Source organism: aff. Roholtiella sp. LEGE 12411, from assembly GCF_015206995.1.
Taxonomy (GTDB): Bacteria; Cyanobacteriota; Cyanobacteriia; order Cyanobacteriales; family Nostocaceae; genus Komarekiella.
The window spans coordinates 1-45,097 of the sequence record NZ_JADEXR010000043.1 but is presented as its reverse complement, the minus strand read 5'-3'; the positions used below and the strand labels follow the sequence as shown (position 1 = coordinate 45,097).

Below are 45,097 nucleotides of genomic sequence, written 5' to 3'. Positions count from 1 at the left end.
CCCCATCCCCCATCCCCTTGTAGGTGGAGTTTTTCATAAAACTGCGACTTCGCTACACATAATATATTCTGAGCAGAAGTGAGTGAAGCGAAGACGCACAATACGCAAAATAGTTTTGGTTGAGAGATGCTGATTTACGCGATCGCTAGTGGGCGCTGTTATCGGGAAGTGCTTTGTATATCTCCAACCAAACAAATTTTGGTTGCAACTTGGTCTTTCAGCCCAGGTTGAGCAACATACGCGCGATCGCCTTCAGCATGACATTTAAAGAATTTGCTGTGTGGAGTTTTTTTACTGAATTTGAGGAGTACAAATGCTTGAGGCTATCGCTGTTGCTTGGCTGTTACTGTTTCTTGGCGATTTCCTTTCTACTTTCGTTTATCACATACCTGAGCATGTTTTCGGTAGCCTCCACCTGAAAACACACCACTCCTGGAAGAAGGACTTCCGCCACTACGCTATTTTAACATTCAATACCCAGGTTCTTTTAGATGGTATTCTGGGTGCGCTGCCATATTTGCTTGTGTCAGTGATTCTGTGGCCTTACTCTCCAATTGGCGTTATCTTTGGACTATTGTTTGGGCAGTTTCACGTATGGTGGAGACATATAGTAGTCTTGGGTTGGCAAACTCCAAAGCTCGTAACTATTTTATGCCAGCTTCTATTCATCACGACTCCTGAGAGACACTGGCTACACCATCAAAAAACTAACCTGGGCTTCGGCGATATTTTCACATTTTTTGAGCAACCTTCTAAAGCGTGGATGCGCTGGTTACGACTTCTAAGGCTTCATCTGCGTTATTCGCGAGTTTAGCTAGGTTTATCACCTCGTTGCTTGTAGAGTGGGCATTACAATGCTCACCCTACTGTGGTCTATTATTGTCGTTTTTGTAGCTCGCAACAGCTGCGCGGAGATTACCTTGATGTTCTGATAAAAGCCGATCGCCATCGTCTTTTGTCAAACCAGTCCAGTGCATCAATAGAGCTAGCTTGACCCACTTACCACTATGTTCTAGTAAGAAACCAGCGGCTTCACGACTTAAACCGGTGAGATCTTGCAAAATTTGCAAAGCGCGATCGCGTAATTTTTGATTTGTGACGGCTACATCCACCATGCGATTACCATAAACTTTGCCGAGCTTAACCATCACTCCGGTGGATAAGATATTTAAAGCTAGCTTTGTGACTGTACCGGCTTTCAGGCGAGTTGAACCGGCTATTACTTCTGGGCCTGTTAACAGGCGAATGTCAACATCAGCATCAAACCTCACTTGTTCAGCAGGAACACAAGCGATAAAAATAGTAGTAGCTCCCCGCTGACGAGCGGCGTTTAGCGCACCGTGAACAAATGGCGTTGTCCCACCAGCGGTAATACCAACTACTACATCTAACTGGGTAATGTGTCGTTGAGCGATCGCATCTTCACCATCTTCAGCACGGTCTTCTAAATCCTCGGAACTGCGTACCAGCGCCCCAGCACCACCAGCAATAATCCCTTGTACTAACTCAGGAGGTGTACAGAAAGTAGGTGGACACTCAGCAGCATCTAACACACCTAATCTGCCACTTGTACCCGCACCAACATAAAACAGGCGTCCTCCGTGGTGCAAACGCTCTGCGGTGCGCTCAATCGCTTCAGCTAACTGAGTTTTAGCCGCTGCGACTGCTGTAACTGCTTTTTGGTCTTCACTATTAAACAGCTCTACCAATTCCACAGAATTGAGTTGGTCTAAATTAAGACTATTAGGATTTACTTGCTCGGTTAACAGATACCCTCGAACGGGTATAACATCCGTATTTACGTTAGGTTTGTCTGAATTATGCATAGTTTGAGCATGATGAGCGAAAAAGCTTAGTACTTGCTATAAACTTTCATTTTTTTTGCTTTATAGCTTGCCGTGATCTCTGTAGAAATTCTTTCTACACCCATAGGATAACCTGAACTGAGAATCAGAAATACTTCACTGAGTCGAGAAAAATTTTAACAATTATAGTTGCTCAGAACATTATGAAAGCGTTTCCACACCAGAATAGTTAAGGATTTTCGCGTCAACAGTTAATAAAGGGCATCCATAAACTCTTGCTGTAGCTACAATAACTTGGTCAAAAGGGTCGCTATGAAATCCACTTAATTGAGTTGAATCAACCACTATCGGCAAAGTTAAATTTAATAGTTGTACTTCGGGATAAACCAAAGCAAGCTGTTTCCAACCATTCATTAACTGAACAAGAAAAAACTAGTCGATTTTTTTCTACTAATTTGGCGACTTCCCAACAAGAAACAATACTTACTCCAAAACCGTAAGGTTGATATTCTTCTATCAACTCCCTATACTTTTTATTTAGTCTGGAGTTGTCGTCAACCCACCAAACCCAGATATGCGTATCAAGTATGATCATTACAAAACTTCCCAATCTTCCAAGGCAACGGGTTCTGTTGGATCATCGTAACGGATTACTTTACCGCGCATTGGATAAAGATTTGTTTCTGGTTGGCTAGGTGCTGCTTGTTGAAGTTGTGGAGTTTTAGCTGACAGAATAATCACCTCCACAGCATCTCCCGCATGAAAAGGTAAGTCCCGCAGCATCAAAGTTCCATCTTCAGTTAAAACAGCTTCTATTTTGTAAGCTTCCATCTTACTACTCCTATTTATTAATGGAGAAAAAGAGAAATGGATGTTACTTTCTCTAGTTTTTTTATTATGGCGTTTTGGCTCCCCTTCCTTTTTAGCCGTGACTTGCTTAGTTATGAAAATGAGAGAAACGGGGAGCAGTGGGAACGAAGTTTACCCAACATTTATCAGTGTCTACAGTTAGTCAAGCAATTTCTCTATCTGCTTGTGCTTCTTAGGGTCTGACCAAATATACGACTTTCTGAGTTTGGTAGTTGCAGCAGTAAAGCGGTCAGTTTTGGGCAATAACTTGTTCTAATTCGGAAAGTGTATAAGTTGTCAGCAGTCTAATACCACACAAAATTGTTGCAAAACTTGCTTTTCCATTTTTTGACATTGTGGGTCATTTTGTATACATCCCAGCATGACCCCATTTATATCTATCGTAAAAATATTTTACGTGTTAAGTAGAAACATTCCTCATTCCACTGCTACTCTACTTTTAGAGCATTGAGGAATGAAGTAATGTTAAAAGTGTTTGCCGATCGCGGTGGTACATTCACAGATATTGTAGCTGTTACTAATAATCAGATAATCGTAGATAGGCTTTCAATACATCCTGAACGTTTTTTAATTGTTCCCTTATTTAAAAAACAATGGGTTATCGTCTATAAATTGCTTTCAGAAAATTCTGAGCAATATCAAGATGCAGCTATTCAGGGTATTCGGGATATCATTGGTTTATCAGGTAATGAACCTATTGCTGGTGAAGCAATAGAAGTGGTAAAAATGGGGACAACAGTCGCAACAAATGCACTGTTGGAAAGAAAAGGCGATCGCGTCGTCCTTGTCATTACTAAAGGTTTTAAAGATGCCCTGCGAATAGGCTATCAAAATCGTCCTAATATCTTTGCTCGTCATATTGTTTTACCAACCATGCTTTATGAGCAGGTGATTGAGATTGATGAACGCTATGACACCCACGGAAATGAATTAACCCCTATAAATATTGAACAAGTCAAAAATGACTTGCAAGCGGTTTATAACATCGGTATTCGCAGTTGTGCTATTGTTTTCATGCACAGCGATCGCTATCCCAATCACGAACAAAAAGTTACCAAAATTGCCGCAGAAATCGGTTTTACACAAATTTCCGTATCCCATCAAGTTAGCCCTTTAATGAAGTTAGTGAGTCGAGGGGATACAACAGTTGTAGATGCTTATTTAACTCCTACTCTGCGTCGCTACGTTAACCAGGTAGCTAGTCAGTTACCAGGAGTAAAACTAATGTTTATGAAGTCTGATGGCGGTTTAATTGCAGCCGAACAATTTCAAGGAAAAGATAGCATTTTGAGTGGCCCGGCTGGGGGCATTGTTGGCGCAGTTCAAACTAGTAAACGAGCAGGTTTTGAATTAGTAATTACCTTTGATATGGGAGGAACAAGTACAGATGTTGCTCACTTTAAAGGAGAGTATGAACGACAACTAGATTCGGAAATTGCTGGCGTTAGGATGAGAGTTCCTGTATTAGCAATTAATACTATTGCTGCTGGCGGCGGTTCTATTTTATTTTTTGATGGTTTTAGTTATCGTGTCGGGCCGGAATCTGCTGGCTCAAATCCTGGGGCTGCTTGTTACCGACGCGGTGGGCCGTTAGCAGTTACTGATGCTAATGTCATGTTAGGCAAAGTTCACCCGCAGTATTTTCCTTCTGTCTTCGGAATTGATGGTAACTTACCTTTAGATAAAGATATTGTCATTCAGCGATTTACACAATTAGCTCAAGATATTGAGGCTGTCACAGGAAACACTCGTACCCCTGAACAAGTAGCCGCTGGATTTATTGCGATCGCAGTGGAAAATATGGCAAATGCGATTAAAAAAATTAGTCTACAACGGGGTTATGATGTCAGTCAATATGTGCTTTGTTGTTTTGGGGGAGCAGGAGGACAAGTTGCATGTTTAATTGCTGACACTTTAGGGATGAAAAAGATATTTCTTCATCCTTATGCGGGGGTTCTTTCTGCTTACGGTATGGGATTAGCTGATGTTCGAGCAATTAGAGAAGTGGGGGTAGAAAAGCCTTTAACTCAAGCATTCATTCCTCAACTACAGCAGTTAATGGAGTCTTTAGAAATTCAAGCTAGGAGTGAGTTGAATGAAGTACATCATGAAGAAGTAGTTACTAAACTAAATTTAAAGTATGAGGGAACTAACTCGATATTGACTATTGGTTTCACCGATGATGTGGCAGAGATGCAACTAGAGTTTGAGACTGAACATCAATCTCGTTATGGTTTCATTCAATTAGATAAAATATTAATTGTTGAATCCGTTTCAGTAGAAGTAATTCAGAAGATGGATACTCCTGAAGAACCCTTAATTAATCGTATCCGTCCAATAGATGAAGTTCCTATTTATGTTGAAATAATCAAGATGTTTACTGCTGATAAATGGTATAATACTCCTGTTTATCGACGCGAAGATTTACAACCACAAGATAGTATTAACGGGCCTGCGATCGTTGTCGAAAAAATTAGCACGATTGTAGTTGAACCTAACTGGGAAGCAAGATTAACTGAACGTAATCATTTAATCTTGCAACGTTTATAAACTGATTGTTGTGCTGGAAAATATTTACCCTCGCTACACTAATCTCAACACGGTTTTACAATAAAAAGGCTATCCATTTATGGACTTTCGCATTCAGTCATATTTGCGCTTCGCGGCTAGCCAGCAACGTGACACTGAGCAGATTGGGCCTTTCCTCGCCAGCTTTAACCGCCATAGCACCAATCCCTTTCTTAACTATGCCATCCCCGACGACGCAGCCATACCGTCACTCACCGATGTCAAAGCACTAATCGCTGCTTATGAAAGTCGCGGACGAAAACCGCGTTTGGAGTACGTTACTTCCCTTGCACCTGCTGTCGAAGAGGCACTTGTAGCTGCTGGTTTCACTGTTGAGGGACGCTTACCGCTTATGATTTGCACTCCTGGTTCAGAGCAATTGCTTCCCGTTCCACCGGACATCGAATTAATCGTGCCAGTTTCAGACGCCCAGATGCTTGCTACAGTTACGGTGCAAAACGAAGCTTACGGAGAGTCTGCACCAAGCCCAGAAGATGGTAAACGTCTTGGTAATAGCCTAGCAGCAGGCGGAATCGCTGTACTTGCTCGTGTGGCGGAAACAGGCGAACCAGTCGGGGCTGGAGTGTGTTCCGTGCCGGGAAATCAGACGACGGAAATTGCTGGTATCGGTGTGCGCGCTGTTTTTAAAGGTAAAAATCCTTGGAAAGTTATTGCAGAACTAAACGCACTTCTGGATGATTGCCGTCGTGCTAATAATTTAATCTAAACAAATAGGGTTCAACAATGAATACCACTCAACCTGATCCAGTCCGGTTAGAAATCTTCAAAAATCTCTATCAATTTATCGCCGAACAAATGGGAATTGTTCTCCAAAATACGGCTACATCAGTAAATATAAAAGAGAGGCTGGATTTTTCCTGCGCTATTTTCGACTCTTCTGGATTATTAGTTGCGAATGCTCCTCACATTCCTGTACATTTAGGCTCAATGAGTGAAAGTGTCCGCAGTTTAATTAATGATCAAGGCGATACTCTAAAACCAGGTAATGTGTATCTATCTAATAATCCTTATAATGGCGGAACACATCTTCCTGATGTAACAGCAATTACCCCTGTATTTTTGGACAGCGATCATATTTCATCTCCCCCTCTCCCTCTCCCCCTCTCCCACTCCCCTCTTCTATGTCGCTTCTCGTGGACACCAAGCTGATATCGGTGGAATTACTCCTGGTTCAATGCCTCCTCACAGTACTACAGTAGAAGAAGAAGGAATTATTTTTGATAATTTTCTCTTGGTTGAAGAGGGAAATTTTCGAGAATTTGCAGTAAGACAGCACTTTTCTAATCATATTTATCCTGCTCGTAACCCTGACCAAAACATAGCAGATTTTAAAGCACAAATTGCTGCTAATAAAAGGGGAGTGCAAGAACTTTGCAAAATGGTTGATCAATACGGACTTGAGACTGTCCAAGCTTACATGAAATTGGTGCAAGCTAATGCAGAGGAGTCAGTCAGGAGGGCTATTGATATTCTCAAAGATGGCTCATTTATTTATGAAATGGATAATGGGGCAATAATTCAAGTTAAAGTGACAATTCACCGAGAAAATCGGAGTGCGACTATTGATTTTACTGGAACTTCTGAACAACTAAATAGTAATTTCAATGCTCCAAAAGCCGTAACTCAAGCAGCAGTATTATATGTCTTCCGTACTTTGGTTAATGATAATATTCCTCTGAATGCTGGGTGTCTTAACCCTCTAGAAATTATTATTCCAGTTGGTTGTATGCTGAACCCAACTTATCCAGCAGCGGTAGTAGCGGGTAATGTAGAAACTTCTCAAACTATTGTTGATGCTTTATATGGTGCTTTGGGTGTGATGGCGGCTTCTCAAGGAACGATGAATAATTTTACCTTTGGTAATGACCGTTATCAATATTATGAAACCATTTGTGGCGGCTCTGGGGCGGGGATGGATTTTGATGGGACTGATGGTGTCCATTCTCACATGACTAACTCCCGCTTAACTGATCCAGAAGTTTTAGAATCCCGTTATCCTGTACTTTTAGAAAGCTTTAGTCTTCATCCTGATAGTGGAGGCAAAGGAAAACATTATGGCGGTAATGGGGTTATTCGCCATATTCGGTTTTTAGAATCGATGACAGCTAATATTCTCTCTGGTCATCGGGTTGTTCCTCCCTTCGGTTTAAATGGTGGGGAAGCTGGACTTGTGGGACGCAACTGGATACAACGTCAGAATGGAAATGAAGAGAATTTAGACAGCACAGCAACAGTAGAGATGGAATACGGGGATGTTTTTGTGATCGAAACTCCTGGGGGAGGAGGATTTGGTAAAGTCTGTTGAGTTTTGAACGTATGGCGGCAGTCCCTACCTTCAACGTACTCGTAAGGTAGGGATCAGAGGGGGTTATTGAAACGAAGTGGAAATAACCAATCTATATTTATTTAGTTGAAACATCCTGTTCTTTGATATATTTTCTAAGTTTGTCAATTGGTGCGCCACCACTTGAGGCTACATAATACGAGCTAGACCAGAACAAAGGTTTCCAGTAGAACTTTTCAATATGCTCCTTAAATTCTTTACGAATAATCCTACTACTAGCAGATTTTAGACTAGAAGTAAAATCAGAAATATTGTTATCTGGATGGTAATCTACCAACAAATGAACATGGTCTTGTTCGCCTGAGAATTCTACCAAAATGCAATTAGTTTTAATGCAAATATTTGCAAAAATTCCGTGCATCCTTTCAAGGATCGGTGCGGTAATTACATGCTTGCGATACTTGGTAATAAACATAAAGTGCAACTGAATAGAAAAAATAGCGTGTGAGCCTTTACGAGGAAGCATTTGACAGATAACCGCGTCTGATGTATTGTACTAATATACCAGATTTTTAGAGGTTCGCAAAAACGCACTGTGGCAACAAGACGATTGACTTTCCGGTTATACCCAAACGAGAAAACTGAATCAATTTTGCGGTATCACCGAAAGCTCCACAAGGACTTGTATAATGCCGCAGTCAATAACAGATTTACTCAATATCAAAAGTTCAACCACAAGGTTGATTATTTTGAGCAACAGAATTGTTTACCTGCGTTTAAAGAGGTTTGGATAGAATACAAGGAACTTCCTAGTCATGCTCTGCAAGCGACTCTAAAACGTGTTGACTTTGCTTTTGAGCGTTGGTTCAAGGGTTTAGGTAAACGCCCTAGATTCAAGTCAATCAGGCATTACTCAGGATGGACATATCCCGATTGTGCAGGTTTTAAGGTAGATTCAAATGGCGAAAAGCGAAAAGTCTGCCGGGGGGAGTATCCCCCCGGAGAACTTTTCAAGAACGGGTATCTCAATTTGTCTAAAATTGGGCGTATCCAGATGCGTGGACAGGCTAAGTATTGGGGCAAACCAACTACTTGTACCATTCTTTGTCGCAATGGTAAATGGTATGCCTCAATTACTGTCAACGTATTAGACCAAATTCTACAGCTAGAGATTTTACCTATCGGTGCTATCGGTATTGACTTAGGGTGTAATGCAGCATTATCAATTACTGATGGTGAGAATCATCTTATTATTGATCCTCCAAAGTTTTTCAGGAATGCAGAACATCTAATCAAGAAATCCTCTAAGGATAAAAGGCGCAAACGTGCGCCAAACAGAAGAAAAAAGATTTTAGCTTCTAGGCGGTTTAAAAAAGCCCAATCCCAGGTTAGCAAGCTGACTCGTAAAGTCGGTAATCAACGCCAGAATTGGGTACACCAAGTTGCAGCAGAGATAATCAGCAGTAATAGCCTCGTTGCAACTGAAAAGCTAGAAGTAAAAAACATGACCCGAAAAGCGAACAAAGGCAAGCGCAAAAAACAGAAGGCTGGATTAAATAAGTCTATTCTTGACGTGGGGTTTGGAATGTTACGCAGCACCATCAAATACAAAATAGAGCAAATTGGTGGTGTATTTATCGAAGTTCCAACGCCACAAGTAAAGCCTTCTCAAACCTGCCCTAAATGTGGACACCAGCACAAAAAGACACTCGACATTCGAGTGCATCAGTGTAGTTGTGGATATTCCCAGGATAGAGATATTGCTGCTGCCGAAGTTATGCTTTATTGGGCAAAAGGAAATCTACCGGGATTGGGAACCAGTCTCGTAGACGCTGATCTTACTAGCTCTACCTCACGCACCCCCTCTCCAGCAGGAAGTATGAGGCAACTAGGGGAAAAGAAGCGTCAGAAATCTCAAAGCAATTTCGCGCTTAACAGGCTAGAGGATGTAGAAACCTCTAGCTCAGGCGAAGCCACCTAGAGGTAGTTCATTTAGCAGTCAATTTCTTGCTTAGTACTGACTACCTGAACCTCTTGAATTCTCCTGTAGAAAGATGCCTAATGACACAAATTTTGCGAAGATCAAGCTGATGGCAGCTGTTATGGAGGTGGAGGAATGACAGATAGTAGTGTGAGAATCGTCTCCCTGATTCCCGGTGGAACAGAGATTTTAGCCGCACTGGGGTTAGTTGATAATATTGTGGGGCGATCGCATGAATGTGACTACCCCCCAGAAATCCAAAATCTTCCCATTTGTACCCAAGCACGCTTAAACAGCAATGCCTCTAGCAGCGAAATTCACAACCAGGTAAATGATCTATTGCAATCTGCTCTCAGTATTTATCAAATCAAAACAGATGTTTTAGAGCAATTGCAACCTACACACATAGTCACTCAAGATCAATGTGATGTCTGTGCTGTCAGTTTCCATGATGTTGAAAAGGCAGTCACTACACTTGTCCACAGTCAACCCCAAATTATTTCTTTACAACCCAATATTCTCAAAGATGTTTGGGCTGATATTGAGCGAGTAGGTAATGCCTTTAAGGTAGACTCGGTAAAGGTTATAGAAAACTTAGAAGCCCGCGTCAGAATTTGTCAGCAAAAAGTCCAAGGACTTTCTTTAAATGAACTACCCACTGTCGCCTGTATCGAGTGGACTGATCCTTTGATGGTAGCTGCAAATTGGATTCCCGAATTAGTCAACTTAGCAGGAGGCCAGTCCCTGTTTTGCGTCACAGGACAACCTTCTCCCATACTACCGTGGGAAACACTGTTAGCAAGCAATCCAGATGCGATTGTTTTTATGCCTTGCGGTTTTGATTTAAATCGCACTCGTCAAGAAGCCCAGTTGTTAATTCAGCATTCAGAGTGGGAAAAACTACACGCTGCTAAATCTGGTAGGGTTTATATTACGGATGGCAATGCCTACTTTAACCGTCCAGGGCCACGATTAGTAGATTCGTTGGAAATTTTGGCAGAAATTTTGCATCCAGAAATTTTTGAATATGGTTACAAAGGCACTGGTTGGGAAGATGTGTAATGAGTGCTGAGTCAAGAGTCAATAGTCAATAGTCAAGAGTCAATAGTCAATATTTATTCCCCTTGTGCCCCGGTTGCTGAGCGAAGTCGAAGCACTGCCCTTTTGCCTGCTAAGTTCTACTTTTATTGAGCCATTCAATCAGCGGTCTTAAAGTTCCTGGCAATGCTACCTCACTGAGCGTTACTGTATGTTGCGTACCGCTGTCTTCCACTGTAACTTTATATTGAAAGCGATCGCTCTGGGGGTTAAAGGAGGTAATTTGTTCAGGTAACTCAAATAAATCAGCAGCTTCTACTAGTCGGAGTAGTTCTTGGGCTTCGTTTGGCGGGAGAGTGGCTGTATCAAAGGTTTTTTTCTTGCTAATCCCAGCGAAGCCGCCCGTGCGTTCAAACGAGATCCGCATTTTTTTGCTCTCCGTTGTGCTTTTTATGGGGAGAATATAAAGACTGGGAGATGAAAACTTTCCTCTCCCAGTTTAACAACAACAAACAATACATTTATCAGTGGTGAGTACAGACGCGATTATACTCTTACCCTACAGGACTCCTACCCGTTTCCAAGCATTTTGCACAGCTTTCTGCTCATTACAGCCATTTCCGTAGAGTTCTCCAGCAACTTTGATAGTTATGTTGGCAGCTTTTTTGAAATCTGTTTTGGCACGCAGGCGATCGCGTAAACTTACATACCATATTTTGCCAGCTTTTTCCCAAGCATAGCCACCAATTTCGACCGCTGCTAAATAAAAAGCATAGTTGGGAATACCTGAATTTATATGTACCCCAGCGTTATCTTCCTCACCAGTGTATTTGTCTTTGATATGGGCGGGTTGGGGGTCTTTACCCAGCACAGCGTCATCATACGCAGTTCCTGGTGCTTTCATTGACCGGATGCCAGTACCTTGGACAGTTGGCATCAAAAGATTTTCTCCGATGAGCCAGTCTGCATCTTGTACTGTGTGATTTTTTGCCTTCTGCTTTACCAGGGAACCAAAGACATCAGAAAACGATTCATTCAGTGCCCCCGGTTCGCCATAATACTGTAGACCTGCTTCATACTGAGTCACACCATGAGCTAACTCATGCCCAATCACATCAATGCATTTAGTGAAGCGTTGGAACAGTTCTTGGTCTCCATCACCATAAACCATCTGGTCGCCATTCCAAAAGGCATTGTCATAATTGACACCATAATGCACACTAGAATCTAAACGCAGACCCTTATCATCAATAGAATTACGCTCAAATAACTCATAAAACATGTCATAAGTAGCACCAGCAGCGTCGTAAGCTTCATTCACCGCTTCATCAGTGCTAGGAGGATCTCCCTCACCACGTACTAAAATACCAGGCAGTTCCTCACTATTTTTAGCATCGTAGATGGTACGGCGTTTTTCACCGGGAGAGGGCGCAAACGAGATATTACCTACAATGTTTCGTCGTCCGCGAACTTGTGCCGACACATTTAATGTTTGAAAAGCCCAACTACGCTGCTGGGTAGTGCCATTCACAGCGACATTCTCCAGCATGTGCGGCGGGATAATACAACAGATCGGGCATCTAGAGTAGAGTGGATGCTCACAGTTAAACTTATCTGATTTCTTTTTGTTTCGAGCCATCCAAGATATTCTCCTTTTGAAGCTAAGTGATAAAAAGTAACTTCAACAATATTATTGAAAAAAGTAGAAAAATACCTACAAAACAATACTTTTCGGTTAGGAGGAAAGGTTAAAGGGAATGGACAATTTAAAATACGGATATCTAAAGTGTCACAACCAGCCACCAAATACAGCCAAACCGTAATATTTCCAAGGTACTGCTATTGTCTTAAACCCAGCTTTGGTCAACATTTGCAAATGAGCATCCAATGTAGCTAGCTGATCTTGACTCGAATAACCTTGTGTAGTACTGATACTACGTTTGGCGTTAATTTCTGCTAAATTAGTCCCTTGTTGCTCTACCCAATCCTCTCGCGCTGCTTTGTAAATTTCTATTAACAGAGGTGATTCTGGCAATATCGGATCTGCATTCCAAAAACAACCACCTTGAATGAGGCTGGTAGCAATTCGTTGAAATAACTTTAACTTCATCTCGTCTTGGAGATGGTGAATTGCTAAGGATGATACACAAGCATCAAATTTGCTACCAATCTGCAATCCTTCTGGATTGTTTGCCCATTCGCCAAAGTCTGCTTGGATTCCAGTCCACTGTTTTTGATATCCAGCCGCTGTGATTTTGTTTTGAGCAAATTCCAGCATTCGGGGTGAATAATCTAAAGCAATTATTTGAGCATCTGGCCAACGGTTGAGGATCTTCAGACTGAGTTCGCCTGTACCGCAGCCTAATTCTAAAATGCGACTATTTGTGATATGTAGACACCGCGTAATTACCTCCAACATCTCGTCGTATCGGGGTAAGATTTGGCGAATGCCAGCATCAAAATCAGCGGTTTTGGCGAATACTTCACCGGGAAATGGCTGTTGCATAAGAATTTACAGCGTTAGACACATCATCAATCTTAATAATTTTTCATTAACGATGTACGCATTTACTCGAATCTGAGTATACATGTTATGAATCGTATTGTTTTAATGTTATGATTCGTATTGTTGTTCTAATTTATTGACCAGTACATAATTTGCTGGCTCAAGCTGAAATAGCCTTATTTTGGAACAATAAAGTCAATAAGACCGTTTTTTAAATACTTTTTCCATGCAATCTCTCCTGAAAGTGGAGTTGTACCAAGTTTTGCCATTAGCAACTCTGAATAGATCTAAATTCTGAGTTTTCATAAGTTAATGATGTTAGTATTTTTAATACTGAGCAGTAACTTGACTGAAAAGACTGAAATTATACGGTTATTCGGAGTCAAACAGACTGTAGCAAGTTTAGCGATATAAGGTTCGAGACTAATGCTAAAAAACAGCGATCTGAAGGTGAATCAGGGCTGTAATCTTAAATGGAAGCCTGGTGTATATCAACAATCTGAACAGTTTTTTATGATACAAATTTTGCCGAGTCGAACAGTGGCAAGGCCATTGTAGATGAAATAGTGAAATTAATCTGAATTCCGGGTTAATTTCTGAAAGTCAATAATCCTGGAAAGGTGCAAGTATCCATAGCAAGATGTTGCCAGTAGGATTAGTTGACTAGATTGTAAGGCGATCGCAGATGAGTGGTTAGCAGAAAAAATTTACCTAAAGCAAGTAGTGTGTAGTAACATTACCTGTCAGTAATATGAGTGAGCTTTTTTAGTTAAAGCTCATATTAGGATGCCTTTGAATCTAGAGCAATAAAAAGCATTGTTCGTTATTGGGCTGCGTTGTGGTAAATCTGAAATATTGTCTTGGATTCTCACAAATTTTTCATTTGTATTAAGGTCAACAGCAATGAATAATGTTCAAGCGTCATTTGAAGCAACGGAATCTTCATTTCACGTCGAAGGTTACGAAAAAATCGAGTTTAGCCTTGTTTATGTGAACGGTGCATTTGATATCGATAACCGAGAAATCGCCGACAGCTACGAGAAATTTGGACGCTGTTTAACTGTGATTGATGCCAACGTAAATAGACTATATGGAACACAGATAAAGTCATATTTTAAGCACTATGGCATTGATCTGACTGTATTGCCCATCACCATTACTGAGCCAGCTAAAACCCTTGCAACCTTTGAAAAAATTGTTGATGCTTTTTCGGACTTTGGCTTAATTCGTAAGGAACCAGTTTTAGTTGTGGGTGGTGGTTTAATCACTGATGTAGCTGGGTTTGCTTGCGCCGCTTACCGTCGCAAGAGCAACTACATTCGCGTTCCGACTACACTGATTGGTTTGATTGATGCAGGTGTGGCGATTAAGGTAGCAGTTAATCATCGGAAGTTAAAAAATCGCTTGGGAGCGTATCATGCTCCTTTGAAAGTTATCCTCGATTTCTCCTTCTTGAAAACCTTACCAACGGCTCAAGTTCGCAATGGGATGGCGGAGTTAGTCAAGATTGCTGTGGTTGCTAATTCGGAAGTCTTTGAATTGCTGTATGAATATGGTGAAGATCTGTTGCAAACACACTTTGGACACGTAAATAGCACCAACCAACTCAAAGCGATCGCCCACAGAGTCAACTACGAAGCAATTAAGACTATGCTGGAGTTAGAGACTCCTAACTTGCATGAATTAGACCTTGATCGCGTCATTGCCTACGGTCACACTTGGAGTCCTACCTTAGAATTAGCTCCGATGGTGCCCCTGTATCATGGTCATGCCGTTAATATAGACATGGCTTTCTCTGCAACCATTGCTGCTAAACGTGGTTATATCACAACTGGAGAACGCGATCGTATTCTGGGTTTGATGAGTCGTATAGGTTTATCAATCGATCATCCTCTACTAGATAGCGATTTATTATGGTATGCCACCCAGTCTATAAGCTTGACACGAGATGGCAAACAACGCGCAGCCATGCCGCGACCTATTGGTGAGTGCTCCTTTGTCAACGATCTCACCCGCGAGGAACTGGATGCAGCCTTAGCTGAACACAAACGTCTGTGTGCTACATACCCGCGTGGTGGTGACGGAATTGATGCTTACATCGAAACCCAAGAAGAATCAAAACTCTTGGGAGTCTGAAGACATGACTAGCATTTTCAAACAAGATACCGCAAGACCCATAACTCCACATAGCATCCTCGTAGCGCAGCTACAAAATACCCTCCGAATGGCAGAGAAAAGCAATATTCCTCTAGACATATTGACTTCTCTACGGGAGAGTTTACAATTAGCAGCAGGTTTAGATCCATATCTAGATGATTGCACCACCCCCGAATCGAGCGCATTGACAGCACTAGCGCAGAAAACCAGTAAAGAAGACTGGAGCAAACGCTTTAGCGATGGTGAAACAATGCGTCAACTAGAGCAAGAAATGCTCTCAGGACATCTTGAGGGACAGACATTAAAAATGTTTGTGCATATAACCAAGGCCAAGCGCATCCTAGAAGTGGGCATGTTCACCGGATATTCAGCCTTGGCCATGGCGGAGGCGTTACCAAGCGATGGACAACTCATTGCTTGCGAAGTAGACTCTTATGTTGCCGAATTTGCTCAAGCTTGCTTTCATGAGTCTCCTCACGGAAATAAAATTGTTGTAGAGGTAGCACCCGCCCTACAGACACTCCATAAGCTGGCGGCCCAAAAAGAATCATTTGATCTGATCTTCATTGATGCCGATAAAAAGGAGTATGTAGAGTACTTCCAGATAATTTTGGATACTCAGTTACTAGCTCCAGATGGGTTAATCTGCGTAGATAATACTTTGTTGCAAGGAGAAGTTTACCTACCGCCTGAACAACGTACTGCCAACGGCGAGGCGATCGCTCAATTTAACCGCGTTGTCGCCACAGATACCCGTGTAGAGCAAGTTTTGTTACCAATACGAGATGGTGTAACCCTGATTAGACGCGTGGCGTAATCGGGACTGGGAACTAGTAACACATGATAAGGGCACAACATGTTGTGCCCTTACGAAAGACTCGTATTTTGCTTGAAGGAAAAACTGATGACACAATCAATTCCCTTATCTTTTTCTCAACCCACGACCCCATTAACGGTTGTGAAAACAAAGATAGTGGCTCTATTCAAGACTCTCGGTACTTTAGCACTATTGCTGATCGCTTTGCCACTCAATGCTTTTGTAGTGTTGATATCCTTGCTGTGGGTAATTGTGCGTAACCCGTTCACGAAACCAACTGCCATTGCTGCACATCCTCAGAATATCTTGGTCAGTGGCGGCAAGATGACCAAAGCATTACAACTTGCTCGCTCCTTCCACGCAGCAGGTAACAGAGTTATTCTGATTGAAGGTAATAAATACTGGTTATCTGGGCATAGATTCTCAAATGCTGTGAGTCGTTTTTATACAGTGCCAGCACCACAGGACGACCCACAAGGCTACACCCAGGCTTTATTGGAAATCGTCAAAAAGGAGAAAATAGATGTTTACGTACCCGTATGCAGCCCTGTAGCTAGCTACTACGACTCGTTAGCCAAGCCTGTACTATCAGAATACTGTGAGGTTTTCCACTTCGATGCAGATATAACTGCAATGTTGGATGACAAATTTGCCTTTACCGATCAGGCGCGATCGCTCGGTTTATCTGTCCCCAAATCTTTTAAAATTACAGATCCAGAACAAATTATTAACTTCGATTTTAGTCAAGAAACCCGCAAATATATTATTAAAAGTATTTCCTACGACTCCGTTCGCCGCTTGAACTTAACCAAACTTCCCTGTGACACCCCAGAAGAAACAGCAGCGTTTGTGAGGAGTTTACCCATCAGCCCAGAAAAACCTTGGATTATGCAAGAGTTTATTCCTGGTAAAGAATTATGCACTCATAGTACGGTGCGGGATGGAGAGTTAAGATTGCATTGCTGCTCAAACTCTTCTGCATTTCAAATCAACTATGAAAATGTGGAAAATCCCCAAATCCGCGAATGGGTGCAACACTTCGTTAAGAGCCTGAGACTAACTGGACAAGTATCTTTTGACTTTATCCAAGCTGAAGACGGTACAGTCTACGCCATTGAATGTAATCCCCGCACCCATTCTGCAATCACAATGTTCTACAATCACCCTGGTGTTGCACAAGCCTATCTTGGTAAAACTCCCCAAGCTGCACCTCTAGAACCCTTGGCTGATAGCAAGCCTACTTACTGGCTATATCACGAAATCTGGCGACTGACTGGTATTCGTTCTTGGAAACATTTGCAAACTTGGTTTAAGAACTTGGTGCGAGGCACAGATGCAATCTATAGCATGGATGATCCTATACCATTTTTAACTTTGCACCATTGGCAGATTACTTTACTTTTGCTGCAAAATCTGCAACAACTTAAAGGCTGGGTGAAAATAGACTTCAATATCGGCAAACTGGTTGAATTAGGCGGTGACTAGTTGAAGGGACTCTTTACTGGGAAAACTTGGAAGGTGATTCAGACTCCAACCAAGTTTTGTTCGCCTTTATTTTTTACCAAATTCACTATGAATTTTGCAACGCCTTTTTATTGCTACCCAACGTTTCATTAATAGCGGTTATTAATAAATCATTTAGAGGGATTCCCGCTGCTTTCGCCATAGAGGAAATCACACTTTTGGTGGAAAAAGAACAATACAATCCGGCTTCTAAAAACCAAGGTTGTCCCTTTGGATCTATGCGGAAGTCAAATAAACTGTAGTGGCGACAACCTAAAGCCTGATGACACTTTTTAGCTACTTGCTGAACCTTTTGGGTGATTGGGTCATTAGGGTCTACAATCCAAGACTTAATATTATCTTTAGCGGCATAATCCAAGTTGCCATCGTCCGTTTGTTTGAGTTTATCAGCATAGTTGCGGATGGGTTTCTCGTGGGGATCTACCAGGTACTCTTCCAGGGGTAAACCAATTAGCTCCCCGTCTTTGACAATGATACCGCATCTGACTTCTCGACCGAGTTCGATGAATTCTTCTACGATGACTTCATCTGCATATTCAAATGCTTTCTTCAAAGCAGCGTCATAGTCAGTAGCCTCTTTGACTAAGGTAACACCTAAAGAGTTATCCGAATTTACGGGTTTGATGACTGCTGGAGGTGTAATTGTCGGAACGTCTCCTTGGCGGAGCAGTTCCCCACGAGGTACTTTCACCCCTGCTGCTTCGACAATTGCTTTGGTTCTGGCTTTGTGGGCCGTTATTGCCATGATATCCGGAGTATTGCCGATGTAAGGGATCTTGAGTAGATCGAATAGAGCGCGGTACTGAGTCATTCCAGGAATACAAAACATTTGCGGTAACATAATGTCAATGTTTTGCACTGTTAGAAACTGTATGGCATCAAATAGAGGAATCGGTTTGGTCATAGCAATATCTTCAGGGCTGAGGGAGTGAGGAAATCGCCAGTTGCGATCGGGTGTGATGTATGCAATCTGAAAGTCATAACGCGATCGATCTGCTGTTGCTGCTAGACAGTCTTGGGCGTAAAGGCGTGATAAATCACAGTAAAAATCATTGTGTGCAGACCCAACTAAATGAAGGATATTAAGTACTGGCATGATTTATCTTCCTAGCTGTTGTTATAACTGGAGTCTAGCGGTTCTATGAATTTAATCAGCAAAAATTTCAGTCCACTTAAGTGAACTTTCGCTATTAGCGTTGAAATTCATTCCAAAGCGGGATAGCAAGACCTAAGATCAGATCAGCGCCGATTCTCTAGGGCTGAAACAAGTTCAAACTCGAAAGAACCTACTAAACGGTCATCAATATAGACCTCTATCTTATATTTACCAAGCGGATCACCTGGTGCGATCGTCCAAAAATTTTCAATCACACCATCTGTAGCTGGTTGTATGCGCTTCGTGACTGCGGTAGTCCCGTCTTTTGATATTGAGAAATTTTCACCATCAGCTGTACCCCATGTCTCTGGGGGTTTTGGTAAACGTATAACTTCACGCCATTTCACTTCACTCTGGTAATCTTTAAGTTCAATTCGCCACCCATAGGCGTTTCCCTCCTGAAGTGGCACTCTATTTGTAGGAACAAAGTTAGCTTTCCCTCTGAAATCTACTCTTTTAAGCCCGAACTCGGCTTTATTAACAGTAATCTGCTTCCCATTCGTTAACTGAGAATATACTGTGGTTTTTTCTACCAAAACAGAAGTAGCATTAATCGGCTCAGAGGCTTGGACTTCAGATATTAACCAAGAAGAAGTCAGCACAAACATCACAGCCCAAATTTTCATTAGTATCATTTTCCTATCAAACATTTGGTACTTATTCAAATAATTTGACATGTTTTCCGGCTCAAGATCAGTTATGCTTGGAAACAGACGAAATTGTTCATACTCAAAGATTCAGAAAATCCCAAGTCAGCAGTTAGATTTTTAACACAAGATAAACAAGGTAAAAATAAGTTTCTCGTATTAGAAACTCCATCTGACTAGGAAAACTGCGATAGCGGGTGGTAGGTGTGGGAGATGGATGTGCATCCATTCCTAAGTCTCGCGCCATCAACATGGCTCGCTTTGTATGCAATGGGTCGCTAACAATGAGAAACTTGGTTAATTGGTTATGAGACGCCACTTGTATAGCGTTTTTCAAGTTCTGTGAAGTTGTTCGAGATTGAGTTTCGATCAGAATATCAGCTGCTTTAACCCGTTGTGCGATCGCATAGTTTTTACCAACTATTGCTTCAGCTGGTTCATTGCGATCGCCAACTCCGCCTGTAAAAATTATGGTACTAACATTCCCGTTTTTATACAGATTAATGGCGTGGTTAATTCGTTCTCTAAAAACAGGAGATGGTTCTTTTCCCCAGGCTGCTGCTCCTAAAACAATTGCCGCTTCTGCCTTGATATTACTACTATTGCTGCTGTACAAATAAATACTCAATGCTGTAGATAAAAACGCCAGCATTAGAGTAGATATTAAAGTCAACGAAACCAGAACTAGCCATCGTTTTGGAATTTTGTAATTGGGCATTGCTGAATAAGGGTCTGCCAAATAATCAAATATTGTAGAGACGTTGCAATGCAACGTCTCTACAATGGATTGGTGCATTGCAACATCTTTACAATGGATTGGTTGCAATTATTAATTAAATTAGCATGAAGATTTGATGAATTTTTTATAAAAATCATACAACTATGTCTTGATTATTTATAGCGTTTATGTCAACTTATCAAAGTCATGAAAATATTATGCACGGAATATAAATAGTAACAAATTTGACCTGCGGACAAAAACGCACTCAATCTTGTAACGTTTTTATAGGAGCCTGAAAAATTGGTGAAAAAAGCAATTAAATTAGGCTTTGCCATTACAGTTTCTGTAATTACCTGGGTTGGCGTAGCAGTCAGGGTTGAGGCTGCTAAAGTAAATCTGGAGGGTAATAATGCTAAGAGTATCGAGGATTTGCAGATTGGGAACAAACAATATAATGTGAATTTTATTAACGATTCAGCGGTAAATTTGTTTGACCCAGCGAAACCCACTAGTACACCGTTGTTGGATGATACTAATGCCTTAGCAGCGACGAATGCAATCACTAATTTATTGAATAGCCAAACCCCTGTACCTCTGATTGCTGGGGGAAAAACCTCCTTTTTTGTGCCCATCGGCCCGTATGATTCCGGGGCGATCGCAGAGTTTGGCTCATTTTATAATCCAAATAGGTGGGATTTAGATGAGCGATCGCAAGCAGGTTTTCCACAGCCAATTATGTCTGAAATTAGTTTAAATTACGCCACTTTTACGAAAGTCGCTGCTGTCAAAGTTCCAGAACCATCTGAGATTCTGGGTAGTCTAACAGCGCTTGGACTGATGATTGCGATGAAAAGAAAGTCCAAGAAAATAGAAGGGCGCAACGGATGCAATACTTGTCGGTAAAGAGAAATAAAAAACCTTTTCCCCAAACCAAATTCTTAGTTGAAAATTAATTATTCCCTTCTAGCAAAGTCCAGAAGTAGCCATCCGGTGCAATGAAGGAGAAACTCATCTCACCAAACTCATTGCTAACAATAGGCGTAAGCTTTTGGATGGAACTTGCTTTGATGCGATCGCAATATTCCTGTATTCCCCGTACACGGTAAGTATACAGGCACATCCCCAAGCTACCTGGTTGAGTTGCCTCAAAACGCGATTCTAAATTGACATAATCTGGAAAGCGAATCACGTAAAGTCTGCCACTGCGTGCAGCCATTAGGTCGGACTTGGAAGAACGTGGATCATCAAAGGTAGTAACAGTAAACTTTTCACCAGGCTTGAGATCAAAAATATCTCGACCTGCTGCTGAAGATTCATAGCTAGTTTCGACATTATCACGTACACGCAGCAAACCCAAAACTTCTTCGTAAAACTTCAGAGTTTTTTTGCTGTCATCTTGAGTGATTATTCCTATATGGGTAAACTGACTAGCCTTCAGTGCAGCGTTGTGGTTGATTTGTCCGTAGTGCGGTAGTGTATAGCCAAACCTTTGAAATAAAACCTGTCGAGCTAAGGGTTGCAGTAGTAGCATTTCTCGCACCCCAACCGCCTGCTCAACAAAAGGGCGGCTTTTCCTTTCTTTGTTGTAGATGACTTCCCAGTAAGGATTGGTGTATCTGATAGGCCAACCTGCTGCTTTTGCATCTTCTGCATGATTTAAGATACTTAGCACATCCGCAGTTAAAGTAGTTCCCCAGCGATTTCCTTTAACTTTCATTGACTCTGTTCCCAACCCTTGATTTGTAGGTTTTTGCCAAACCATCAGCCGAATCAAACCATGATCTGCATTTTGGTGATAGAGACGAATTGAGCGTAAAGACGAATTCACCCCATATAATTGATTGGCTACATCTGCGGTTAATTCACCCACTTGACCAATACGATAGCCAAATTGCTCCCAATACTGAATGGCAGAAATTGGCTCTGGGATGCCAATACACACTTCATAAATACCTTCAATAGCAGTTGGTTGCTCTTGAGCCATATTAATTTTAGATTGTTGACCAAAATAATGGGATACAAGCCCCGTCCTTCTAGGACGGCTTTTGCTGCTACAATAGAAACAAGTCGCCATAGGGCATTGGGAGACTATAAACGGACATGGAGGGACGATAAGACCACTTAGTGGCGCATCCCAGTGAAGTGTCAAGGAATCCTCGCTCCTTCAGGACGAGGAGGTATGTCAAATCCTCCCACCGCTAAGTCGGAGTACCGACTATAGCGGGGGATTCCAAAGATTGCTCTTTGGGATTAAAAAAACTATTCCCAACCAAAGGCTAGGAACAAGATAAAGTGAATATTTTAGGTTAGTTCATGCCTAAACTGTTATTGTTATTTGAGTCTTTTTTATCCTTTTTTTTCTGGGAATCTTTTTTTGGTTTTTTAACTTCTTTATTGCCTTTTTTTTCTTTCGACATTATTACTCTCCAATGTAGTGATAAGTAAAATAGCTACAACGCCAGGAAGAGAGATTCAAGAAATAAGTTATCCAATTCCTGTAGTCCAGAAAGATCATTGCTCTACTGAATACCAGCAATTAGGTAATCAAAGTAAGCGCCAACTTCGTTAGCGTCTTCTTCAGAAATCATCGAGGTGGCGCTACTTTTCATCGCACGGATACTTTCGACAACCGCCTCAATCGGAGTCCCAAGAGACTTGTACATTTCGCGAGCACCACTTACTCCAATTTCTTGAAGCGGTGTCGATTCCCCAGCCACAACACTGTAGGTGATCAAACGCAGATAGTAATCCATGTCCCGTAAGCAAGTTGCACTCATTTCCTGACCAAAGGCATTACCACCAGGGGAGATAATATCTGGGCGCTTTTGAAATAGCTCATTTCCAGCTTGCTTAATAATAGACTCCCGATTCTCCGTTAAAACCTGAACTAGACGCAGACGGCGCTCACCACTCTTAACAAAGTTTTTAATCGGCTCTAGCTCCCCAGGGCTGAGATAACGAGCACCGGCGTCAGCGTTGACAATCGACTTTAAGATAAGGCTCATTAATAGACTCCTTTAAAAAAATGGAATTAAGTTTGCTCTATCAGGGTTCCAAGGTTCTGTTTAACTAGTAAGTTGTTCTAAATCTAGTAGTTAAAGGTTTTAGTTATTTTTAAGCACGACTTGGAAGTTTAGGCTATGTACCATCAGAATTAGGCAAGTTTGAATCCTTCTGCGATCGCTAAAAGTATATCTTGCTAATTAATTTTCCAAATCGTACTTAATCTCTCTGAATCCCTGTAACCCAGATTGAGTCTTTATAATCACTATGCCCAGCTTTTAGTTAATAACTAATCTTCTTTGCCTGCATATCGGCTTCAAACTTCATTGGCATCCATCTTGGTTGCCTCGCAACGTGTAGCGTTGTCGCTATTTTTATATTTTTATTATAGCAGCTATTTTTTAATAAAAAGCTATTAGAATAAAGTGATTTATTTTGATATAATCAGGTAGATGTAATTTATTTATTACTATCAAGTATTGTTAGATAAAATCTATTTTGTAACATTTTGAATATTTTTCGTACAGATCGAACAACTTATACACTATTCCAATGCTTGCTCAAACATGATTTTTAAGTGCGATCGCAACTCAATACCTTCATATCAGCATCTTCTGGATGGAAATACCCCTCATACCATCTAACTGTTATCTTTTACGGGAAAAACTATAAAAACTACTCCAATTAGCATAAGAGATAAAAATGGAATCCGAAATTCAAAACCAAGAACAGCTAGATTACAAAGCCTTGTTAACCAATGCAAAGCTAGCCTTAAAAATTGAATACCAGAAGTCATCTGCTTTAGCGTCACAATTGCAAGCCGTAAAAACTCAGCTAGAGGAAGTTCAGGCTGAAAACAAAACTCTAAAGGAGAGTGGCTATGAAGATGTAGTTAAGCACTTTGAGGCCCGCACCCAAGCAGCGGAAGCGTTAGCACTAAAAACAGAAGTCCGCCAAAAGTTTCTTGAAGCCAATGGTTGCAAGGATGACGAGAGCTTTGACACTCTATGGGACAGCATTAAAAGTCAGATTCAAATCAAAGATGATGAGGTGAGAATTGTTGCTCAAAATGGCACTCCTAAGTTCACCTTAAAAGGTAGCATGATGACTTTAAGAGATTTTATTCAATCTCTTAAAGAAAACCCAATCTCTAGAAAATTCTTCTTGAATTAGTACGTCACAGCGGAATATTAAACGTCCAGTGCTTGAAGTTGTTCGTTTGCTACACAAACATCAGGTAATACAGGGATTTTTAATGGATCGTAGCCTAACTGTTGAGTAATCCTTTCCCTGGCTAAAGCGCGGTACTCCCAAAAATGTTCTCCAGCAGCGCATAGACCTAAATACATGTTCAGAACTTGAGGCTTTTGACGCAGAATTGTCCATAGTTGTCGCCAAAATTGTCCCCGAATTTCTGGTCTTCGCAAGCCTTGATGCCAGATTAACTGAGCAACGAGCCGCAAACCCTTACCTGGAGAAAATTGCATGGTTTGCTTACGCTCACAGACAGATTTAATAGTGAGGCATTGCTGAAAACAGCGTCTAAGATAGTTCCTGGGTTCATATAACGTCCAGAAGCCTTCTACATACTCTCTAGCGATTTCATCAATGGAACGGGTGGGGATGAAATTCATCAAAGTATTCTGATCTCCCACCTCAGTACCACCGATGCCCTCTACTAAATGTAAACGCTGCTCTTGTTGAAGACGGTTCCATAAAGCAGTATTGGGCAAAGCTTGGAGGATACCCAGCATAGGCTGAGGAATACTCGTTTGTTCTACAAAAGCTTGAATCCGTTCTCCTGCACCTGGGCGTTCTCCATCAAAACCAAGGATAAACCCTGCATAGATGAGCATACCCGCCTCATTGATCTTGCGACAGGCTTCCACTAGGGAATTGCGAGTATTTTGTAATTTTTGTGTTACTTTTAGGCTGTCTTGGTCAGGAGTTTCAATACCAAGAAAGACTGCATAAAAGCCGGCTTCATTCATTAGATACAGCATTTCATCGTCTTCTGCCAAATTCACAGAAGCTTCAGTGATGAAGGTAAACGGGTAGTCGTGCTGCTTCATCCAAGGGATTAATTCTTTGAGAAAGCGTTTGACGTTGCGCTGATTTCCAATAAAGTTGTCGTCAACAATAAAGAGTGACCCCCGCCAGCCTAAATCATAAAGAGCTTGTAACTCAGCGATGATTTGGTGAGGTTCTTTAGTGCGTGGTTTACGGCCGTAGAGAACAATGATGTCACAGAATTCGCAGTTGAAAGGGCAACCACGAGAAAACTGGACAGCCATCATCAAGTAGGCATCCCGTTTCAGTAGGTCAAAACGCGGCATTGGGCTTTGGGTGACATCAGGTTTTTCAGCGGAGCGAAAGATCCCTTGCGTTTTGCCTTGGTTTAACGCTTCCATAAACAATGGAACCGTCAATTCCCCCTCATCCAAAACTAGATAATGCGCTCCAGAGTCAAGGGCATCTTGGGGGATAGAGGTAGGGTAAGGGCCCCCGACGGCCACTTTTTTACCTAACCGCACCGCTTTTTGAATTAGGGCGTGAAAGTCTGGCTTCTGCACTAGCATTGCAGAAAGGATTACCAAGTCACACCATTCCCAATCAGCTTCTGTTTCAACCTTGACATTGCGATCGCAAAATCTAATTTCCCAATCTTTAGGCAAAAGAGCTGCAACTGTAATAATCCCCAGTGGAGGCAAGACGGCTTTCAGTCCAGCGATTTCCATAAAGCGATCGTAAGACCAAAAAGACTGGGGAAACTGAGGGTAGAGCAATAGTGCTTTCATGAAATCCTTTGTGCAATTTTGGTTTATTTTGTAGTACTTACGTATTGCACATAAGTACTATGTTTAATTTCGATATTTCTGCCATGTCTAGCACTCAATACTGCAAGTATCCGAGCAAATCAGGGTTGTGCAAAGTGCCTGAATTGATTAAATTTCATTATTTGCATCATAGTTGATTTATACAGTCCGTAAATCCTACTTTGGTATGAGCAAATATATACATTTCTGCTGTTTCTTCTTCAGAAAACTCGTCAATATATTTACGTAATAAGCTATAGTAATCCGATTTGATTCGTGAACTGACTTGTAGAGACAGGGAATGGGAAATGGAAAAAAAGGGAGTTAGAGGTGTACGCAGTTCTTTCAAAAATCAAATAGGAATCCTATAGTGTGCGTCCAAGTTGCACATTCACTGGCTAAGAGCGATATTTTAGCAAGAGTTCTAATATCTTGAGCAAGAGCCTTCGTTAAAAGAAATTAGCCATCCAAGGGGAGACACCTGCAAATATTTGCGTAGCTGCCAAGAGTGCTGTTTCTGTAGCATGGAGTTTTCCCGCTAACTGCAAATGGTAGGGAGTAAATAAACTAGTGTACAGGGGTGCTAATCCTCTAATATCTAATTGCAACTCACCTTTTCCACCTCTTGTAACTTCACCACGTCCATTTGCGACAAAGAGGATGAATTTACCATTATTGTCAATTAATAAGTCATCTTTAACTTCCAAGTGCAGTTCAGCTTGGATGCCCGGTGGATAACCCCGCATCTCCAACGCCTTCACTAAATCTATTACCCGCAGCATCCAGCGCTCGTGATGCGATATCTTGGCAGTTTGCTCTGGTAGTTGCAATGTCAGGGAATCAATCACAGAACTCTTCCATCGTACCTGTTTAATTTGGGAGCGATGATTGGCTACAAAAGACCAGAAAGTCTGTACCGCAGCATCTGTGAGAACTACCCAATCTCTCACCCGCAGAAATACGCCATCCTCTGCTGAATGTTGGCTGAAGATGATGTAACCTTGGGGCTGGTCTTTGTCACCAATAAAATAGCTATAAATAATTTCCTGATTATCTGGTTGGATTAATCCCTGCCAAATTACTGGATTCCGGTCTAAATAACCATGAATGAGTCTCGCCTGTTGCTGATACAGGTCATGAAAGACTTCATGATTAATCGGAATTATCGGTTGTAAAGGTAGCGGTTGCTCTCGCACCTGGATACTCTGAGTCGAAATTTCCCAACTGCAAAAGCTACCCCCCTGCTCATATCCTGCTTTGCGGTACAAGCGTTGAGTAGCCGGATATAAAACAGAGATGGGAACTTCTTGAGTGTGGAGTTCTTTGAGGGTGTGCTCCATGAGTGCGATCGCTGCTCCGGATCCGCGATACTCTGGAGCAATACCCACTGCGGCAATTCCTGTCATCGGTACACGCTGACCACCCCACCACTGACCCATCGCCAAAGTTGCTAGTCCACCAATAACTTGCTCACATCCACGGATAAAGCGGAAGTTTTCTGTGCCAATGCGGTTAATGTAGATTTCGCTGTCACCGGAGGGCATGACATAACACTGTTCAAGGATAGTTGCAAGCTGCTGAATATCCTGGGGATGGGCGAGAGTGCTGTATTCAAATTGATGTGTCATCGCTTCTACGATTTAGTAGCAAGAAAACAAAATCATACTACAAAAAGCGTTTTTTGTGTTCAAATATACTATTACGTATCTTTGATTCTTTTTTAACGTTATTACCTCCATAAAAATATCAGGTTGTTAATCATTCAACAATTCCAAAAGCTGAACTTCATTTAGCTGGGTGATTTCTAACTTCTGTGCTTTTTCTAACTTAGAGCCGGCATCTTCTCCTACCACCAAATAATCTGTTTTTCTACTTACTGAATCAGTTACTTTGCCACCAGCTTTTTGAATCAACGCCTTTGCCTCATCTCGCTTTAAGGTTGGCAATGTACCCGTAACCACAAAAATTTTACCCGCTAACTTTTGATTACCATCACTAACAGCTTTTGTTTCCTCTGTTGTAGCTAATTGCAAACCAGCGTCTTTGAGACGAGAAATTAAAGTTTGATTTGCACTAATTTGAAACCATTGATATACAGACTGGGCAATTTCAGCACCAATTCCATAAATGCCTTCAATATCTGACTGTTTGGCTGTTGCTAACTGTTCGACTGTGAAATACTTCTCGGTCAATAATTGGGCATTGACACTGCCAACATGACGGATGCCTAAACCATATAATACCCTTGACCAAGGTTGATTTTTTGATTGAGCGATCGCATCTACCAATTTCTCTGCTGACTTTTTCCCCATCCTTTCTAATGCAGATAATTGTTCTGCTGTCAAATCGGATAAATCGGCAACGGAATGCACCAAACCTTTATCAACGAGCTGATGCACCAACCTCTCGCCTATACCTTTAATATCCAAAGCATCACGACTCACCCAATGCTCAATTGAGCCTTTGAGAATCGCTGCACAGGAAGCATTGACGCACCTAGTTACGGCTTCGCCCGCTTCTCGCACCACTAGTTGAGCGCAAACTGGACAATGGGTAGGCATAATAAAGGGTTGGGCGTCAGCGGGACGGAGTTCCTTTAGTACCCTAACAACTTCGGGGATAATTTCTCCAGCTTTGCGGACAATGACAGTATCGCCGATGCGGAGATCTAATTGGGTTATGCGATCGCTATTATGTAAAGTAGCACGAGAAACTGTCGTCCCTGCTAGTTGGACTGGGCGCATCTCTGCTAACGGTGTTAACGCTCCCGTTCTACCGACATTCACAGCAATATTTTCGACGCGGGTGGGTGCTTCTTCTGCTGGGTACTTTAGCGCCACTGCCCATCGGGGGAATTTTTGCGTAAAACCTAGCTGTTCTTGAAGCTTAAAAGAATTCAGCTTTACTACTACCCCATCAGTCATGTAAGCTAAATTCAACCGTTCCGTATCCCAGTATTTGTAATATTCTGCCACTTCTATTGCCGAGCCACACAACTTATGGTTAGGGTTAACCTTAAAACCCATCCTTTCTAATAATTTCAACGCTTCCCATTGAGTATTGGCAATACTGGCGTCATCTCTACCAGGAATGTGCAGCGTGTAAGCAAAGAAATCTAACCGCCGCTTAGCTACAATGCGGGAATCTAATTGCCTCAGTGTACCAGCAGCAGCGTTCCGGGGATTGGCAAATAATTGCTCACCTGCTTTTTGCCTTTCCTCGTTGATTTGTTTAAACACTTCCAACGGCAAAAACGCCTCGCCCCGCACTTCCACCCTTTCCAAAATTTCTAAGCCTTCAAAATTCAGGCGCAAGGGAATTGAGCGAATTGTCCGCACATTTTGAGTGATATCTTCACCCGTTACCCCATCACCCCTAGTTGCACCCCTAACTAGAATGCCATTGTGGTAAGTAAGAGCCAAGGCAGAACCATCTATTTTGAGTTCAGAGACATATTCCACCGAGTCAATTTTCGCTAATTGTCGCCGCCAACGCTGATCCCAGGTTTGTAATTCATCAATATTAAATGCATTTTCCAGACTGTACAAGGGAATATTATGCCGCACCGAGGTAAATTGTGTTGCCGGCCTTTCACCCACGCGCTGAGTGGGACTATCGGCTGTCATCAATTCTGGATACTGAATTTCTAGTTGTTGCAATTCTCGATACAGTTGGTCATAGACTGCATCCTCCATAATTGGTGCATCTAGAACGTAATATGCATAGCTAGCTTGTTGCAATAACTGGCGCAGTTCTTCTGTGCGCTTTACTTCCGGCTTAATCTGTATCATTAGACTTATTACAAAATACCTAGCAAATAGAATTCAAAGATGATGAAGCCTGCAAAAGCAGGCTTTGATGAGGGCATTGAAAGATTTTAGTAAGAGGTTGATTAGCAATCCCAGTCTTCGACTTCATATAAAAATTTAGTTTTGCCAATCAGTTTGCGATTAGCAGAGGTACTTTGGACAAATACAACGTACTTTTCTAGGTTACTAGGTTTGATGCGGATTGTTGCATCCATCGGCAGACCTAACATTTCTCGTGCTGCACCTCCTTGAAATAAATCACCAGTTCCTCTATCCATCAAGACAATTTCTTTTTGAGCTTGGATAGTTTCCGTTTTTGTAAACTCATAGAAACCTCGCCCAACTTTGAAACTTAAACCATTTTCTAAAACAAAAGCTTTAATGGAAATATCTTGTTCAACTTCTAAAATCTGGAAACGTCCGGGAGTAACGGCCCGTAAATCAGCAGATTGATAATATAATGTTTCCTCTCGCTTCATCATGGTGTTAAACATTTTATTTAACCCCCGATTCATGCGGCCTTGGTCAATTACTTCTTGTTCATAAGCTTGTAGTTGTTCATTTGATGATTGCTGATAACATACCGCTAGAAACAAATCAGTGATATATGCAAACTGATCTAGGTTGATATGGAATCCACCGGATTTTTCTGCAAGCTCTTGATAAAAAGGATTGGCATGTGGGCGATTGAGCGCTTGAATGCCGTAAACTGTAATTTCTGCATCAGCTAATTTATCTAATTCTTTGCGCCAATTCAACTTTTTGGGATTGTGTGCTGGAGCGTGAGGAATATCATCACCAATCAGAACTAGTGATTTGGATGCTGACTTTGACCAAGACAGAGATTGAGCTTCATGCAATACCAATTCATAGCATTCTGGTGCATCTCCGCCACCAGTAGGTTCTACATTTTGGACAAAATCACAAATAGCATCAACATCGCCGGAGAGATTAAAATTTTTAGTGACATAAGTTGAGCCTTCATCACAGTAGTCACCATGAGCAATAATTCCAATGCGAATCAGGGGAATTTCGTCTATTAGTCTGGTAACGGTATTTTTGATTTTACGCCGTACTTGAGTTAGGCAAGGATACATACTTCCAGTAGTATCAAAGCTGAAAACAATCTCTATATTATTGTTGGACATATACTGACCTAAATTTGACACATTTATTTTATACTTATATTTTAACTTCTGGTGGGTTGATGTAAAAAACCTACTTTAAAGATTTGATTAATCTTCTCATCTCACTTTTCTGTAATCAAGGAAAAGAGTGATATAAATTTAATTTTTATTAGAGACATAAAAAGTAATTATGTCATTTTTAAACATTCATAAATGAAGTGTCAATACCTAGTAATTAACCTGACCATCTTTGGGTCTAATGACAGTACAGTAATGATGGCAACATCCAGGGTTTATTGTGCGGGGACGATTTTATCCAAATCGACTTCTATTGCGATCGCTAAACTGTTGGAGGCGATCGCACACATGCTCAATGAAGGAACGCATATTCTATTCTGGACTGCTACCCACATATATTGCACAAAGTCAATAGGGCATATCTTAGCGGAAGTGTCGCATCCCAAGTGTGTAAAAGTGTTGCGAACTTACAGATTTATACTTATGCAAAACTGCACTCAATTCTTGTGCGATCGCACTAAACATCGTGATTTCGATCAATTTTTACTTGGGGGTAACTGTTCACACTTCCCCCATGTGAAAGGAAATAGTGTAGCGGAGATCTGTAAGTACCGTAAGTATGATAATGTAATAAAACCGTGGTTGGAGTTGCTACCAACATATCAGTTAATTTCAATCACAAACAAACAAACAAACAAACAAACAAACAAACAGTAGGTATAGCAGTTCTCGGTTGATTGAAGGTACAAAACCCCACCCCTAACCCCCTCCCCACAAGGAATGAGGGGAATATAGTGTACCTCATCTGATTAGGGAACGCTATATAAAAGATCATGCAATAACAGCTTAGAAATAGAACCAGCAGCCAAAGCTTCTTGCTCTATTTTGAGTGTTGTTGAAACTTGTCGTCTTAGAAAAGTTGACCCTTGGAATTATGTTACTCAAGTTCTCACCCAGGTTTTTCGGAGTATAAAACATTTTATCCTCTTAATCCCTTTTTGCTAAGTAAGTGTGAATAGTTACTATCAAACATAAGTAAGCCGGCGCTAATATTTCAACCTTTATTAAGGAATTTAAATGTAGGGTGTGTTGTCGTGCAGCGCAACCCACCGTCAAGAGTTCAAGGTACGTTACGATACCCTACGCACAATTTATATTTCTTCATATACATTGAATTTTTCTCGCCGACTTACTTATCCATAGCCCAATACGGTTCAGTTAAACATTTCTTTCTTCTCTCTGCGTTCTCTGCGCTTTCTCTGCGAGACGCTACGGGTTGGCGAAAGCCTCTGGTAGAAAAGGCAGTTCGTTAAAAAATTGATTTTGATAACAGAGTTTTAGGCTTAACTGAACCGTATTAATCCATAGCCTTTCAGTCTTTTGTACAGCGCATCATCCCTCAGATTTGAAATAATGAACAGTAAATCATATATACAAGCCAACCCAGAACAAGAACTTTTGTTCTACTTATCAGGGGTGGAAATCACGAATTTATTGTCAAAAGAAAGCCAATTCAAAGCTCTATCTCCAAATAATTGTCGGGATTTTTGGCAATTATGGGAATCAGATCAAGATTATTTTCACAAATGTTGCCTACAGTGGATGGGAGGTAATTCTCATGATGCCGAAGATGCACTAAATCAGGCAATGCTCAAAGCCTGGAATGAATGGACAAAATATGCAGATAAAATTACATATCCTAAAGCTTGGTTAACTCGAATTATTTATAACTTCTGCATGGATGTGCATCGAAAATGCAAACGAGAAGCCAGAGGAATTGAAAACATTGATGATATTAAATTTGCAGATCATCCAGCATTTGCTTCTAGGGCAGATTTTCCTGAATCCAATATTTTGAATTTGGAGATGCAAGCATATCTTTGCCACCAAATTGAATCATTACCTGACAGACTGCGCCATCCTTTTATTTTATACTGCTGCCAAGATAAATCCTATCAAGATGTCGCCAAACAACTCGCCCTCTCTGAAGATAACGTTCGTAAACGCATTCAAGAAGCACGAAAGATTCTGCAAAAGCAGTTAAAGAAGTATCTTGCAGGGGAAGATAATACTTATATTGATTCCCTATCGCCATCCTTAAAAAAGGTAATTCCGATAGTGGAAGAGTTTCAATCTGATGAAACTCTTCGGCAAGCTCAGTACGGTGCAGTGATTGGTAATTTGGAATCATCAATACCAACAAAAAACAAGCACGAAGAAATTAACTATAAAGTAACTGTAATATGTCTGGAAACCTTGCCACTTTCTTGGTACAGTTCACCCAATTCTCTGGGCTGGAGATGAATGCTCACTTGGTTGTACAAGAAAAACCAGCCAGACAACAACAGAAACTCATCACGTTAAGTAAGTATATCCAGAAATATCCCCAAGGATGGAAAAAAAGATTAGAACTGGCTGATTTGCTTTACGAGATGGGAAACTGGCAACAAGCAGTTGCAGAATATCGTCAGGTGATTTCACGACAACCTCAATTAATTGATGTGCGGCTGCAACTGGGGAAAATTTTGCAGCTGATGGGACTAGAAAAAGAGGCTATAGAAATATATGAAAAAGCCTTATTGTTGTCTGACAATGAAGGGACTCAGAATCATATAAATGGATTGATTGCAGTTTGCAGAGGTAAGAGTCAGAAGGCAATCATTGCATTTAATTTAGCAGCTGCTTTAGAACCTGACAAAGTAGTCCACTGGCTGGCTTTGGCACAGGTGCATCAGAAGGGAGAAAATCCTTTTGGTACTCTCAGTGCCTTGGAGCAGGTTTTGTCAATCAACCCAGATGATGTTGTGTCCTTGATTCACAGCTATGACACACTGATGGCGGTGGGGAATATTCAAACAGCTAGAGGGCGATTAAACAGCGTTATAGCCTTAGCTGGACATGATTTCCGGGTACTGCAACGACAAATTGATCAGCGTTGTCAGATGAGATTCGTATCTGGTAAAGAGGGGAAGCTAACTAAAAATTTGATTACCTCTGCACTGCGACAGGCTCCTCATGGGGCTGAAGCTCACAAATCGCTGGCATACTATCACATTGTCCGTGGAGATTGGGCGCAAGGTGTGGAGGTGTTAGGGAAGTTTACCGCAGAACACCCAAATCATCCTTATGGTTGGTATTACTATGGACGGTGCTTGTTTGACACGGGGGAATATCAGAAAGCGGCTGAGATGATGGAGAAAGCTTATCATCTGTATCCCGATGATTGTGAAATTTATCGAGGGTTGTGCGAGATTTTACCTCATGGGAAACGGTTAGAGGAGTTGCGTCCTTTGGTGGAGGAAATGTTGAAGCGGTTTCCTGAACGCTGGAGTGTTTGGGCTACTGCGGGGTGGGTTTTGGTAGAACACTTTAAAGAATTTGAATCGGGGTGTCAGGTTTCTGAACAGGGGACGCAATTACAGCCCCAGTTAGCTGATGCTTGGTTTCGTCATGGACGGGTTTTAGCCTTAGCTGGTAAACATCAGCAAGCAGTGGAGGTGTTGGAGAAAGGATGGCATATATTACCCGCAGGGGGTTATCTGCAATCAGTACCTGGGTTGGTTTGGATAGGGGAGAGTTACCAAGTACTGAGGGATGTTGGGGCTAGTAAGCGATCGTGGGAAGCCGCTTGTGAGGGATGTCGGGAATTGAGGGCATTTAATCCAGCTATGGCTGATTACTGGTTAGGGAGAGCCTTGGCGGGCTTGGGCGATAAGTTAGGGGCGATACAGGCTTATGAAAGTGCTTTGCATCAGCAGTTGTTGTATCCGGCTCGTGGGGAAGTTGAGAATATTTTGAAGAGGTTGAAAGGTAAGGTGAGGAAGGATTTGGGGGTTTAGGGGGGAATTTTGGTGGAGAACATTTGCGTGTAACTCGAAAAATTCCCAAATTGGGGTTGGGAAACGTCTAAAGAATATGGGAAGAGAAAACCCATGAAAACAAAGAAATAAATTGTACGAGGAAAAGAAAAAATGAAACGATTCATGCAAGCCATGTTAGCAGTGGCATTAGTCCTTGTCACAGCTTTCACCTTTTACATCGATACAGCGAGTGCACAACCGGTCTCTGCACCAGTTCCTGCTAGTTGTACGAGTCCAGAGGATTGTCCTGCAGGAGTAAAGCAATGCAAGTTACCTGTTGGCGGCTCTTGCGTTATTGCCCAAGCATTTCAGCGTGGTTCAATTACCATAATTAATAATGGAGGTACTACTGCTTCGATTTCACTAATCTATGGAGGTAACACCCCAAGAGGTATAACGATCCCCCGTGTAAATTACTACCCTAATAATCGATATCAGTCATCTATCAACGCTAATGGCGGTGCCGTAATCATTGAAAACGACAGCTCGGTGAATTGCGATATTAGTGTGATACTCGTAGCCGAACAATCTGCTCCTGTTACAGTGGAAGAATCACTAAAAAAATCCACTGAACGTTGTTATTTGAACCCAAGCAACGCTTGCTTCACCTATGGCATGGCGGGAACACCGATAAAAGCCACTGCTACGGATAGTGAGCCGTTCGAGGGATCAAAAATTAAAGTGACAGGCATATGTGACGGTAGTATTACCGTACCTGTCATGGCTAGCCAAACCTTCTCATGTACCCCTAAAAAATCGGGTTCAATTATCTTTACGAGCGAGGGGCCAAGTTCAGCAGTATTGGTAATACAATAGCCAGTTTGGCGGCGGTACTAATACGTTAAAAATCCTGTGCTTTGTTCAACAATTCAAGCGCAGTAGACTATTTGAATCCAAGATCTGGGCATCCAGAATCTTGGATATTACTGTTGTACTGACGCTAATAGAAGGGGCGAGTGTACAAAATGGGATGCTGGAGATTGGCGAGTGCGATCGCTTTGGGAATTTGTAAGTGCGATGCCGAATAGCCCGTGGTAGACATCGCCTTTTTTGTGGAGAGAAGGGCGATGGCCTTTTATTTACGGGAGTGCGATCCTGAAGGGGAATTTCGCCTTTTTTACGGGAGTGCGATCGCCTAAATAAAAGTGGCGATCGCTCATCCTGATCAAAGTGCTTTGAGTCAGCAGTTGTTGTATCCGGTTCGTGGGGAAGTTGAGAATATTTTGTGGCGACTGAAAGGTAAGAGGCGGAAGGGTTCTGGGGGTGAGGGTGGATTTTTTGGGAGAAAATTTGCCTGTAACTTGAAAAATTCACAAATTGGGGTTGGGGAACGTCTACGAAGATGTCAGAAGGAAAACCACAATTCAACTCAACTCATTGAGAATTTTTGAACATGAAACGTACAATTAGCTTTTTGGTAACACTAATATTTGCCTTTGTGTTAGCTTTAGGTTTGGTAGTCAATAGTGCGAGCGCAGATACAGGAGCTGTAGTTCAATTTCCAGCTATAGTTACTTCTAAACAAAGCAATCCACGAGACAATTTTCGAGAAATTAACGTACAAGAATTTATAGACCGTAACCAAATTAAAGCTACTAATCCAAAAGCAGTAGCTGCACAATTGTTTAGTCGCTTACAAGAAGAAGAAGAAGGAAGAAGGTCTGAAGATATTTCAGTTAAATATCCCACAATGGAAACAGCTTTCATTGTATATACCATAAAGGGTTTGCCTGATGATTCAACAGATTCTAGCCGGGATCGTATCGAATTGAAAAGCAACCAAAATAAATGGGAAATTGTTTGGGTAGGTAGCCAAAGTAAGTGTCGACGAGGTTCAGGAAACCGAGACTGGTCTAGCAGTATTTGCCCGTAATCGGGTTTCCTTGTACCATCGCTTATTACCTGACTTATTGCCCCCAACCAGTAAAATAGCCTGTCGCTTAGGATCAAAGGCAAATAGAATACGCCAAGGTTCACTTGTTTTGCACTAGTCTATGGAGGTAATCCCGCACAGCGTATAACGATACGAGAATCCGGTACTTATGGACCAAATCGTATCTATACTAATGGCGGTGACATACGCATTTATAACGACAGCTTGACAGAAAACTGCTATCTTGATGTGACATTGCAAGTCTTGTACTCTGATCCTGTTACTGAGAAATAAATAATTGGTGTTCCTCAGAAGTACCTAATGGTTTGAATGCAGCAGAGTTGCTCAGGTTGTTATCCCGACATCAACTCTGAATCGGACATACCGTTAATCGAAAGTGGGGCGATAGAAAAGCCCCGCTTGCTCTGCCTCCCAGTTTCCCTCGTTCCTAGTCAGAGACTAGGAACCCTATCTAGAGGCTCTGCCTCATCCTTCACAAATCAATCAACGCAACCGGCAATAAACTTGGTAATTCCATATAATTCCGATAACTAGAATAACGCCAATGAGATGGCTCATCAACATAACCACGTCGGACAGGATTATTATGAATATAATCTAATTTTTGGATAAACATTTCCTCGTCGGAAATTGCCTGGGGATGAAAACTTTCTTGCCAAAGTTGATAATCTTGTTTTGTTTTATGTTTTAACTTATGAAATTCTAGTTGGCTAAGTATATAGTTGGCATTATTTTTCTGAAGTAAATCAATAATAGAACGAGCAGTAAATGATTTAAAATTTCCTATTTCTTTAGATAAGTTGGCAGCAGCAGCGATAAGATGAAGATGATTTTCCATGATGACGTAACCGTACAATGTCAAGCGCTGCTGACATTGAAGAAAGTTAAGGGAATCTATAATAATTTGGACAATTTCAATGTTGCCAAATAATGGCATCCAATTTACTAATGTGCAGGTAAGGAAGTGGGGTTGAGTTCCTAATACATGATAGCGGCTGCGTCCCATTGTATTTTTTTTTGATTTATATTAAGACTTACGCACTTTACAAATTGATCATCATGTGGGTACCAAAGTTATTAAGGTAAAAGTCTTGCCCTGCCTCGTTCCTGGGCTGCTGCCTCCCACAAGAGCATTACAAGGAAGAGCCTTGTAACCAGAGGTAATCCACATTTGGTTATGTCTGTCATGCGTAACTCCTATTATATTGGTATTAAGGTGGAGGCAGAGCCTCAGTGAGGGCATTCCCAGCCGGAGACTGGGAACGAGGGATTTACAGAAAAAATGAGAGAGCGATCGCCTTTTTTGTAGGGAGAAGTGCGACGCCGAATAGCCCCTTAAAGTAGACATCGCTTTTTTGTGAGGAGAGGGGCGTAGGCGTAGCCCGTCGTAGACATCGCCTTTATTTACAGGAATGCCGATCCTATTTTTTAGTGCGATCGCAGTTACGAATAATACAAAAACCCAGTCGCCATCCTACAGCGGAACATCGCGAAGGGCGATCGCCTTTTTTACGGGAATGCGTAGGCTTAGCCCGTCGTAGACATCGCTTTTTGTAGGCAGAAGTGCGATCGCGCAACCATTGTGACAAGTTCCTATTCTTGATAATCACTAAGCAGTATAGGTTCTTTATTCGGAATTCTGACAATAATTTCGATAGTTCCACCCAAAGCATTCACAACTGCTCGAAGTGTATTTAATTCCAGATTTTGCCTACGTTCCAGCTTAGATACTGCTGGTTGCTGCACTTCCAGACGCTCTGCTAATTCTGATTGAGATAAACCGAGTTTTTCACGCAGATGTCTAAGAGTAATTTCTTCAAGACGAATTTGGGAAGCTCTTGCTGAAATCAGTTCTTGTCTGTCTCTGGGAAGTTGATTTAACTCTTCAGATAGGGTTGTATATTTTGTCATCAATTTTCTTCCTTAAGTATTTCCAGATATTTTTCATACCGTTTATCTGCGATTGGAATATTTTCCTTGTACCATCGCTTATTACCTGACTTATTACCCCCAACCAGCAAAATAGCCTGTCGCTTGGGATCAAAGGCAAATAAAATACGCCAAGGTTCTCCTTTGTATTGAATACGAAGCTCTTTCATATTATTGAAACAAGACCCTTCTAGAGTATCAACTCGCGGTCTTCCAAGTGTTGGTCCACATTCTGCCAACACACTTAGTACAGCAAATGTCTCATCTTGAAATCCTTGTTCTTGTTGATAAAACCAGATTCTAAAATCAGGATCGAAGATAATATTCCATTCCATAAATACAATATATTCTATCTATGGAATATTAGCAATATTATATGAAGCTGCGATCGCTTTTTTTATGAGAGATTGGGGAGAGCGATCCTGAAGGGGATGCAGGAAGTGCGTAGGCTTAGCCCGTCGTAGACATCGCTTTGACGATCAGAGATTGGGGAGAGCGTAGGCGTAGCCCGTCGTAGACATCGCTTTTTTATGGGAGTGCGACGCCGAATAGCCCCTTAAAGTAGACATCGCTTTGATGATGGGAAATTGAGGGGCGATCGCCTTTTTTACGGGAATGCGATCACTTTTGTGTGGAGAGAAGTGCGATCCTGAAGGGGATTTGGAAGTGCGTAGGCTTAGCCCGTCGTAGACATCGCTTTTGTGTAGGGAGAAGTGCGACGCCGAATAGCCCCTTAAAGTAGACATCGCTTTGATGATGGAAGATTGGGGAGAGTGATCGCTTTTTTGTGGGGAGAAGGACGATCGCTTTTGTGTAGGGAGAAGTGCGACGCCGAATAGCCCGTCGTAGACATTGCTTTATGCTATAAGTGATGCTTAAATAAATTTAATTTATGTATGCCAGCTAAAGATTTATTTCATAATACAGTTAAAACGGCCCTGGGAAAAGATGGATGGACAATTACTGACGAGCATCTATTTATTCAAGTTGAGGATGTTGATTTTTACATAGACTTAACAGCAGAGAGAATTTTAGCTGCTGAAAAAACTGGTAAAAAAATAGCAGTAGAGATAAAATTTTTTTTAGGAGCCTCAGACGTAACTGAATTTCACCTAGCTCTTGGTCAATGTCTCAACTACCGTTCAGCATTGAGGTTGACCGAACCTGCTCGTATTTTGTATTTAGCTGTTCCGGTAGATGTTTATGATGAGTTTTTTAGTCGGAAGTTTATTCAAAGAATTATTGGCGAATATCAACTAAAATTACTAATTTTTAACCCAGATCAAGAGGAGATTGTGATATGGAGAGATTGAATTACAAAGAAATAGTCCAAAAAATTCTGGAAGGTCACGGAAAAAATCGCTCAAATAGTCAAACAGAAGTCAAATTGATATTTGATACGGAGCGCGATCGCTTTTCTGTTCTTAATATTGGTTGGCAAGAGCTAACGCGAATATTTGGTTGTATTATTTACGTAGAAATTAAAGATGGCAAAATTTGGATCGAACGCGATGGAACAGAAATCGGAGTGGCTAATGAATTAGTAGAAGCTGGAGTTCCTAAACAAGATATAGTTTTGGCGTTTAAAGCCCCATACAAACGAAAATTTACTGACTTTGCTGCTAGTTGAAGCACATAGGAGTCATGAAACCTACGGTAATTAGGGAAGCAATCTACACGTGGGGTATCGCAGAAATTTGTGAAATGACTACTTTATAGCAATCCTGAAGGGGATGTTGTTAGTGCGACGCCGAATAGCCCCTTAAAGTAGACATCGCTTTTATGTAGGAAGGGCGATCGCGCAAACGGGTATTATAATTAGAAGAAGATAAGTCTTAATCTTCTTGAAAGAGGAAAATGAAAATGAGCAATTTATCTGTGAAAATACTATTACAAGAAGTAGACAATTTAACCAGAGAAGAAAAGATTGAATTAATATATTATTTAACCAGACAAATAGAAAATCAGCCCCTCAAAACTGAGCCAAAAAATTTAATTGAATTATTCCAAAATTCTCCTCTCGTTGGTGTGGATATAGATTTAGAACGTCAAAGAGATATTGACAACCGCGAAGTAGAATTATTATGAGCTATATTTTAGATACAAATATTATTTCTGAATTGATCGCCAAGCAGCCCAATCAAAGAGTAATTGATTGGATTAAAGGGATAGATAAAAACAATCTTTTTGTAAGTGTAATCACCATTGGTGAAATTAGAAAGGGAATTCAAAAGCTACCTGAATCCTTGCGAAAAAAGAATATTCAAGACTGGTTTGAAAATGAATTACTTATAGGATTCGAGGGAAGAATTTTACCATTAGATTTATCAGTGATATTGTTATGGGGAGAGTTGGTAGGAGCATTAGAAAAGGAGGGGCGAAAGTTACCGCCATTAGATTCGCTTATTGCTGCTACAACCAAACATCATAACTATACTTTAGTTACTCGTAATGAAAAAGATTTTGATGGGATAGAGATTGTGGTTTTTAATCCTTTTAAAAGCTGAGGAAAGATGATCACCTTTTACTTCCAGAAGTGCGATCGCTTTTCTTGTAGGGAGAAGGGCGTAGGCGCAGCCCGCCGCAGGCATCGCCTTTTTTACAGAAGTGCGATCCTGAAGGGGATTTAGGAAAGGCGATCGCTGGTTTTTATCCAGAAAGTGCGATCCTGAAGGGGATGTAGGAAAGGCGATCGCTTTTTGTTTGATTTATTTACAGGAGTGCGATCGCTTTTTTGTTGGGAGAAGGGCGATCGCTTTTTGTTTGATTAGTGCGTAGGCTTAGCCCGTCGTAGACATCGCTCTTTTTGTGGGGAGAGAGGCGACGCCGAATAGCCCGTCGTAGACATCGCTTTTTTGTTTACAATAATAGGTAATAGGCGTAGCAAATTGTAATATTACTTACTCCAATCTTGAATTTCTAAGTTTTCTATTTTTCCAAAATCTCTGATATTATTTGTGACAATAATCAAATCGTTGGCTATGGCAATTCCTGCTATAAGAATATCAATATCGTCAATTGGTATTCCTTTATTTCTTAAATTGGCATAAATATCAGCAGAAATTGTTGCAGAGCTTGTAGTCAGAGGTAAAACCGTATTGTATGAAACAAATTCTAAAAAAGATATAAGTTGTTTTTGCGCGTCACGATGTTTTAATCCACTGACAATTTCATAATAAGTGATGATGCTGATGTTAATTTTGTCATGCTCTTTCAGATATGCTTGAAAACGCTCAACAACTAGACTATCATTACGGAAGAAAAAGGACAAAATGTTTGTGTCAATCAAGACTGGCTTCATCACTTCTTCTTCCTAAAAATCCTTGCTGGCGACGTGTGATCATTTCTTCATTGAAGTTAGCAAATACTTCATCTGACATATCATTCCAACAGCCAGCAAACTGCATATTTTTGTTAAGCGAAGGTTCAGATACTTCTATACCTAATCGAAAATAATGAATAAAGTTATATAATTCTTCTAATTTATCTGGTGGGACAAGATTTATTTCTGTAATAACTTTTGTGCGTAGGTTTAAAGAATCCATAGCAAGTTAATATAGATTGATTGAGTGACAAATTAATTATATCTCACATTCCATTTATTTACAGGCTTACGACGGTGAAATGACTACTTTATAGTGATCGCTTTTGTGTAGGCAGAAGTGCGATCACACTCTTATTTGGAGGAGTGCATAGGTGTAGCTCATTGTGGTGCGATCGCTGACAAAATATGCGCTACACCAGTGATAGAAAAATTTCCACACAGTGTAATCGCAAAAACGCTGGCTTGAGTGCGATCGCTCAGTTACACTAATTTTAGTATTGAGACAATATGTTAAAATATAGTGCAGTGAAAGCAAATGCCAACAGTTCTATATATAAGGGGATGGCGATTTTTCTTTTATTCAGACGAAGGAAATGAGCCGATTCATATTCATGTGCAGAAAGCAGACAGTGAATGTAAATATTGGCTAGACATCGATCTATACGAAATTCGTCAGGCTTATTCCTATGGAATGTCATCACGAGATACGCGAGAAGTCAAGAAGATCATCTTGCAAAACTTTGATGAAATAGTAGATGAATGGCAAACATTTAGGAATCAACAAAATGGATAAGCAATGCAGTGTATCAAACATTGACTTTAATGGAGAGTTGATGATTCTATCAGTAGATGGGAAAACTTATCAAATCCCAATTGTCCAAGCATCTAAGCGACTTGCTCAAGCCACAGATATCGAGCGGAAAATGTATCGGATTTCTCCATCTGGTTATGGTATTCATTGGTACGCCATTGACGAAGATTTGACAACTCAAGGACTAATCAAACTAGCAGAGATCGCCAAGACAGCCTAAAGTGCGATAGCAAAGCGCTGCTGCAAGCAGATCACTTTTTGGGATTTGGAAGGGCGATCGCTTTTTTGTAGGCAGAAGAGCAATTGCTTTGGGAAATTTGGAAGTGCGTAGGCGTAGCCCGTCGTAGACATCGCTTTTGTGTAGGGAGAAGGGCGTAGGCGCAGCCCGCCGCAGGCATCGCCTTAGTTAGCATTTTCATGAATCATAAGTAGGGCTTGCTGAATAAGTCTCTCAAGCAAATGTAGAAGCCACACAGCTTACAAAATACTTGTTTCATCGCTCAGTTTCAGAATTTACCCAGCGATCGCTAACGATTGTGCAAGGGTTTTGAGACTTTAGATGTTATGACCTTGCACTTGTTTGTTGGAAAAAGGCTTAAAATCCTTATCTAGTCTATATTACAATTCTATTCAGCAAGCCCTAAGTAGAGACGTTACATGTAACGTCTGTACAGAGTTTCGGGTTTTATTTATGTACTTCATATACCTGAAATCTGCTGTAGCTTGATATTGTAGGGTGCGTTAACTGAAAGTACGATACCCTGCTTATTGTCTTCTTAATCTTTCTGAAAGCGGCGATGTTGTTCAAGCAGTGAAGAAAACTGTTCAGTATCTACCTCTCCATAGATTTGGTTTTGAGGTTGAGCATCAATACGCTTCATTAACGCCTGAAATGCTTCTTGGTCATTTCGATGCTCTAGAACATATTTTTTCAGTTCTCCCATTGTCATCGCTTGAAAATCAGATTTCATTGACAAACCTCCAATTTCCATTAGGGTATATCTCAACCAAAATTTCTTCTCCTGTGAGAATAATGGCATTCCCTGTTCTCTCATCTAGACGTACCAAATCCACAGACAGGTACATACTTGTGAGGTTCTGACATAGCTGGAAGCATCGAAATGCCTGTTGAGTAGTTGGCAAATATTCTACATCTTTGCTTTATAGTTTAATTGTTTCACAATGCAGTGCCATATCCTATTTTATAGCGACTGTCTTAAAAGTCAAACGATCGCTTTGAGGATGTAGGGAGAGCGATCCTGAAGGGGATGTGGGGAATGCGTAGGCTTAGCCCGTCGTAGACATCGCTTTTGTGTAGGCAGAAGTGCGACGCCGAATAGCCCGCCGCAGACATCGCTTTTTTTATGGGAGATTGGGGAGTGCGACGCCGAATAGCCCGTCGTAGACATCGCTTTTTTTATGGGAGAGGGGCGATCGCTCTTCTATCAGACAAAATCAACTACCATTCAACTTTGACTGAGTAATTAGCAAAAACAGAATCACAACTAATCAACACAGCATTTTCTATATGAGCTTGAGCAATGAGTAACCGATCAAAAGGGTCTTTATGATACATGGGCAAACTATTTAAAGCTAAAATATGAGCAACAGTAATTGGTAACATTTCGATATAATTATTTTGTTGAATAATAATAATTTCTTCTAAAGTTTTATTTAATGTTAGTTTACCTAACTGCTGTTTAATTTGTATTTCCCAGAGACTAACAACACTCAACAATCTCAGATTATCTTTATGAGTTAATAACTCTAATGCTCTTTGAGAAAGTTTTGATGGTTGACTATCCCAGAAAATAAAAGTATGTGTATCTAACAGTAACTTCATGGATTTTGCAACCAAAATTCATCTGGTAAAGGTTGATCAAAATCATCACTCATGACCATTGCACCTAAATTTAATCCTGGCTGTGGTGTCTTTTCTGATTCCCAAATATTTGGTTCAATAGAATTAAGTAGAGTTAATCTAGCAATAGGAATATTACCCTTAGTAATCACTATTTCTTGGTCATTTTGAATCAAATAGAGTAATTCACTAACACTGATTTGTAATTGTTGAATATCCAGTGTTTTGGTTGACATAGTTGTTGCTTTGAACATGGAACATCATATAGCAGTCCTATTTTAGTTGTGAGCTAACTTATGAAGGCTGGGCATAAGCCATAGGGTTTGTTTACGTTTCATTGATGATTGCTATATATGCCTATGATAGCTTAAATCTTTCCAAAAATTCAGAGGGCGTAATTCAGTTTGAAATACGGTGCAGGTGGCAATACGGTTCAGTTAAGGCTAAAAGCGTTATTGATGATGTGAAAATTTGGAGCCTCAACTCGCTGTCCAGTACCTCTGTGCTTTGGTTTTTTGGAGCGAAACTTTGATACAGGTTTTTTCACAA

General features: G+C 41.1%; 49 protein-coding genes and 3 pseudogenes. 22 read left to right on the top strand and 30 right to left on the bottom strand.

The features are described 5' to 3' along the window. The first annotated feature begins 313 nt into the window (after positions 1-313). Positions 314-814: a sterol desaturase family protein gene (locus IQ246_RS12355; protein WP_194003382.1), complete on the top strand. Its 501-nt coding sequence runs from the start codon at positions 314-316 to the stop codon at positions 812-814. A 49-nt stretch (positions 815-863) separates the two neighbouring features. Here the strand turns inward: IQ246_RS12355 and murQ are convergent, their stop codons facing one another. From murQ to IQ246_RS12340, 3 genes and pseudogenes are all read right to left on the bottom strand, one after another. After that, positions 864-1,826 carry an N-acetylmuramic acid 6-phosphate etherase gene (gene murQ, locus IQ246_RS12350; RefSeq protein WP_194003380.1) on the bottom strand — a complete coding sequence of 321 codons (963 nt, stop codon included), beginning with the start codon at positions 1,824-1,826 and terminating at the stop codon, positions 864-866. Between the two features lie 180 nt (positions 1,827-2,006). After that, positions 2,007-2,400 (bottom strand): annotated as a pseudogene (locus IQ246_RS12345) (type II toxin-antitoxin system VapC family toxin). Then, positions 2,400-2,636, bottom strand: a complete 237-nt coding sequence (locus IQ246_RS12340; protein WP_194003378.1) for a hypothetical protein — start codon at positions 2,634-2,636, stop codon at positions 2,400-2,402. The pseudogene IQ246_RS12345 and the gene IQ246_RS12340 overlap by 1 nt, the downstream one beginning before the upstream one ends. A gap of 501 nt (positions 2,637-3,137) precedes the next feature. Here IQ246_RS12340 and IQ246_RS12335 point away from each other — a divergent pair. The 3 genes and pseudogenes from IQ246_RS12335 to IQ246_RS12325 all read left to right on the top strand — a co-directional run bounded on the left by IQ246_RS12335 (position 3,138) and on the right by IQ246_RS12325 (position 7,569). After that, positions 3,138-5,225: a hydantoinase/oxoprolinase family protein gene (locus IQ246_RS12335; protein WP_194003377.1), complete on the top strand. Its 2,088-nt coding sequence runs from the start codon at positions 3,138-3,140 to the stop codon at positions 5,223-5,225. Between the two features lie 79 nt (positions 5,226-5,304). Further along, on the top strand, positions 5,305-5,970 hold the full coding sequence (locus IQ246_RS12330; protein WP_194003375.1) for an N-acetyltransferase: 666 nt from the start codon (positions 5,305-5,307) through the stop codon (positions 5,968-5,970). A 17-nt stretch (positions 5,971-5,987) separates the two neighbouring features. After that, positions 5,988-7,569: pseudogene (locus tag IQ246_RS12325) on the top strand (hydantoinase B/oxoprolinase family protein). A gap of 97 nt (positions 7,570-7,666) precedes the next feature. On the opposite strand, the gene tnpA reads toward IQ246_RS12325, so the two are convergent. After that, on the bottom strand, positions 7,667-8,074 hold the full coding sequence (gene tnpA / locus IQ246_RS12320; protein WP_194003373.1) for an IS200/IS605 family transposase: 408 nt from the start codon (positions 8,072-8,074) through the stop codon (positions 7,667-7,669). A gap of 69 nt (positions 8,075-8,143) precedes the next feature. Between tnpA and IQ246_RS12315 the strand changes: the two genes are divergently transcribed. After that, positions 8,144-9,529, top strand: coding sequence for an RNA-guided endonuclease TnpB family protein (locus IQ246_RS12315; RefSeq protein ID WP_194003371.1), 1,386 nt, complete (start codon positions 8,144-8,146; stop codon positions 9,527-9,529). Positions 9,530-9,664: 135 nt separating this feature from the next. Then, complete coding sequence (locus IQ246_RS12310) at positions 9,665-10,591, top strand: cobalamin-binding protein (protein WP_194003369.1); 927 nt, start codon at positions 9,665-9,667, stop codon at positions 10,589-10,591. Between the two features lie 109 nt (positions 10,592-10,700). Here IQ246_RS12310 and IQ246_RS12305 read toward each other — a convergent pair whose 3' ends face one another. The 3 genes from IQ246_RS12305 to IQ246_RS12295 all read right to left on the bottom strand — a co-directional run bounded on the left by IQ246_RS12305 (position 10,701) and on the right by IQ246_RS12295 (position 13,073). Next, entirely contained in the window at positions 10,701-10,994 is a 294-nt protein-coding gene (locus IQ246_RS12305) for a protealysin inhibitor emfourin (RefSeq protein ID WP_194003367.1), read from the bottom strand. 132 nt (positions 10,995-11,126) lie between these two features. Beyond that, positions 11,127-12,206, bottom strand: coding sequence for a M4 family metallopeptidase (locus tag IQ246_RS12300; RefSeq protein WP_194003365.1), 1,080 nt, complete (start codon positions 12,204-12,206; stop codon positions 11,127-11,129). A gap of 150 nt (positions 12,207-12,356) precedes the next feature. Further along, on the bottom strand, positions 12,357-13,073 hold the full coding sequence (locus tag IQ246_RS12295) for a trans-aconitate 2-methyltransferase (RefSeq protein WP_194003363.1): 717 nt from the start codon (positions 13,071-13,073) through the stop codon (positions 12,357-12,359). A gap of 903 nt (positions 13,074-13,976) precedes the next feature. Between IQ246_RS12295 and IQ246_RS12290 the strand changes: the two genes are divergently transcribed. The 3 genes from IQ246_RS12290 (at position 13,977) to IQ246_RS12280 (ending at position 17,532) form a co-directional block, all read left to right on the top strand. Then, positions 13,977-15,209, top strand: a complete 1,233-nt coding sequence (locus IQ246_RS12290; RefSeq protein ID WP_194003362.1) for a sedoheptulose 7-phosphate cyclase — start codon at positions 13,977-13,979, stop codon at positions 15,207-15,209. Between the two features lie 4 nt (positions 15,210-15,213). Next, positions 15,214-16,047 (top strand): O-methyltransferase, encoded by an 834-nt coding sequence (locus tag IQ246_RS12285; RefSeq protein ID WP_194003360.1) that lies wholly within the window; start codon positions 15,214-15,216, stop codon positions 16,045-16,047. An 87-nt stretch (positions 16,048-16,134) separates the two neighbouring features. Continuing rightward, positions 16,135-17,532: an ATP-grasp domain-containing protein gene (locus tag IQ246_RS12280; RefSeq protein WP_194003358.1), complete on the top strand. Its 1,398-nt coding sequence runs from the start codon at positions 16,135-16,137 to the stop codon at positions 17,530-17,532. An 85-nt stretch (positions 17,533-17,617) separates the two neighbouring features. On the opposite strand, the gene IQ246_RS12275 is transcribed toward IQ246_RS12280, so the two are convergent. The 3 genes from IQ246_RS12275 to IQ246_RS12265 form a co-directional block, all read right to left on the bottom strand. Beyond that, positions 17,618-18,667 carry a D-alanine--D-alanine ligase gene (locus IQ246_RS12275; RefSeq protein WP_194003356.1) on the bottom strand — a complete coding sequence of 350 codons (1,050 nt, stop codon included), beginning with the start codon at positions 18,665-18,667 and terminating at the stop codon, positions 17,618-17,620. Positions 18,668-18,810: 143 nt separating this feature from the next. Further along, positions 18,811-19,353: a hypothetical protein gene (locus IQ246_RS12270; RefSeq protein ID WP_194003354.1), complete on the bottom strand. Its 543-nt coding sequence runs from the start codon at positions 19,351-19,353 to the stop codon at positions 18,811-18,813. A gap of 133 nt (positions 19,354-19,486) precedes the next feature. Next, positions 19,487-20,092, bottom strand: coding sequence for a YdcF family protein (locus IQ246_RS12265; protein WP_194003388.1), 606 nt, complete (start codon positions 20,090-20,092; stop codon positions 19,487-19,489). A 306-nt stretch (positions 20,093-20,398) separates the two neighbouring features. Here IQ246_RS12265 and IQ246_RS12260 point away from each other — a divergent pair, with 306 nt between their 5' ends. Beyond that, complete coding sequence (locus IQ246_RS12260) at positions 20,399-20,998, top strand: PEP-CTERM sorting domain-containing protein (protein WP_339379268.1); 600 nt, start codon at positions 20,399-20,401, stop codon at positions 20,996-20,998. Positions 20,999-21,044: 46 nt separating this feature from the next. On the opposite strand, the gene IQ246_RS12255 is transcribed toward IQ246_RS12260, so the two are convergent. Together IQ246_RS12255 and IQ246_RS12250 are read right to left on the bottom strand one after the other, a co-directional pair. Further along, positions 21,045-22,079, bottom strand: coding sequence for a VOC family protein (locus IQ246_RS12255; RefSeq protein ID WP_194003350.1), 1,035 nt, complete (start codon positions 22,077-22,079; stop codon positions 21,045-21,047). Positions 22,080-22,614: 535 nt separating this feature from the next. Then, a complete protein-coding gene (locus IQ246_RS12250) occupies positions 22,615-23,100 on the bottom strand; it encodes an allophycocyanin (RefSeq protein WP_194003348.1) in 486 nt (161 codons plus the stop codon). A 700-nt stretch (positions 23,101-23,800) separates the two neighbouring features. On the opposite strand from IQ246_RS12250, the gene IQ246_RS12245 reads away from it, so the two are divergent. After that, positions 23,801-24,271, top strand: a complete 471-nt coding sequence (locus tag IQ246_RS12245; RefSeq protein ID WP_194003346.1) for a hypothetical protein — start codon at positions 23,801-23,803, stop codon at positions 24,269-24,271. A gap of 17 nt (positions 24,272-24,288) precedes the next feature. Here the strand turns inward: IQ246_RS12245 and IQ246_RS12240 are convergent, their stop codons facing one another. From IQ246_RS12240 to IQ246_RS12225, 4 genes are all read right to left on the bottom strand, one after another. Then, complete coding sequence (locus tag IQ246_RS12240) at positions 24,289-25,896, bottom strand: B12-binding domain-containing radical SAM protein (RefSeq protein WP_194003344.1); 1,608 nt, start codon at positions 25,894-25,896, stop codon at positions 24,289-24,291. Positions 25,897-26,363: 467 nt separating this feature from the next. Beyond that, on the bottom strand, positions 26,364-27,542 hold the full coding sequence (gene eis / locus IQ246_RS12235; protein WP_194003342.1) for an enhanced intracellular survival protein Eis: 1,179 nt from the start codon (positions 27,540-27,542) through the stop codon (positions 26,364-26,366). Positions 27,543-27,668: 126 nt separating this feature from the next. Beyond that, the gene (ligA, locus tag IQ246_RS12230) at positions 27,669-29,705 is read right to left on the bottom strand and encodes an NAD-dependent DNA ligase LigA (RefSeq protein ID WP_194003340.1); all 2,037 of its coding nucleotides are present in this window, start codon (positions 29,703-29,705) and stop codon (positions 27,669-27,671) included. A 101-nt stretch (positions 29,706-29,806) separates the two neighbouring features. Further along, positions 29,807-30,871, bottom strand: a complete 1,065-nt coding sequence (locus tag IQ246_RS12225; protein ID WP_194003338.1) for a vWA domain-containing protein — start codon at positions 30,869-30,871, stop codon at positions 29,807-29,809. Positions 30,872-31,063: 192 nt separating this feature from the next. Here IQ246_RS12225 and IQ246_RS12220 point away from each other — a divergent pair, with 192 nt between their 5' ends. The 4 genes from IQ246_RS12220 to IQ246_RS12205 all read left to right on the top strand — a co-directional run bounded on the left by IQ246_RS12220 (position 31,064) and on the right by IQ246_RS12205 (position 35,544). Next, on the top strand, positions 31,064-31,585 hold the full coding sequence (locus tag IQ246_RS12220) for a hypothetical protein (RefSeq protein WP_194003336.1): 522 nt from the start codon (positions 31,064-31,066) through the stop codon (positions 31,583-31,585). A gap of 696 nt (positions 31,586-32,281) precedes the next feature. Beyond that, complete coding sequence (locus tag IQ246_RS12215; protein WP_194003334.1) at positions 32,282-33,172, top strand: RNA polymerase sigma factor; 891 nt, start codon at positions 32,282-32,284, stop codon at positions 33,170-33,172. Then, a complete protein-coding gene (locus IQ246_RS12210) occupies positions 33,112-34,707 on the top strand; it encodes a tetratricopeptide repeat protein (RefSeq protein ID WP_244142007.1) in 1,596 nt (531 codons plus the stop codon). Before IQ246_RS12215 ends, IQ246_RS12210 begins: the two co-directional genes overlap by 61 nt. A gap of 132 nt (positions 34,708-34,839) precedes the next feature. Beyond that, a complete protein-coding gene (locus tag IQ246_RS12205; protein WP_194003333.1) occupies positions 34,840-35,544 on the top strand; it encodes a hypothetical protein in 705 nt (234 codons plus the stop codon). Positions 35,545-35,589: 45 nt separating this feature from the next. Here IQ246_RS12205 and IQ246_RS12200 read toward each other — a convergent pair whose 3' ends face one another. After that, positions 35,590-36,096: a hypothetical protein gene (locus IQ246_RS12200; RefSeq protein WP_194003331.1), complete on the bottom strand. Its 507-nt coding sequence runs from the start codon at positions 36,094-36,096 to the stop codon at positions 35,590-35,592. 25 nt (positions 36,097-36,121) lie between these two features. Here IQ246_RS12200 and IQ246_RS12195 point away from each other — a divergent pair, with 25 nt between their 5' ends. After that, entirely contained in the window at positions 36,122-36,601 is a 480-nt protein-coding gene (locus tag IQ246_RS12195; RefSeq protein ID WP_194003329.1) for a hypothetical protein, read from the top strand. Here IQ246_RS12195 and IQ246_RS12190 read toward each other — a convergent pair. The 6 genes and pseudogenes from IQ246_RS12190 to IQ246_RS12165 form a co-directional block, all read right to left on the bottom strand. Then, a pseudogene (locus tag IQ246_RS12190) lies at positions 36,563-36,700 on the bottom strand (type II toxin-antitoxin system RelE/ParE family toxin); the annotation flags it as partial. The gene IQ246_RS12195 and the pseudogene IQ246_RS12190 sit on opposite strands and share 39 nt — an antisense overlap. Before the next feature lie 394 nt (positions 36,701-37,094). Then, positions 37,095-37,628 carry a transposase gene (locus IQ246_RS12185; RefSeq protein ID WP_194003327.1) on the bottom strand — a complete coding sequence of 178 codons (534 nt, stop codon included), beginning with the start codon at positions 37,626-37,628 and terminating at the stop codon, positions 37,095-37,097. 415 nt (positions 37,629-38,043) lie between these two features. Further along, a complete protein-coding gene (locus IQ246_RS12180) occupies positions 38,044-38,211 on the bottom strand; it encodes a hypothetical protein (protein WP_194003325.1) in 168 nt (55 codons plus the stop codon). A 4-nt stretch (positions 38,212-38,215) separates the two neighbouring features. Continuing rightward, positions 38,216-38,533: an XRE family transcriptional regulator gene (locus tag IQ246_RS12175; protein WP_194003323.1), complete on the bottom strand. Its 318-nt coding sequence runs from the start codon at positions 38,531-38,533 to the stop codon at positions 38,216-38,218. Continuing rightward, complete coding sequence (locus IQ246_RS12170) at positions 38,533-38,886, bottom strand: type II toxin-antitoxin system RelE/ParE family toxin (RefSeq protein ID WP_194003321.1); 354 nt, start codon at positions 38,884-38,886, stop codon at positions 38,533-38,535. Before IQ246_RS12170 ends, IQ246_RS12175 begins: the two co-directional genes overlap by 1 nt. 144 nt (positions 38,887-39,030) lie before the next feature. Then, on the bottom strand, positions 39,031-39,297 hold the full coding sequence (locus IQ246_RS12165) for a hypothetical protein (protein ID WP_194003319.1): 267 nt from the start codon (positions 39,295-39,297) through the stop codon (positions 39,031-39,033). 150 nt (positions 39,298-39,447) lie between these two features. Here IQ246_RS12165 and IQ246_RS12160 point away from each other — a divergent pair, with 150 nt between their 5' ends. The 4 genes from IQ246_RS12160 to IQ246_RS12145 all read left to right on the top strand — a co-directional run bounded on the left by IQ246_RS12160 (position 39,448) and on the right by IQ246_RS12145 (position 41,058). Continuing rightward, complete coding sequence (locus IQ246_RS12160; protein WP_194003317.1) at positions 39,448-39,864, top strand: XisH family protein; 417 nt, start codon at positions 39,448-39,450, stop codon at positions 39,862-39,864. Then, entirely contained in the window at positions 39,852-40,181 is a 330-nt protein-coding gene (locus tag IQ246_RS12155) for a XisI protein (RefSeq protein ID WP_194003315.1), read from the top strand. Before IQ246_RS12160 ends, IQ246_RS12155 begins: the two co-directional genes overlap by 13 nt. A 233-nt stretch (positions 40,182-40,414) precedes the next feature. Beyond that, on the top strand, positions 40,415-40,639 hold the full coding sequence (locus IQ246_RS12150; RefSeq protein WP_194003313.1) for a hypothetical protein: 225 nt from the start codon (positions 40,415-40,417) through the stop codon (positions 40,637-40,639). Next, positions 40,636-41,058, top strand: coding sequence for a type II toxin-antitoxin system VapC family toxin (locus tag IQ246_RS12145; RefSeq protein ID WP_194003311.1), 423 nt, complete (start codon positions 40,636-40,638; stop codon positions 41,056-41,058). The genes IQ246_RS12150 and IQ246_RS12145 overlap by 4 nt, the downstream gene beginning before the upstream one ends. A gap of 389 nt (positions 41,059-41,447) precedes the next feature. On the opposite strand, the gene IQ246_RS12140 is transcribed toward IQ246_RS12145, so the two are convergent. Beyond that, positions 41,448-41,852 carry a type II toxin-antitoxin system VapC family toxin gene (locus IQ246_RS12140; protein WP_194003309.1) on the bottom strand — a complete coding sequence of 135 codons (405 nt, stop codon included), beginning with the start codon at positions 41,850-41,852 and terminating at the stop codon, positions 41,448-41,450. Further along, entirely contained in the window at positions 41,833-42,096 is a 264-nt protein-coding gene (locus IQ246_RS12135; RefSeq protein ID WP_194003307.1) for a hypothetical protein, read from the bottom strand. The genes IQ246_RS12140 and IQ246_RS12135 overlap by 20 nt, the downstream gene beginning before the upstream one ends. 315 nt (positions 42,097-42,411) lie before the next feature. Between IQ246_RS12135 and IQ246_RS12130 the strand changes: the two genes are divergently transcribed. Together IQ246_RS12130 and IQ246_RS12125 are read left to right on the top strand one after the other, a co-directional pair. After that, on the top strand, positions 42,412-42,669 hold the full coding sequence (locus tag IQ246_RS12130; RefSeq protein ID WP_194003305.1) for a DUF4160 domain-containing protein: 258 nt from the start codon (positions 42,412-42,414) through the stop codon (positions 42,667-42,669). Further along, positions 42,662-42,907, top strand: coding sequence for a DUF2442 domain-containing protein (locus IQ246_RS12125; protein ID WP_194003303.1), 246 nt, complete (start codon positions 42,662-42,664; stop codon positions 42,905-42,907). Before IQ246_RS12130 ends, IQ246_RS12125 begins: the two co-directional genes overlap by 8 nt. A gap of 31 nt (positions 42,908-42,938) precedes the next feature. On the opposite strand, the gene IQ246_RS12120 is transcribed toward IQ246_RS12125, so the two are convergent. From IQ246_RS12120 to IQ246_RS12100, 5 genes are all read right to left on the bottom strand, one after another. Further along, positions 42,939-43,100 (bottom strand): hypothetical protein, encoded by a 162-nt coding sequence (locus tag IQ246_RS12120; protein ID WP_194003301.1) that lies wholly within the window; start codon positions 43,098-43,100, stop codon positions 42,939-42,941. A 363-nt stretch (positions 43,101-43,463) separates the two neighbouring features. Next, complete coding sequence (locus IQ246_RS12115; RefSeq protein WP_208492135.1) at positions 43,464-43,658, bottom strand: hypothetical protein; 195 nt, start codon at positions 43,656-43,658, stop codon at positions 43,464-43,466. Between the two features lie 252 nt (positions 43,659-43,910). Then, a complete protein-coding gene (locus IQ246_RS12110; RefSeq protein WP_194003299.1) occupies positions 43,911-44,096 on the bottom strand; it encodes a hypothetical protein in 186 nt (61 codons plus the stop codon). Positions 44,097-44,146: 50 nt separating this feature from the next. Further along, positions 44,147-44,530, bottom strand: coding sequence for a type II toxin-antitoxin system VapC family toxin (locus IQ246_RS12105; RefSeq protein ID WP_194003297.1), 384 nt, complete (start codon positions 44,528-44,530; stop codon positions 44,147-44,149). Continuing rightward, positions 44,527-44,784: a type II toxin-antitoxin system Phd/YefM family antitoxin gene (locus IQ246_RS12100; protein WP_194003295.1), complete on the bottom strand. Its 258-nt coding sequence runs from the start codon at positions 44,782-44,784 to the stop codon at positions 44,527-44,529. Before IQ246_RS12100 ends, IQ246_RS12105 begins: the two co-directional genes overlap by 4 nt. Between the last annotated feature and the right edge of the window lie 313 nt (positions 44,785-45,097).

Excerpts from the sequence above, each read along its gene's own strand:
- IQ246_RS12115 (WP_208492135.1), bottom strand. The coding sequence starts at position 43,658 with ATGAAATCTGATTTTCAAGCGATGACAATGGGAGAACTGAAAAAATAT.
- IQ246_RS12310 (WP_194003369.1), top strand. The coding sequence starts at position 9,665 with ATGACAGATAGTAGTGTGAGAATCGTCTCCCTGATTCCCGGTGGAACA.
- IQ246_RS12205 (WP_194003333.1), top strand. The coding sequence starts at position 34,840 with ATGAAACGATTCATGCAAGCCATGTTAGCAGTGGCATTAGTCCTTGTC.
- IQ246_RS12335 (WP_194003377.1), top strand. The coding sequence starts at position 3,138 with ATGTTAAAAGTGTTTGCCGATCGCGGTGGTACATTCACAGATATTGTA.
- IQ246_RS12305 (WP_194003367.1), bottom strand. The coding sequence starts at position 10,994 with ATGCGGATCTCGTTTGAACGCACGGGCGGCTTCGCTGGGATTAGCAAG.
- IQ246_RS12275 (WP_194003356.1), bottom strand. The coding sequence starts at position 18,667 with ATGCCAGTACTTAATATCCTTCATTTAGTTGGGTCTGCACACAATGAT.
- IQ246_RS12155 (WP_194003315.1), top strand. The coding sequence starts at position 39,852 with ATGGAGAGATTGAATTACAAAGAAATAGTCCAAAAAATTCTGGAAGGT.
- IQ246_RS12355 (WP_194003382.1), top strand. The coding sequence starts at position 314 with ATGCTTGAGGCTATCGCTGTTGCTTGGCTGTTACTGTTTCTTGGCGAT.
- IQ246_RS12340 (WP_194003378.1), bottom strand. The coding sequence starts at position 2,636 with ATGGAAGCTTACAAAATAGAAGCTGTTTTAACTGAAGATGGAACTTTG.
- IQ246_RS12125 (WP_194003303.1), top strand. The coding sequence starts at position 42,662 with ATGGATAAGCAATGCAGTGTATCAAACATTGACTTTAATGGAGAGTTG.
- IQ246_RS12215 (WP_194003334.1), top strand. The coding sequence starts at position 32,282 with ATGAACAGTAAATCATATATACAAGCCAACCCAGAACAAGAACTTTTG.
- IQ246_RS12225 (WP_194003338.1), bottom strand. The coding sequence starts at position 30,871 with ATGTCCAACAATAATATAGAGATTGTTTTCAGCTTTGATACTACTGGA.
- IQ246_RS12250 (WP_194003348.1), bottom strand. The coding sequence starts at position 23,100 with ATGAGCCTTATCTTAAAGTCGATTGTCAACGCTGACGCCGGTGCTCGT.
- IQ246_RS12265 (WP_194003388.1), bottom strand. The coding sequence starts at position 20,092 with ATGCCCAATTACAAAATTCCAAAACGATGGCTAGTTCTGGTTTCGTTG.
- ligA (WP_194003340.1), bottom strand. The coding sequence starts at position 29,705 with ATGATACAGATTAAGCCGGAAGTAAAGCGCACAGAAGAACTGCGCCAG.
- IQ246_RS12295 (WP_194003363.1), bottom strand. The coding sequence starts at position 13,073 with ATGCAACAGCCATTTCCCGGTGAAGTATTCGCCAAAACCGCTGATTTT.
- IQ246_RS12210 (WP_244142007.1), top strand. The coding sequence starts at position 33,112 with ATGTCTGGAAACCTTGCCACTTTCTTGGTACAGTTCACCCAATTCTCT.
- IQ246_RS12255 (WP_194003350.1), bottom strand. The coding sequence starts at position 22,079 with ATGGCTCAAGAGCAACCAACTGCTATTGAAGGTATTTATGAAGTGTGT.
- IQ246_RS12130 (WP_194003305.1), top strand. The coding sequence starts at position 42,412 with ATGCCAACAGTTCTATATATAAGGGGATGGCGATTTTTCTTTTATTCA.
- IQ246_RS12100 (WP_194003295.1), bottom strand. The coding sequence starts at position 44,784 with ATGTCAACCAAAACACTGGATATTCAACAATTACAAATCAGTGTTAGT.
- IQ246_RS12140 (WP_194003309.1), bottom strand. The coding sequence starts at position 41,852 with ATGAAGCCAGTCTTGATTGACACAAACATTTTGTCCTTTTTCTTCCGT.
- IQ246_RS12110 (WP_194003299.1), bottom strand. The coding sequence starts at position 44,096 with ATGTCTACGACGGGCTATTCGGCGTCGCACTCCCCAATCTCCCATAAA.
- IQ246_RS12145 (WP_194003311.1), top strand. The coding sequence starts at position 40,636 with ATGAGCTATATTTTAGATACAAATATTATTTCTGAATTGATCGCCAAG.
- tnpA (WP_194003373.1), bottom strand. The coding sequence starts at position 8,074 with ATGCTTCCTCGTAAAGGCTCACACGCTATTTTTTCTATTCAGTTGCAC.
- IQ246_RS12175 (WP_194003323.1), bottom strand. The coding sequence starts at position 38,533 with ATGACAAAATATACAACCCTATCTGAAGAGTTAAATCAACTTCCCAGA.
- IQ246_RS12280 (WP_194003358.1), top strand. The coding sequence starts at position 16,135 with ATGACACAATCAATTCCCTTATCTTTTTCTCAACCCACGACCCCATTA.
- IQ246_RS12150 (WP_194003313.1), top strand. The coding sequence starts at position 40,415 with ATGAGCAATTTATCTGTGAAAATACTATTACAAGAAGTAGACAATTTA.
- murQ (WP_194003380.1), bottom strand. The coding sequence starts at position 1,826 with ATGCATAATTCAGACAAACCTAACGTAAATACGGATGTTATACCCGTT.
- IQ246_RS12245 (WP_194003346.1), top strand. The coding sequence starts at position 23,801 with ATGGAATCCGAAATTCAAAACCAAGAACAGCTAGATTACAAAGCCTTG.
- IQ246_RS12160 (WP_194003317.1), top strand. The coding sequence starts at position 39,448 with ATGCCAGCTAAAGATTTATTTCATAATACAGTTAAAACGGCCCTGGGA.
- IQ246_RS12290 (WP_194003362.1), top strand. The coding sequence starts at position 13,977 with ATGAATAATGTTCAAGCGTCATTTGAAGCAACGGAATCTTCATTTCAC.
- IQ246_RS12120 (WP_194003301.1), bottom strand. The coding sequence starts at position 43,100 with ATGCTAACTAAGGCGATGCCTGCGGCGGGCTGCGCCTACGCCCTTCTC.
- IQ246_RS12105 (WP_194003297.1), bottom strand. The coding sequence starts at position 44,530 with ATGAAGTTACTGTTAGATACACATACTTTTATTTTCTGGGATAGTCAA.
- IQ246_RS12330 (WP_194003375.1), top strand. The coding sequence starts at position 5,305 with ATGGACTTTCGCATTCAGTCATATTTGCGCTTCGCGGCTAGCCAGCAA.
- IQ246_RS12300 (WP_194003365.1), bottom strand. The coding sequence starts at position 12,206 with ATGGCTCGAAACAAAAAGAAATCAGATAAGTTTAACTGTGAGCATCCA.
- IQ246_RS12165 (WP_194003319.1), bottom strand. The coding sequence starts at position 39,297 with ATGTCTACTTTAAGGGGCTATTCGGCGTCGCACTTCTCCCTACACAAA.
- IQ246_RS12195 (WP_194003329.1), top strand. The coding sequence starts at position 36,122 with ATGAAACGTACAATTAGCTTTTTGGTAACACTAATATTTGCCTTTGTG.
- IQ246_RS12220 (WP_194003336.1), top strand. The coding sequence starts at position 31,064 with ATGAAGTGTCAATACCTAGTAATTAACCTGACCATCTTTGGGTCTAAT.
- IQ246_RS12270 (WP_194003354.1), bottom strand. The coding sequence starts at position 19,353 with ATGAAAATTTGGGCTGTGATGTTTGTGCTGACTTCTTCTTGGTTAATA.
- IQ246_RS12285 (WP_194003360.1), top strand. The coding sequence starts at position 15,214 with ATGACTAGCATTTTCAAACAAGATACCGCAAGACCCATAACTCCACAT.
- IQ246_RS12240 (WP_194003344.1), bottom strand. The coding sequence starts at position 25,896 with ATGAAAGCACTATTGCTCTACCCTCAGTTTCCCCAGTCTTTTTGGTCT.
- IQ246_RS12135 (WP_194003307.1), bottom strand. The coding sequence starts at position 42,096 with ATGGATTCTTTAAACCTACGCACAAAAGTTATTACAGAAATAAATCTT.
- eis (WP_194003342.1), bottom strand. The coding sequence starts at position 27,542 with ATGACACATCAATTTGAATACAGCACTCTCGCCCATCCCCAGGATATT.
- IQ246_RS12185 (WP_194003327.1), bottom strand. The coding sequence starts at position 37,628 with ATGGGACGCAGCCGCTATCATGTATTAGGAACTCAACCCCACTTCCTT.
- IQ246_RS12170 (WP_194003321.1), bottom strand. The coding sequence starts at position 38,886 with ATGGAATGGAATATTATCTTCGATCCTGATTTTAGAATCTGGTTTTAT.